This is a genomic window from Aquamicrobium zhengzhouense (assembly GCF_016124105.1).
Taxonomy (GTDB): Bacteria; Pseudomonadota; Alphaproteobacteria; order Rhizobiales; family Rhizobiaceae; genus Aerobium; species Aerobium zhengzhouense.
The window spans coordinates 57,672-112,634 of sequence record NZ_JADGMQ010000002.1; the positions used below are offsets into that span (position 1 = coordinate 57,672).

General features: G+C 58.7%; 61 protein-coding genes (2 of these 61 running past the window's edge). 14 read left to right on the forward strand and 47 right to left on the reverse strand.

The features are described 5' to 3' along the window. The 3 genes from hemH to IOD40_RS03400 form a co-directional block, all read left to right on the forward strand. Positions 1–747, forward strand: the 3' portion of a protein-coding gene (gene hemH / locus IOD40_RS03390) for a ferrochelatase (RefSeq protein WP_198474361.1). The gene continues 318 nt to the left of window position 1, outside the view; the window shows 747 of its 1,065 coding nt (coding positions 319–1,065); its start codon lies beyond the left edge, outside the window; it ends in the stop codon at positions 745–747. A 105-nt stretch (positions 748–852) separates the two neighbouring features. Then, positions 853–1,818 (forward strand): SPFH domain-containing protein, encoded by a 966-nt coding sequence (locus tag IOD40_RS03395; RefSeq protein WP_198474363.1) that lies wholly within the window; start codon positions 853–855, stop codon positions 1,816–1,818. A 24-nt stretch (positions 1,819–1,842) separates the two neighbouring features. Further along, positions 1,843–2,304 carry an NfeD family protein gene (locus tag IOD40_RS03400; RefSeq protein WP_198474365.1) on the forward strand — a complete coding sequence of 154 codons (462 nt, stop codon included), beginning with the start codon at positions 1,843–1,845 and terminating at the stop codon, positions 2,302–2,304. Here IOD40_RS03400 and IOD40_RS03405 read toward each other — a convergent pair. Continuing rightward, positions 2,301–3,299 carry a KpsF/GutQ family sugar-phosphate isomerase gene (locus tag IOD40_RS03405; RefSeq protein ID WP_198474367.1) on the reverse strand — a complete coding sequence of 333 codons (999 nt, stop codon included), beginning with the start codon at positions 3,297–3,299 and terminating at the stop codon, positions 2,301–2,303. The two genes, IOD40_RS03400 and IOD40_RS03405, sit on opposite strands and share 4 nt — an antisense overlap. Positions 3,300–3,438: 139 nt before the next feature. Between IOD40_RS03405 and IOD40_RS03410 the strand changes: the two genes are divergently transcribed. Continuing rightward, on the forward strand, positions 3,439–4,947 hold the full coding sequence (locus IOD40_RS03410) for an outer membrane beta-barrel protein (protein ID WP_233713829.1): 1,509 nt from the start codon (positions 3,439–3,441) through the stop codon (positions 4,945–4,947). Positions 4,948–4,949: 2 nt separating this feature from the next. Here IOD40_RS03410 and IOD40_RS03415 read toward each other — a convergent pair whose 3' ends face one another. From IOD40_RS03415 to IOD40_RS03425, 3 genes are all read right to left on the reverse strand, one after another. Further along, on the reverse strand, positions 4,950–5,999 hold the full coding sequence (locus IOD40_RS03415; RefSeq protein ID WP_198474369.1) for a nickel/cobalt transporter: 1,050 nt from the start codon (positions 5,997–5,999) through the stop codon (positions 4,950–4,952). Between the two features lie 14 nt (positions 6,000–6,013). Beyond that, positions 6,014–6,661: a DUF1007 family protein gene (locus IOD40_RS03420; RefSeq protein ID WP_198474371.1), complete on the reverse strand. Its 648-nt coding sequence runs from the start codon at positions 6,659–6,661 to the stop codon at positions 6,014–6,016. A gap of 75 nt (positions 6,662–6,736) precedes the next feature. After that, positions 6,737–7,633 (reverse strand): LysR family transcriptional regulator, encoded by an 897-nt coding sequence (locus tag IOD40_RS03425; RefSeq protein ID WP_198474373.1) that lies wholly within the window; start codon positions 7,631–7,633, stop codon positions 6,737–6,739. A gap of 670 nt (positions 7,634–8,303) precedes the next feature. On the opposite strand from IOD40_RS03425, the gene odc2 reads away from it, so the two are divergent. Then, complete coding sequence (gene odc2, locus IOD40_RS03430; RefSeq protein ID WP_198474375.1) at positions 8,304–9,437, forward strand: ornithine/lysine decarboxylase; 1,134 nt, start codon at positions 8,304–8,306, stop codon at positions 9,435–9,437. Between the two features lie 89 nt (positions 9,438–9,526). Next, on the forward strand, positions 9,527–10,093 hold the full coding sequence (locus tag IOD40_RS03435) for a GNAT family N-acetyltransferase (protein WP_198474377.1): 567 nt from the start codon (positions 9,527–9,529) through the stop codon (positions 10,091–10,093). Between the two features lie 15 nt (positions 10,094–10,108). On the opposite strand, the gene IOD40_RS03440 is transcribed toward IOD40_RS03435, so the two are convergent. The 38 genes from IOD40_RS03440 to IOD40_RS03625 form a co-directional block, all read right to left on the reverse strand. Beyond that, complete coding sequence (locus IOD40_RS03440; protein ID WP_198474379.1) at positions 10,109–10,432, reverse strand: hypothetical protein; 324 nt, start codon at positions 10,430–10,432, stop codon at positions 10,109–10,111. Between the two features lie 114 nt (positions 10,433–10,546). Further along, entirely contained in the window at positions 10,547–10,828 is a 282-nt protein-coding gene (locus IOD40_RS03445; RefSeq protein WP_198474381.1) for an SCP2 sterol-binding domain-containing protein, read from the reverse strand. Between the two features lie 72 nt (positions 10,829–10,900). Then, on the reverse strand, positions 10,901–11,416 hold the full coding sequence (locus IOD40_RS03450; RefSeq protein WP_198474383.1) for a MarR family winged helix-turn-helix transcriptional regulator: 516 nt from the start codon (positions 11,414–11,416) through the stop codon (positions 10,901–10,903). A 127-nt stretch (positions 11,417–11,543) separates the two neighbouring features. Further along, positions 11,544–12,023 carry a hypothetical protein gene (locus tag IOD40_RS03455; RefSeq protein ID WP_233713830.1) on the reverse strand — a complete coding sequence of 160 codons (480 nt, stop codon included), beginning with the start codon at positions 12,021–12,023 and terminating at the stop codon, positions 11,544–11,546. A gap of 27 nt (positions 12,024–12,050) precedes the next feature. Further along, positions 12,051–12,446 (reverse strand): hypothetical protein, encoded by a 396-nt coding sequence (locus tag IOD40_RS03460; RefSeq protein WP_233713831.1) that lies wholly within the window; start codon positions 12,444–12,446, stop codon positions 12,051–12,053. A gap of 36 nt (positions 12,447–12,482) precedes the next feature. After that, positions 12,483–13,016, reverse strand: coding sequence for a rod-binding protein (locus IOD40_RS03465; RefSeq protein WP_198474386.1), 534 nt, complete (start codon positions 13,014–13,016; stop codon positions 12,483–12,485). Between the two features lie 60 nt (positions 13,017–13,076). Further along, entirely contained in the window at positions 13,077–13,463 is a 387-nt protein-coding gene (locus IOD40_RS03470) for a hypothetical protein (RefSeq protein ID WP_198474388.1), read from the reverse strand. Positions 13,464–13,467: 4 nt separating this feature from the next. Beyond that, the gene (gene fliR, locus IOD40_RS03475; RefSeq protein WP_198474390.1) at positions 13,468–14,229 is read right to left on the reverse strand and encodes a flagellar biosynthetic protein FliR; all 762 of its coding nucleotides are present in this window, start codon (positions 14,227–14,229) and stop codon (positions 13,468–13,470) included. Between the two features lie 9 nt (positions 14,230–14,238). Beyond that, positions 14,239–16,326: a flagellar biosynthesis protein FlhA gene (flhA, locus tag IOD40_RS03480; protein ID WP_198474392.1), complete on the reverse strand. Its 2,088-nt coding sequence runs from the start codon at positions 16,324–16,326 to the stop codon at positions 14,239–14,241. 135 nt (positions 16,327–16,461) lie between these two features. Then, the gene (fliQ, locus tag IOD40_RS03485; RefSeq protein ID WP_198474394.1) at positions 16,462–16,728 is read right to left on the reverse strand and encodes a flagellar biosynthesis protein FliQ; all 267 of its coding nucleotides are present in this window, start codon (positions 16,726–16,728) and stop codon (positions 16,462–16,464) included. After that, on the reverse strand, positions 16,725–17,186 hold the full coding sequence (gene flgD / locus IOD40_RS03490) for a flagellar hook assembly protein FlgD (protein ID WP_198474396.1): 462 nt from the start codon (positions 17,184–17,186) through the stop codon (positions 16,725–16,727). The genes fliQ and flgD overlap by 4 nt, the downstream gene beginning before the upstream one ends. A 4-nt stretch (positions 17,187–17,190) precedes the next feature. Beyond that, entirely contained in the window at positions 17,191–17,622 is a 432-nt protein-coding gene (gene flbT / locus IOD40_RS03495) for a flagellar biosynthesis repressor FlbT (protein ID WP_198474398.1), read from the reverse strand. After that, a complete protein-coding gene (gene flaF, locus IOD40_RS03500; RefSeq protein WP_198474400.1) occupies positions 17,619–17,966 on the reverse strand; it encodes a flagellar biosynthesis regulator FlaF in 348 nt (115 codons plus the stop codon). Before flaF ends, flbT begins: the two co-directional genes overlap by 4 nt. 36 nt (positions 17,967–18,002) lie before the next feature. Next, positions 18,003–19,019, reverse strand: a complete 1,017-nt coding sequence (locus tag IOD40_RS03505) for a flagellar hook-associated family protein (RefSeq protein WP_198474402.1) — start codon at positions 19,017–19,019, stop codon at positions 18,003–18,005. 4 nt (positions 19,020–19,023) lie between these two features. After that, positions 19,024–20,442 (reverse strand): flagellar hook-associated protein FlgK, encoded by a 1,419-nt coding sequence (gene flgK, locus IOD40_RS03510; RefSeq protein WP_198474404.1) that lies wholly within the window; start codon positions 20,440–20,442, stop codon positions 19,024–19,026. Positions 20,443–20,473: 31 nt separating this feature from the next. Further along, positions 20,474–21,799: a flagellar hook protein FlgE gene (locus tag IOD40_RS03515; RefSeq protein WP_198474406.1), complete on the reverse strand. Its 1,326-nt coding sequence runs from the start codon at positions 21,797–21,799 to the stop codon at positions 20,474–20,476. Between the two features lie 97 nt (positions 21,800–21,896). After that, complete coding sequence (locus IOD40_RS03520) at positions 21,897–22,565, reverse strand: response regulator transcription factor (RefSeq protein ID WP_198474408.1); 669 nt, start codon at positions 22,563–22,565, stop codon at positions 21,897–21,899. Between the two features lie 258 nt (positions 22,566–22,823). After that, positions 22,824–24,167 (reverse strand): flagellar hook-length control protein FliK, encoded by a 1,344-nt coding sequence (locus tag IOD40_RS03525; RefSeq protein ID WP_198474410.1) that lies wholly within the window; start codon positions 24,165–24,167, stop codon positions 22,824–22,826. After that, positions 24,164–25,258: a chemotaxis protein MotC gene (locus IOD40_RS03530; protein WP_198474412.1), complete on the reverse strand. Its 1,095-nt coding sequence runs from the start codon at positions 25,256–25,258 to the stop codon at positions 24,164–24,166. The genes IOD40_RS03525 and IOD40_RS03530 overlap by 4 nt, the downstream gene beginning before the upstream one ends. 80 nt (positions 25,259–25,338) lie before the next feature. After that, on the reverse strand, positions 25,339–26,616 hold the full coding sequence (locus IOD40_RS03535; protein ID WP_198474414.1) for a MotB family protein: 1,278 nt from the start codon (positions 26,614–26,616) through the stop codon (positions 25,339–25,341). After that, on the reverse strand, positions 26,613–27,293 hold the full coding sequence (locus IOD40_RS03540) for a hypothetical protein (protein ID WP_198474416.1): 681 nt from the start codon (positions 27,291–27,293) through the stop codon (positions 26,613–26,615). The genes IOD40_RS03535 and IOD40_RS03540 overlap by 4 nt, the downstream gene beginning before the upstream one ends. Beyond that, entirely contained in the window at positions 27,293–28,951 is a 1,659-nt protein-coding gene (gene fliF, locus IOD40_RS03545; protein WP_198474418.1) for a flagellar basal-body MS-ring/collar protein FliF, read from the reverse strand. The genes IOD40_RS03540 and fliF overlap by 1 nt, the downstream gene beginning before the upstream one ends. A gap of 111 nt (positions 28,952–29,062) precedes the next feature. Further along, on the reverse strand, positions 29,063–30,337 hold the full coding sequence (locus tag IOD40_RS20270) for a flagellin N-terminal helical domain-containing protein (protein WP_198474420.1): 1,275 nt from the start codon (positions 30,335–30,337) through the stop codon (positions 29,063–29,065). Positions 30,338–30,559: 222 nt separating this feature from the next. Next, on the reverse strand, positions 30,560–31,825 hold the full coding sequence (locus IOD40_RS20275; protein WP_198474422.1) for a flagellin N-terminal helical domain-containing protein: 1,266 nt from the start codon (positions 31,823–31,825) through the stop codon (positions 30,560–30,562). A 177-nt stretch (positions 31,826–32,002) separates the two neighbouring features. After that, the gene (fliP, locus tag IOD40_RS03560; RefSeq protein WP_198474424.1) at positions 32,003–32,743 is read right to left on the reverse strand and encodes a flagellar type III secretion system pore protein FliP; all 741 of its coding nucleotides are present in this window, start codon (positions 32,741–32,743) and stop codon (positions 32,003–32,005) included. Further along, positions 32,740–33,228, reverse strand: a complete 489-nt coding sequence (locus IOD40_RS03565; RefSeq protein ID WP_198474426.1) for a flagellar basal body-associated FliL family protein — start codon at positions 33,226–33,228, stop codon at positions 32,740–32,742. Before IOD40_RS03565 ends, fliP begins: the two co-directional genes overlap by 4 nt. 11 nt (positions 33,229–33,239) lie before the next feature. After that, positions 33,240–33,962, reverse strand: coding sequence for a flagellar basal body L-ring protein FlgH (gene flgH, locus IOD40_RS03570; protein WP_198474428.1), 723 nt, complete (start codon positions 33,960–33,962; stop codon positions 33,240–33,242). Next, positions 33,959–34,471, reverse strand: coding sequence for a MotE family protein (locus tag IOD40_RS03575; protein WP_198475297.1), 513 nt, complete (start codon positions 34,469–34,471; stop codon positions 33,959–33,961). Before IOD40_RS03575 ends, flgH begins: the two co-directional genes overlap by 4 nt. Positions 34,472–34,513: 42 nt before the next feature. Further along, on the reverse strand, positions 34,514–35,722 hold the full coding sequence (locus IOD40_RS03580) for a flagellar basal body P-ring protein FlgI (RefSeq protein ID WP_198474430.1): 1,209 nt from the start codon (positions 35,720–35,722) through the stop codon (positions 34,514–34,516). Next, positions 35,719–36,192: a flagellar basal body P-ring formation chaperone FlgA gene (gene flgA / locus IOD40_RS03585; protein ID WP_233713833.1), complete on the reverse strand. Its 474-nt coding sequence runs from the start codon at positions 36,190–36,192 to the stop codon at positions 35,719–35,721. The genes IOD40_RS03580 and flgA overlap by 4 nt, the downstream gene beginning before the upstream one ends. Before the next feature lie 5 nt (positions 36,193–36,197). Next, positions 36,198–37,004 (reverse strand): flagellar basal-body rod protein FlgG, encoded by an 807-nt coding sequence (gene flgG, locus IOD40_RS03590; RefSeq protein WP_198474432.1) that lies wholly within the window; start codon positions 37,002–37,004, stop codon positions 36,198–36,200. An 11-nt stretch (positions 37,005–37,015) separates the two neighbouring features. Beyond that, complete coding sequence (locus IOD40_RS03595) at positions 37,016–37,339, reverse strand: flagellar hook-basal body complex protein FliE (protein WP_198474434.1); 324 nt, start codon at positions 37,337–37,339, stop codon at positions 37,016–37,018. Then, entirely contained in the window at positions 37,339–37,755 is a 417-nt protein-coding gene (gene flgC / locus IOD40_RS03600; RefSeq protein ID WP_198474436.1) for a flagellar basal body rod protein FlgC, read from the reverse strand. Before flgC ends, IOD40_RS03595 begins: the two co-directional genes overlap by 1 nt. Positions 37,756–37,760: 5 nt before the next feature. Then, positions 37,761–38,141: a flagellar basal body rod protein FlgB gene (flgB, locus tag IOD40_RS03605; protein ID WP_198474438.1), complete on the reverse strand. Its 381-nt coding sequence runs from the start codon at positions 38,139–38,141 to the stop codon at positions 37,761–37,763. Positions 38,142–38,213: 72 nt separating this feature from the next. Further along, complete coding sequence (locus IOD40_RS03610; RefSeq protein WP_198474440.1) at positions 38,214–38,789, reverse strand: hypothetical protein; 576 nt, start codon at positions 38,787–38,789, stop codon at positions 38,214–38,216. Then, positions 38,773–40,164, reverse strand: coding sequence for a flagellar protein export ATPase FliI (gene fliI, locus IOD40_RS03615; protein WP_198474442.1), 1,392 nt, complete (start codon positions 40,162–40,164; stop codon positions 38,773–38,775). Before fliI ends, IOD40_RS03610 begins: the two co-directional genes overlap by 17 nt. 5 nt (positions 40,165–40,169) lie before the next feature. Further along, the gene (flgF, locus tag IOD40_RS03620; RefSeq protein ID WP_198474444.1) at positions 40,170–40,892 is read right to left on the reverse strand and encodes a flagellar basal-body rod protein FlgF; all 723 of its coding nucleotides are present in this window, start codon (positions 40,890–40,892) and stop codon (positions 40,170–40,172) included. A gap of 9 nt (positions 40,893–40,901) precedes the next feature. After that, positions 40,902–42,023, reverse strand: a complete 1,122-nt coding sequence (locus IOD40_RS03625) for a DUF1217 domain-containing protein (protein WP_198474446.1) — start codon at positions 42,021–42,023, stop codon at positions 40,902–40,904. 154 nt (positions 42,024–42,177) lie between these two features. On the opposite strand from IOD40_RS03625, the gene motA reads away from it, so the two are divergent. The 6 genes from motA (at position 42,178) to IOD40_RS03655 (ending at position 47,199) form a co-directional block, all read left to right on the forward strand. After that, on the forward strand, positions 42,178–43,050 hold the full coding sequence (gene motA, locus IOD40_RS03630; RefSeq protein ID WP_198474448.1) for a flagellar motor stator protein MotA: 873 nt from the start codon (positions 42,178–42,180) through the stop codon (positions 43,048–43,050). A 23-nt stretch (positions 43,051–43,073) separates the two neighbouring features. Further along, on the forward strand, positions 43,074–44,018 hold the full coding sequence (locus IOD40_RS03635) for a FliM/FliN family flagellar motor switch protein (protein ID WP_198475301.1): 945 nt from the start codon (positions 43,074–43,076) through the stop codon (positions 44,016–44,018). Positions 44,019–44,053: 35 nt separating this feature from the next. After that, on the forward strand, positions 44,054–44,506 hold the full coding sequence (gene fliN, locus IOD40_RS03640) for a flagellar motor switch protein FliN (RefSeq protein WP_198474450.1): 453 nt from the start codon (positions 44,054–44,056) through the stop codon (positions 44,504–44,506). A 43-nt stretch (positions 44,507–44,549) separates the two neighbouring features. Then, positions 44,550–45,560: a FliG C-terminal domain-containing protein gene (locus tag IOD40_RS03645; RefSeq protein ID WP_198474453.1), complete on the forward strand. Its 1,011-nt coding sequence runs from the start codon at positions 44,550–44,552 to the stop codon at positions 45,558–45,560. Positions 45,561–45,673: 113 nt separating this feature from the next. Beyond that, on the forward strand, positions 45,674–46,762 hold the full coding sequence (flhB, locus tag IOD40_RS03650; protein WP_198474455.1) for a flagellar biosynthesis protein FlhB: 1,089 nt from the start codon (positions 45,674–45,676) through the stop codon (positions 46,760–46,762). Further along, positions 46,759–47,199: a hypothetical protein gene (locus IOD40_RS03655; RefSeq protein WP_198474457.1), complete on the forward strand. Its 441-nt coding sequence runs from the start codon at positions 46,759–46,761 to the stop codon at positions 47,197–47,199. Before flhB ends, IOD40_RS03655 begins: the two co-directional genes overlap by 4 nt. A 28-nt stretch (positions 47,200–47,227) precedes the next feature. On the opposite strand, the gene IOD40_RS03660 is transcribed toward IOD40_RS03655, so the two are convergent. Both IOD40_RS03660 and IOD40_RS03665 read right to left on the reverse strand, forming a co-directional pair. Continuing rightward, positions 47,228–47,965, reverse strand: a complete 738-nt coding sequence (locus tag IOD40_RS03660; RefSeq protein WP_198474459.1) for a helix-turn-helix transcriptional regulator — start codon at positions 47,963–47,965, stop codon at positions 47,228–47,230. Positions 47,966–47,995: 30 nt separating this feature from the next. Continuing rightward, positions 47,996–48,694: a helix-turn-helix transcriptional regulator gene (locus IOD40_RS03665; RefSeq protein ID WP_198474460.1), complete on the reverse strand. Its 699-nt coding sequence runs from the start codon at positions 48,692–48,694 to the stop codon at positions 47,996–47,998. Positions 48,695–49,235: 541 nt separating this feature from the next. Here IOD40_RS03665 and IOD40_RS03670 point away from each other — a divergent pair. Together IOD40_RS03670 and IOD40_RS03675 are read left to right on the forward strand one after the other, a co-directional pair. Next, positions 49,236–50,231, forward strand: a complete 996-nt coding sequence (locus tag IOD40_RS03670) for a UDP-glucuronic acid decarboxylase family protein (RefSeq protein ID WP_198474461.1) — start codon at positions 49,236–49,238, stop codon at positions 50,229–50,231. A 9-nt stretch (positions 50,232–50,240) separates the two neighbouring features. Beyond that, a complete protein-coding gene (locus IOD40_RS03675; protein ID WP_198474462.1) occupies positions 50,241–51,317 on the forward strand; it encodes an NAD-dependent epimerase/dehydratase family protein in 1,077 nt (358 codons plus the stop codon). 86 nt (positions 51,318–51,403) lie between these two features. Here IOD40_RS03675 and IOD40_RS03680 read toward each other — a convergent pair whose 3' ends face one another. The 3 genes in view from IOD40_RS03680 to IOD40_RS03690 are tightly spaced (each overlapping or abutting the next) and all read right to left on the reverse strand, a layout consistent with a single transcriptional unit that may run on beyond the window. Beyond that, the gene (locus IOD40_RS03680; RefSeq protein WP_198474464.1) at positions 51,404–52,759 is read right to left on the reverse strand and encodes an O-antigen ligase family protein; all 1,356 of its coding nucleotides are present in this window, start codon (positions 52,757–52,759) and stop codon (positions 51,404–51,406) included. Further along, positions 52,756–53,724, reverse strand: coding sequence for a glycosyltransferase family 2 protein (locus tag IOD40_RS03685; protein WP_198474466.1), 969 nt, complete (start codon positions 53,722–53,724; stop codon positions 52,756–52,758). Before IOD40_RS03685 ends, IOD40_RS03680 begins: the two co-directional genes overlap by 4 nt. Next, positions 53,721–54,963: the 3' portion of a polysaccharide biosynthesis protein gene (locus IOD40_RS03690; RefSeq protein WP_198474468.1), read on the reverse strand. The gene runs 35 nt beyond the window's last position; the window shows 1,243 of its 1,278 coding nt (coding positions 36–1,278); its start codon lies off the right edge, out of view — the gene reads right to left on this strand; the stop codon is at positions 53,721–53,723. Before IOD40_RS03690 ends, IOD40_RS03685 begins: the two co-directional genes overlap by 4 nt.

Sequence of the window (54,963 nt, forward strand, 5' to 3'; positions counted from 1 at the left end):
CGCGGACAGGCGGAGAAGCTGGCGGCGACGTTCGCGAGTGATGATCGGATCGTTGTCGAGTGGGGCATGCGTTATGGCACCCCGTCCATTCGTGGCGCGGTGGACAGCCTGATCAAGCAGGGATGCGACCGCATTCTCATGTTCCCGCTATATCCGCAGTTTTCCGCAACGACGACCGCAACGGCAAACGATCAACTCTATCGCGCGCTTATGAAAATCCGGCATATGCCAACCGCGCGCTCGGTGCCGGCTTACTATGATGAGCCCGTCTATATCGACGCCTTGGCCCGCTCGGTTGAAAAGCACTTGGCGACGTTGGACTTCGAGCCTGAAGTCATCCTTGCTTCCTATCACGGCATCCCAAAGAGCTATTTCGAGAAGGGCGACCCGTATCATTGCCATTGCCTCAAGACGACGCGGTTGCTGCGTGAACGGCTCGGCTTGAGCGAAAAGCAGATGATCACCACCTTCCAGTCGCTGTTTGGCAAGGCTGAGTGGATCAAGCCCTACACCGACAAGACCGTCGAGCAGCTGGCTGCCGATGGTGTGAAGCGGATTGCGATCATCAATCCCGGTTTCTCGGCGGACTGCATCGAGACGTTGGAAGAGATCGATGGCGAAGTTCGCGAGATTTTCATGAACGCTGGCGGCGAGAAATTCACGCACATCCCATGCCTGAATGACAGCCCGGAGGGCATGGAAGTTCTCGAAAACCTTGTGCGCCGCGAGTTGCAGGGCTGGATCTGACCCCTCCCGCGATTGTGTCGCGGGGGAAACCACCTTACATCTGATTGCGAAGTTTAAGCGGCTGCCGGAACTGTTTCCGGCAGTTCCCGCAATTGGAGGTAATGGATGCCGTTCTCGGGCTTTGACGTTCTCATACCGGTGCTGGTCGTTCTCGTCCTGCTCCTGGTATTCGCTGGCATCAAGACAGTCCCGCAAGGCTACAACTATACGGTGGAGCGGTTCGGGCGATACACCCGCACCCTTTCGCCGGGCCTCAACATCATCGTACCATTCATCGACCGCCTTGGGGCCCGGATGAACATGATGGAACAGGTGCTCGACGTTCCGACGCAGGAAGTCATCACCAAGGACAATGCGACTGTGTCGGTTGACGGTGTCGCGTTCTACCAGGTGCTGAATGCGGCACAGGCGGCGTATCAGGTCGCTGGCCTTGAGAACGCGATCCTCAATCTGACCATGACGAATATCCGCTCCGTCATGGGCTCGATGGATCTCGACGAACTGCTTTCCAATCGAGATGCCATCAACGACCGTCTGCTGCACATTGTCGATGACGCAGCCAACATTTGGGGCATCAAGGTCACGCGCGTCGAGATCAAGGACATCAACCCGCCGAAGAACCTCGTTGATTCGATGGCGCGCCAGATGATGGCCGAGCGTGACAGACGTGCCGAAATTCTCGTCGCAGAAGGCCGCAAGCAGGCGCAGATTCTCGAAGCCGAAGGCCGACGTGAGGCCGCGTTCCGCGATGCAGAGGCACGCGAACGCGCCGCTGAGGCCGAGGCTCGCGCGACCCAGATGGTCTCCGACGCGATTGCGAAGGGGGATCTCCAGGCGCTCAACTACTTCGTCGCCCAAAAATACACGGAGGCGATGGCGCAGATAGGCTCAGCACCAAACAGCAAGGTCGTGCTGATGCCGATGGAAGCGTCCGCGCTTATCGGCTCGCTGGGCGGGATCGGCCAGATCGCAAGGGAAGTGTTCGGTTCTGATGCCCCGAGCTCGACGCGTACATCATCGTCGCGGCCTGCGGCACAGCCGCCATTCGTCAATCGCGACCCGACATCATAGCCTAGGTGGCCAGCGGAGGCGCAGATGATCACGCAATGGTTCAGCGACCTCGGCCCATGGGGATGGGTGATTGTCGGCGCCGCACTTCTCGCACTCGAAGTGTTGGCACCGGGCGTTTATCTGTTGTGGTTTGGTGTTGCAGCTGTCCTGACGGGGCTATTATCGTTCCAGCTTTGGGACTACCCGATCTGGGGCTGGCAGGCGCAGACCGTCGCGTTCCTGATCTTGTCCCTTGCTTCAGTGCTGATTGGCCGCCGCATCTTCCCCACAACTGGTACGGACGATACGGATCAGCCGCTCCTAAATCAGCGTGATCGCCAGCTGGTCGGCCGACTTGCGACACTTGCAGAGCCGATCGTAAACGGACATGGCCGGGCACGGATAGGCGACACGCTGTGGCGTGTGACCGGGGAAGACATGCCAAGCGGAACCCGCGTCCGGGTCGCCTCGGCTGAGAACGGTGAACTGGGTGTGGAGGCCGCTTAAGCGGCCCCTATCCTCAGGAGATCGTGCAGGTGAACCAGGCCGACTGGTTTGTCGTCTTCTACCACGAACACCGAGGTAATGGACGATGCGTTCACCAGCTGCAGGGCCTTTCCTGCCAGCGTATCCGGCGTCACCCGTTTCGGGCTGCTCGTCATGATGGTGTCGACGGTTTGCGTCAGCAGGTCCGGCCCCAGGTGACGGCGAAGATCGCCATCCGTGATGATGCCGATCAGGCGCTGATCGTCGGCGACCACACCGACGCAGCCGAACCCTTTGTTTGAAATTTCTGCAACTGCTTCCGTCATCATCGTGCCGGTCTTCACGAGTGGCAGCTTGTCTGCGACGTGCATGATCTCGACAACCTTGACGAGACTCGCGCCGAGCTTGCCGCCCGGGTGGAACGTCCGGAACTGATCAGGCGTAAAACCACGTGCCTCGAGCAACGCAACCGCCAGCGCATCACCCAAAACCAGCTGCATTACCGTCGAGGTGGTCGGCGCAAGGCCGTGCGGGCAGGCTTCTGCCGTCTTCGGCAACGCCAGCAGCACCGTCGATTCACGTCCGAGCGTCGAATCCACGCCTGAGGTGATCGCGATCAGCGGAATGTTGAACCTGCGCGCATAGGCGACGATGCCTTTGAGTTCGGCCGTTTCCCCGGACCAGGATATGGCAAGGATCGCGTCATCAAGGCTGATCATCCCAAGATCGCCGTGGTTGGCTTCGGCAGGGTGTACGAAAAACGCGGGCGTTCCGGTCGATGCCATGGTCGCCGCGATCTTCGATCCGATGTGGCCACTCTTGCCAACACCAGTGACGATCAGCCGTCCTGTGATCTTGGTGATTATCTCGACAGCGTCCGCGAAAGGTGCAGCCAGGCCGTTGCCCAATGCTTCTGCAAGCGCTGTCAGTCCGGCACGTTCGGTATTGATGGTCCGAATGGCGGAAGCTGCTGCAGCCTGCCGATCAATCGGGGCGGTGAGGGGTTTTCTCTGCATGGAGTGCGCTTATCGATTCTGCCGTGTGTTGTCCAACACAAGTGTCGGCCGGGATATCCTCAATCAATTCTCCATTAACCATCGATGTTTACGATCCGGTAAAGCTTTGGCGCGTTTTGCGCGAGACGACCGGACGAAGATGGCATCAATTCCTCAAGGCACAAAGGGTTTGCGCACGGCTGCGTTGACGGCTGCCGTCGGGGTCGTGCTGAGTGCGATGGCGGCGAGCGCGCAGGAGGGGCTTGAGCTTCGTGGGGCCGTTTCCGAGCGGGATATCAACGATGATCTGCTTGGTGCTCCCACCAATTCGCCGGTCATTGATGATGCGGAGCCGACCCCGCCGAGAAATTCACGTCCTCCAGCCGCCGCCCGATCGGTGCCTGTGGCACAGGACGAATTAGTCGGCTCGCGCGAGGGGCCAGCGATCCTGGATGAACCGGAGCGAAGCGGGCGCATGGGGCCTGATGCGATTCGTACCGGCGGGATCGAGACAAGGGGAGCGCGCCTCGACGGCGACGGCTTTGCCCCGATTGGCATCCGCGCCGGATCATTCATCCTGCGACCGCGTCTTGAACAAGGTATCGGGCACACGACCAACGCGAACTCTTCGACCAACGGACGAAGCTCCACCTTCTCCGAGACGGCGTTGCGCCTCAGCGCGATTACCGACTGGTCGCGCCATAGTCTGTCGATCGACGCCAATGTTGACTGGCGTAAATCCTTATCAGGTGAAGAGCTCGACGAGCTTGAAGGCGGAATCAGAGGCGAACTGCGCCTGGACATTGGAGAAGGTCTCGATGGAACAGTGGGTGCAGGCTACCGGGTTCGGGAAGAATCCGCCTCCTCGCCATCAGCGATCTCAGGGGTTGAAGACCGGCCCCTGCGCCACACCCTTTCCGGAACGGCTGGCATCTCGCGCGACGTCGCGCGGTTCCGTTTTGGCCTGACCGGCGATGTTCACCGCGATACCTACGGAGATGCGAAGCTCCTCGATGGCACAGTGGTGTCGCAGAGCGAGCGCGATTCAACGCTTGCGACGGCAAGGCTGAGGCTTGGATACGAGATATCTCCTGCCATACGACCGTTCGTGGAAGCGGAGGCCGGACGTCGCTTTTATGATGAGCGCAGCGACAGTGCCGGCTATGAGCGATCGGCGGACCGATACGCGCTGCGGTCCGGCGTTGAACTGGATCTGCGTGAAAACCTCAACGGAGAGATTTCGGTTGGATGGCTGACTGAGCGACCCGATGACGAGCGTCTCGCTGCCATATCGGGTTTTGTGACAGCAGGGCAGCTTTCGTGGTCTCCGATAAGGGGGACCATTGTCGACTTTAATGCCGCGACGGAGGTTGAAGGCACCACGTCTGCGGGAGAGACAGGCTCCCTGCTTTACTCGGCGAGCCTGGCGATGACGCGCGAGTTGCGCGCGAATCTGTCAGGGCGTGCGGCAGTCGGCCTTGAGTATCGCGACTACGCGGCCTCCGATGCGCATGACCGCGTCATCTGGGGCGAGGCCAGCCTGACTTGGTGGATGAACCGCTATGCGGGGATCACAGGCCGGGCACGCCATGAAATCCAGAAGAGCAATCTTCCCGGCCGCGACTATGACGAGACGAGTGTCTACCTCGGCATGACCTTTCAGCGCTAAGCCTACACTGACAGGCTCGCGGAAAGCAGCATGACACCAAGCAGGAATACGAAGGCAGCGCCCGCGATTTCGATTGCTGCATGAACGCGGTTGCCAGTTCTTCCGTCACCCGCAATCGCGACGGCCCAGTTCTTTGCGGTCACGGCCATCGTCGCGAGCGCCGAAACAGTGATCGCGGTGCCGAGACCCATGGCCAGAACGGAGAGGACGCCGGACGCATAAAGGCCGTTCAGGAATGCGAAGGACAGGACGATCAACGCGCCTGTGCATGGGCGAAGGCCGACCGCCACGATGGCGGTCCATGCGGACTTCCAGTCAAACTGATCGCCGCCAAGAAGCTTCGGGTCCGGAGCATGTGAATGGCCGCACGATGAACAAACATCAGCGCCGTGATGATGATGGTGGTGATGGTCGTGCTCGTGGTGGTGGTGATCGCATCCGTGCTGGTGCTCGTGGTGGCTGGCTGAAGACAGGCTGTGCGCTGGCTTGCCAACGAACAGCCCACGCAGGCGCGGCCAGGCCTTTGTCCAGAGGAGCCAGGCACCAAAGGCGGTGACCAAGGCATAGGATGCGATTTCAAGAAAACGGGTCGCGTCTGTCATCGAGACAGAGGTGCCGCGCAGGATAAGGAACACCGCTGCCATGACGACAATCGCAGTCAGCGATTGCAGCAGAGCCGAAAGGAAGGACAGCATGATGCCGCGGCGGAGCGCGACTTCATTCGCCAGCATATAGGACGAGATAACTGCCTTGCCGTGGCCAGGGCCCGCCGCATGGAAAACCCCATAGACGAAGGAAAGTCCGACGAGAAGCCAGGCACCGCCGCCCCCGTCGCGCATAGAACGCAGGGCTCCGGTCAGCGAGCGATAAAAGTTCTGCTGGTGGAGATTGATCCAGTTAAGCAAGCCAGAAAACATGCCGGTGGAAGGCAGTGTAGCTTCATTCGTGCCGATGCCAAGCGAGCTTTGCGCGTAGGCGGCTGACACGATGATGGTGGTGGCCGATGCAGCGGAGAAAAGGAGAAAGATGGCGCGAAGCGCGGGCTTCTTCATGGTAGAGTCACCCCTTAAGAGCAGGTCAGTTCAAGCCGTGTCGCAAACAGCTTGGAGTAATCGTTTGTCGTCGGATCTTCGAAAAACGCTTCCGTGAGCTTGTCCTGGTTCATCGCAATCGCTTCATCCGGGTCAGGCCGGACCACTGTCCGGGCGCAACTGGCTGGAAGAGGCGAGACCGACATGTAATTGTCTTCGGTGAATTCTATCGCGGTATAGAATGTCGGATCATAGACGCCGAAGGCGATGCTTCCTTTCAAGGGGAGCGGGGCTTGCGGCTTGGATTCGAAGAAGATGATCAGCTGGTTGTCCTCGTAATTGGCGAGGATCGCCTCCGGAGGCGCCATCGTGACAGCTCTTCCGTCCACATCGACAAACTGGAAATAGTCGAATTCCGCCAGAGACTCGTGAATGACGCCTCCCACCTGATCGAGTTCTTCCTGGCTCAGAGCAAGGTCGCTGTTCATGTCGAATTCCAGCAGCACCGTTGAGGAGAATAGATCATCAAAGCGCCAGACATGTCGGAGAGCTTCGACATGTCCGTCGGCAGAGACCATCACCTCGAGGTTGGCTTCAGCGAACACATGTGGATGAGACAGGGAGGGGGATGTCGCTGCCAAGAACATGGCACCGGCGGCCGATATCAAAGACCGTTTCGTCATCAGACCGTTCACGCCCCGTATGAATCGTTGACGAGCATCCCCATAAAACAGGCGGAAATGGGACTGCCTCGTGAATCAGCTCACGTGCTGCTTAAACCACTGGGCCAGGTAGTCGACAAAGACCCGTATCTTTGCTGGCAGGTATCGCCGGTGCGGGTAGACGGCGAAGATGCCACCGCCGCGCGGTGTCCAGTCGTCGAGCAAGGTTTCAAGCTCCCCGCTCGCGAGCGCGGGAGCTGCGATGAAATCGGGAAGTGGCGCGAAGCCGAGGCCTGAGATCGCCGCCGCGCGGGTTGTCAACGGGCTGTTGACCTCGATCGGGCCCGACACGGGAACGGAAAACATTTCTCCGCTGGCGCGCATAAAGGGCCAGTTGGACAGCCAGCGACCATTGGTATCTACCAAGCATGGAAGCTTGGAAAGATCCTGCGGCTTCTCCGGCCTGCCGACGCGCTCGATGAGGTCCGGCGAACCACAGATCTTCAAGGAGAACGGCGCCAGCCTGCGTGCGATCATGGAGGAATCCTCCAGGCGCGTAATGCGGATTGCTACGTCAAATCCCTCTTCCACGAGATCCACGAAACGATCATCCAGGTGGATGTCGAGGACGATGTCCGGATGCTCCTTGGCAAAATCAATCAGAGATTGGCCGATAGGCGCGTCAGAAAAAGTCCTGGGTGCGGTGAGTTTGATGCGGCCGCGTACGTCCCCGGCGGAATCGCGAACGCTCTCCGAGAGGTTGTCGATTTCCTGAATGATTTCGGTTGCGCGCTTGAAATAGGTGTGGCCCGCTTCGGTCAGGGAAAACTGACGCGTCGTGCGATTGAGCAGGAGGGCGCCAAGTTCGTCTTCCAATTCGCGGACATATTTCGATAGCAGCGCCTTCGACCGGCCGATCTTGCGCGCAGCCGCGGAGAAACCCTCAGCTTCCACCACATCGAGGAAGGCGCGCATGCGCGTAAGCGTATCCATGTATTCCCGCGTCACCGTTTTGAGAGCCCGGCGCGAGCTTTGTTCATTTGCTGTACCAGATCAAGGCCCGCGCGCAGGAATTTCAAGCGCTAGCAAGGATTGGGAGCAAGAGGGGGGTGATGCGCGAAACGCTGCTGCGCCAAGCGGGAAGGCACAGGACGCGCGTCGACTGTTGCAAGATAGACTCGCTCAATTTGAACTTCTGGATGAGTGTAAAAAAGCCGTTGCACCCGCCGGGCCTTTTCCCTATATGCGCGCTTGCCCAAAGTCGCACGTGCCTGTGGGTGTCCGCCGTAACCTCGTTTGGTGAGGGAAATCGGTAAGGTACCTGGAGCTAACCCCTCCAGTCGGTCAGACGGCCAACCGCTGATCGAGGACACCTTGAAGCAACGACGGTGCGGGCCTTTCTGGTGTTCTGCCGGTCGTCCAAAGACCGGGGTTACTGAAGAGGCACACCTTCATTGCCGGCAGTGCGGAGGGGTTCTCCAAGCCAAGGCAGGATAAATCGAACTTTCGCCGCAAGGCGCAGGTTCACCGCCGCGCGTGTTGCGTCTCGGGTTCGGTGTCCTCCACCGGCCGGGCCCTGACTCATCCACGCGTCCCTTGTCTTATGCGGGATGATGGCCGGGGGCCGAACATTCCTGCTGTTTGCTTGTTGCGGAGAACCACGATGGCAACCCAGCGTATCCTCGATTTTCTCGCCACCCGTCGTCCAGCCGGACCATGCCTGGTTGTCGATCTCGATGTCATCGAGGACAACTACAAGGCGTTCGAGCGCGCGCTGCCGACGTCAAAGATCTATTACGCAGTGAAGGCCAATCCGGCACCGGAAATCCTGCGCCTGCTGGCCGGGCTCGGCTCGTCCTTTGACACGGCATCCGTGGCCGAAATCGAGATGGCTCTCGACGCCGGCGCGTCTGCGGATCGCATCAGCTATGGCAACACAATCAAGAAGGAGCGCGACGTTGCGCGCGCCTACGAGCTTGGCATTCGCCTGTTCGCTGTCGACTCAGTCGAAGAAGTCGAGAAGATCGCTCGTTCGGCTCCGGGAAGCCGTGTTTTTTGCCGCGTGCTTGCGGATGGCGAGGGCGCGGAGTGGCCCCTGTCGCGCAAGTTCGGCTGCGAGCCAAAGATGGCGGTCGATGTTCTGCGTCACGCACATGAACTTGGGCTCGAAGCTCATGGCGTATCATTCCATGTCGGATCGCAGCAGTGCGACCTCGACGCGTGGGACCGCGCACTGGCTGACGCGAAGGGCGTATTTCAGGCGTTGGAAAAAGAGGGCATCAAGCTCAAGCTGGTCAATATGGGCGGCGGCTTCCCGACGCGTTACCTGAAGGACGTTCCGAGCGCAAAAGCATATGGCGAAGCCATCTTTGCATCGCTGTCGCGCCATTTCGGCAATCGCCTTCCGGAAACCATCATTGAGCCGGGCCGTGGCATGGTTGGAAATGCGGGTGTGATCAAGTCTGAAGTGGTTCTGATCTCGAAGAAGGCCGACAATGACAATGTGCGCTGGGTTTACCTCGACATTGGCAAGTTCGGTGGTCTGGCTGAGACCATGGACGAAGCGATCCGCTATCCGATCTCGACGCCTCATGACGGGAGCGAGACATCGCCGTGCATTCTCGCTGGGCCAACATGCGACTCCGCTGATGTCTTGTATGAGAAGACCCCGTACGCGCTGCCTTTGTCGCTGACCATTGGCGATGAGGTTCTTATCGCGGGGACCGGCGCATACACGACGACTTATTCGGCGGTTGCGTTCAACGGTTTCGAGCCGCTGCGGGCCTACGTCATCTAGGTCCGACGTACTCCAGAGCATTGCCAGGCGGGGGCACCGCCTGGCCAGTTCATCCTCGTTTCAGCTTCGTTTCCTGAAGGAATACGGACATGCCCGAGCATGCGGCCGCCAGGTCCCTTGTGTCGTTCAACATCACGCCTGAGATGCCGGAAGACCGTGCCGCGCGTGAAGCGTTGCTTGATCGGGCGATGGGGCCTGGGCGCAAGCGCAAATCCTCCGAAAAATTGCGGCGTGGCCGTCTGCCGTCGGGAGGCCTGGCGTTCATTGCCCGCGATAACAACGGCTCAGTCCTCGGAACGGTACGTCTGTGGGACGTTATGGCAGGTGACAAAGGTCCTGCGGCCTTGCTGCTCGGCCCGCTTGCTGTCGATCCGGCCTTGAAGTCGAGCGGAATCGGGTCCGCGTTGATGCAGCATGCCATCTCGGAAGCCGCACGTCTTCGGCACAAAGCGATCTTGCTGGTCGGCGATGCGAGTTACTATGGCCGCTTCGGCTTTTCTGCAGCCCGTACTTCTGCGTTGTCTATGCCGGGACCTTATGAGCGCGAGCGTTTTCTCGCGCTCGAATTGGCAGAGGGCGTCTTGTCAGGCGCCAGCGGTACGTTGGTAGCAACCGGCAGAAAAGCAAAGCCCGCGCAAGTGGCGCGGGCTGCATAGGCGGTACGTCTGTAATCAGTCAGTGACGGTGTAGGAGCCGGTATCGCAAAGATCCGTGGTGTCCTCGAGTTCGTCACCATCATCAAAGACGATCTTCAGGTCGTATTCGCAGGCGCGGCGGCCATCGGCGATCGTCACATTTACCGACTCTCCCGAGCCGAGCACGTCCATGCCGAGGATGTCCTCTTCCCAGCTACGCACGTTGGAAGGCGAGGCATAGAGCTCGGTGATCACGAAGCTGCTCTTGTTGATCAGCTTGAATTCAAGGCTGCCTGCCATTGCGGAGGTCGAAACGACCGACACTGCTGCCGCAATCGCCAATTGACGCAGAAACTTCATAAAATGCTCCCCAGTAAAAGTTACGCGGCGTCATCTACTCGGTTTAGGGGGAGTACGGAAGTGGCCAGCTGAGACATAATTTGACGCCAGCTGACTTTTCCCGCAAAATAAAACTCAGATGATTTGGCTGAGCTGCATCGCAATCGACATATCGCCGGCGACTTTGATCTTGCCCGACATGAAGGCCATCGTCGGGTTCAGCTCACCGGCGATCAGATCTTCGAAGTCGCCTTTGGAAATGGTGATCGTGCAATCAGCATCTGCGTCCTGCGTCGAGACGGTCTGACCGTCAACCACGATGACGCCGTCGCTTCCCAGATCGAACTTGACCGACTTGTCGAAGCCGGATTCGGCTACGCCTTCACGGATTTTTCCGACGATTGCGTCAAGGCTCATTCTGATCTCCGATCCGGCCGGCGGGCCAACACTTCCACGATGAGAGCAGATAACAGCAGGTTGACGTTTACGTCAATGTGAAGATTCTGTGTCGCTTGGCTGAAGCAATCGGTTCAAAAGCTCGATGAACGTATCGCGAGCTTCGGTACCGCCTAGACGAGCGACGAACCGCTGTTCGTGGCTTTTCCAGACTGCCAGCATATCGTGAACGAATTGATGTCCTTCAGCGGTCAGGTGCAGAGAGTGGGAACGTTTGTCGCGTTCCGACTTTCGCCGTTCAGCCAGCCCACGCGATTCCAGTCCGTCCATCAAAGCGACGAAATTTGCGCGCTTGATTCCGAGGCGCTCAGCGATCTCGGTCTGTTTCAGGCCGGGAAAACGGGAGATGAGAACAAGGACAGAGAACTCAGCCGGCCTCAGCCGCAATTCTGAAAAGCTCTCGATGAAATCCTGGAATACAAGCAACTGCGCCAGTCGCAGTTTGTACCCGATGATTTCCTCCATCTCAGGAACTGCAAGCTTGGCTGCCTCGGCCCCAGTCTCCTCCCGAACCGTTCTTGACTTTCTGTTGCCCGCTGCGCTCGTCATTGCTCGGAACCTCCACCTTCCGATTGCGGATCAAGGCCGAAGCTATCCGAATCGCGGCCTGCACTCGCGTGTAAACGGCTAACATACGATGTCAGCAATCTACAGCAACTCGCTTAGTACAGGGGAGTTACTGTGATTCCTCGGTTGATGCGGGACGCGTTTGACTGGTTCCGACCTGGCCCTTCGGCAAATAATCGATCTGCTCGACGAGCACTTCGCGAATGAGATCTTCGCCAATCCGCTCGTTGAGACCTGAGCGCAATGTCTCGCGGAAGTTCTCTACGTCGAAATTCTTGCGGGTGGTAAAGTCGATTTCGGGGTGGCCGTAGAGGTGGGTATAGACGAGGTCGGTCAAAAGAGCTTCGGCAGGAAGCTTGAGTTGTGCCAGCCTTCTCCCCTCTGCCGTGTAGACAAGACGGGCAAGAAAATAGCCGTGGACCTTGCCATCATTGAAGACAGGCACGGAGATGATGCCGGTCCTTACGTAGTCCAGCCCGGCAAAAGGTGTTGGCTCAGCGTCCTGCTCCGCGTCCGATTGCATGGACGACTGAAACGCATAGATCAGGGCGCCCGTCGTCGCCAGGCTGATCCAAATCGCTGTAGCCATCAGTTTGATCATCTGGCTCGGGCCACCTTATCCGAACTGGCGTGCCGAATAGGTACCATCGGCCTCCGCGTATTGAATTGCATCCTGCATCAATTGCGCGACCTCGTTCACCGCATTGAGGTGAGCAAGAATAGCCCGTTCGTTTGTTGCCAGCTTCTCGCGCAGCCTTGCGATGTCATCACGATGCTGCTCCTGAAGCTGTGCCGCGCCCAATGCTGAGACCGCCTTGTTCAGCTCGTACAGATACCGGCTCTTTCGTGCGTTCGAGCTTTTGATGTCGAAGCGAATGTCGGTGCGGATGGAAGCGGTCTCGGTATCGACTGTTTCCTCGATGCGGCTCAGGATCGCTGACAGGTTCATGAGCGCGGTCCCTGCGTCCGTACCTTGAGCTGTTGACCGCGTGAAATCCAATGCTTCCTGCATGAAGGTTTTCTCATCTGTCTCTTATTCTTCGAGGCATTAAATACGGTTGGATATGTCTGTCGTCCGGTTGCCCTCGGCTTCCGGCGTGAGCGTCAACTCAATTTCCTTGATAAATGCAGCTGTCATAGCGGCCTGGGCGTCTCTGGCAGGATCCGGCACAGGACCGCTGAGCGCTTCTGGGGCATCTGCATCAGCATTGTAGTGATTGCGCAATATTCGGTCGGCGATTCCGATACCGCCGCGCTGGGCCAGTGAATTGGCGAGGTGCTCGGCGAGCATGGATTGCCACATCTCGCCAGCCATTCCCTCTCCGTATACGGATTCAGTCTCTTTCGGCAGCATCGATTGGAGAAAGGTCTGCAAGACCATCGCCTCGAATTTGACGAAGGCTTCCTGTTGCGGGCTTGCTGGCGTTGGAGGAGTTGAACGCGCTTGCTCTGCAACCGTGAACTCCGCCGAAGCTTTTCGTGCTGCGTTCAGGGCCAACTTGTCGCGTGCGGCGTTGACGCCTGCAGGGTCTGCAGCGCGGGTAACGTCAATGACAAGGTCGCACTGAATGGGTGTCGCCAAGAATCGAGTCCTTCACGTAATTTGCTGGCTTCACTATCTGCGGACAAGCTTGTGGCAGGCTTACTTTGAGGCAGTGAACTTGCGCTCGAGAATTTCCAGCTGAGCCTTTTCTTCCTCGGCGCGCTCTTCGAGCTGGGCAGCTTCGCGCCAGGCCTGTTCGACGAACTTGGTACGGGCAGTTGCCTTCGCAACAAGATGAGCTTCTTGTTGAGCCTTGAGGACTTCCTGCTCCTCGCGATCTACAGCTGCGCCGATGCGACGGTTATAAATGTCAGGAAAGAGGCCGGGGAGGGGGGAAGCGCGGTTCAGCGCTTCAAGCAGCTCGGTCGCATCCTGCCGCGCCCGAGCGGCTTCGGTGAGATGTTGGGCATGGCGGGTTTCATGCAGGCCCTTGATCTGCTTTTGCAAACGAATGAGCCTTTTGAGGCGATCTGCGCGAGATTCCACGAGCCTAACCTCCGAGCGTCGTTGGCAAGAAGCCGTCGGCGAACAGGGACAGCATGATGCTGATCCCGAAATACATCATGATCAGCCCACCCGCAGCCAAGAATGGCAAGGACACGAAGTAGACCGGAATGTGAGGTGCGAGCTTGTTGATCAGGCCGATCGCGAAGTTGGCCAGAATGGCGTAGGCGATGAACGGGCTGGCCAAGCGCAGTGTAAGATAGAAGGACGCCGAAACGGTATCGGCAAGGTCGATCAATGCGCTTTGCGGATCGAACATGCGTCCTACCGGTGCCACATCATATGATATGATCAACGCCTTGATGACTTCATGATGAAAGTCGAAGGCGAATAGGACGAGCAGGGCGCTGAGGGTGATGATCGCGGTCAGCGGTGACTGTGGTTCGGTTTCTTCGACCGTTGATCCGGGGATGCCGCCAAGTCCGGCACTGGTTGTAATGACCGCGCCAGCAAACTGAAGTGCAAGCACGAACACACGAGTCACAAGGCCAATCGTAGCTCCGATCAGAAGTTCGGAAGCGACCAGCAGGATCATCGATGCCGGGTCATCGCGGATATGGGGGATGATGCCATCCCACAGGTGAGCGAGCATCGCCCATGTAATAGCGATCGCTGCGAAAAGGCGGACATGCGCCGCGACACGCGCACTGGAGAGGCCGGGCATCAGCATGAAGCACGCGCCGATCCTGCAAAAAGCAAGGAAGGCGGCAAACGCAATCGTGTCGAGCGGCAGCAGGCTTGCCAGCATCAACCAGCCTTATGAAATAGAGCCGAGCACGCGAACCTCGACGCCGCGCGCGATTTCGACATGCGACAGCACCGGCAGCGTTGCAAACAGACGCTCGACGATCATCCGGACATAGGGCCGCGCATCGGGTGCGGTGACGAGGACAAATCGCTCGCCTGCGTCGAGGTGCTGGCGCACGGCCTTGGTCATCTCGTTTCCGAACTCTTCAAGCAGTCGCGGATCGATGTCGAATTCGCGGATCTCGCCCTTCTGATCGCGCTTGAGGGCCTGATGGAACGCCAGATCCCAGCGGTTGCCAAGGCGCAGGACCTTGAGCACGCCACTTTCGGTCAGGTCACCGCAAATCTGTTGCGCCATCCTGATGCGGACGTGCTCAACGATTTGTTCAGTGCGCCGCACATGCGGGGCGATTTCAGCGATGGCTTCGATGATGAGATGCAGGTTGCGGATCGAGATGCGCTCAGCCAGGAGGAGCTTCAGGACAGCCTGCAGTCCGGGATAGGAAATGTGCGAGGTGCAGACCTCATCGATCAGCTTGCGATATTCCTGGTCCTGCCGCTCGATCAGCGCCTTCATGTCCTTGTAGGAAAGAAGTTGCGGCAGGTTGTTTCGGATCACCTCGGAGAGGTGGGTCAGCAGAACTGACAGATTGTCTGCGAAGGTAAAGCGCTCACGCTTGAGATCTTCTGCGAACGCCTCGGACACCGAATAGGCGCGCATGCCAAAGGCGGGCTCGCGTACTTCTTCGCCGGGGATCTGAGGAATGGTGCCGTTACCCAGCAGAACCATGACTTCGCCGACGCGCATCTGGTATTCCGCGACAACAGTGCCATGAATCTTGATTTGATAGGTCTTGGGCGGGATCGAAAAATCGTCCGTCAGCTTCACTTCTGGAACGACGAAGCCGTACTGTGTCGCGAACTTCTTGCGCATCTTGCCCATCCGGAACGCAAGCTCCTGGTGAGATGTGAGCAGACGCGTGGAAAGCTGCTTTCCGATCAGGAGCTCAATCTCGGGCGTCTTCAGCGATGCCTTGATGGACTGCTTTTCTTCTTCGACCTTCGCCTCAGCCACCTGGCGCTCGGCAGCAGCCGCTGCGTCAGCCAGCTTCTTGCGCTGACGAGGGATAAAGTAGGCGACCGAGCCCATAGCGAAGGCGAGAATGAAGAACGGTATGGTCGGGAGGCCGGGCATAATGCCAATGCCACCGATCAGCACCGCTGCGACGGAGAGCGCACGTGGATAGGCGCCGAGCTGACCGAAAACGGCTTCGTCAGTGGCACCGCGCGTGCCACCCTTCGACACCACCAGGCCGGCAGACAATGATACGATCAGCGCGGGAATCTGCGTTGCCAGGCCGTCACCTACGGACAGCTTGACGAAGACGTCAGCGGATTCCGACATCGACATGCCGTGGCGTGTGTAGCCAATGGCGATGCCGCCGATGATGTTGATCGCCGTGATGAGGAGACCGGCAATCGCATCGCCACGGACAAATTTGGACGCACCGTCCATCGCGCCGAAGAAAGAGGACTCTTCCTCGAGCTCGCGGCGGCGCTTTTGCGCTTCCTTGTCGTCGATGACGCCAGCAGAAAGGTCGGCGTCGATAGACATCTGCTTGCCGGGAATGGCGTCAAGGGTGAACCTTGCGCCCACCTCGGCGATACGGGTCGCGCCCTTGGTGATGACGATGAAATTGACGACGATCAGGATCAAAAAGACGATCAGGCCGATGACGAAGTCGCCAGCCATAACGAGATTGGAGAAGCCGCCAATGACGTAACCTGCGGCGTTCACGCCATCATTGCCGTGGGAAAGGATAGCCCGCGTCGTCGCAATGGAGAGCGACAGCCGGAGCATTGTCACGATCAGCAGCACTGTCGGGAAAGACGTGAAGTCGAGCGGCTTCTGCATCCACAAAGCCACCATCAGGATCAACACCGATACCGCAAGCGACAGGGCCAGCCCGAAGTCGATCAAGAACGGCGGGATTGGCAGAAAGAGGATCGACAGGATGGTGATGACGCCGAGCGCAAGCGCAATGTCGCGTCCGTGGTTGCCAGCCTGTGGCACTGGTGCCGAGTCGATAACCGCCATCTATTCCGCCGTCGTCTCACATTTGTTCGCAAGCAAAAGTGCGCGCGAGTGTGGGCACACTAGGCGATCAAGCTTGCGCGAGGATGAGATGCGGAAACAATAACGGCGTTCGCCCGGTCAATCGTTTAGAACGAACTAGAAGCCGGTCTCGATCCGCTGGAACATGACAGTTGTAAAGGAAGCGATCTGCGCGCCCATGAAGGGAGCGGAGAATGCGACCGCCAGCAGGATCGCGACGATCTTTGGAACGAAGGTGAGGGTAATTTCCTGAACTTGTGTCAGGGCCTGAACAAAGGCAATGCCGACGCCCACGAACATGGCCACGGCGACCGCAGGGCTGGAAGCGGTCAGGACCGTCCAGATAGCGAACTGCGTAATGTCGAGGGCGTCGGCTTCGTTCATGCTTCTGACTGGTCAGGATCTGGCTCTGGAGCAGGCTCCGGTGCGTTTGATGCGTCACGGACCGTGAAGCCCGATCCCATAGGCAGCTTGGAGCCGTCATTGAGGACCAGAACGGTGCCATCAGAAAAGACCTCGATCTCCTTGACGATACCGCTGCTGCGACCATCCATCGTTTCGACGTGCCGGCCGATAAGATTGGACGCTTGAGCGAGGGTATTTCCAAGCAACATCGACTGAAGCTTGTTGTTGATCTGCAGCGACTGCTCGACCTGGGAGAATGTCGCGAGCTGGGCGACATAATCTGTCGACTCCATCGGACTGGTCGGATCCTGATTTTTCATCTGGGCGACCAGCAGGCGCAGGAAGGACTGATAGTCCACCGTCTGCGCACTCATGGAGGATGCCGCGTTTGCCGCCGCGGGAGCGGCGGTAGGCGTGCCGACTGCAGAAACCGTCATTTCCTTACTCCGCCGCTGTCAGAATGGTGGGGTGCTTGGTACCGTCGCGGTCCATGATTTCGGCCTCAAGGACGTAAAGGCCGCGTATAGCCTTCAGGGCTTCGTAAACGTGGCTTTCATTGACCAGACGGTCGATGTGCTTCAGCGATGCCAGGATGTGTTCGTCTGTGAAGCATGCGAGCAGAAGAGGCATCGAGCGGCGCAACATCTCGCGCGCTTCCGAAGCGCCTTCAGGATTCATCAAGATCATCTGCACGATGAAGTACAGCTGACGCAGCGGGGTCGTTGCCTGATCCGGCTGAAGAACGTGTCCTTCCAACAGGAAGTGCACGTCGTTGAGGAACTCCAGCGACACCTTGCGATCGGTCTTGATGACCGCGCCATTGATGTAGATCTTCTCGTTCGCCTTCAGGGTGATCTTCAGAGTATTTTTCATTGGATGCCGTCGCGGATGATCTGGGAGACCTCGATCAAACCCTCGAAATTGCTTGATCGGCCTTGGCGGATCTCTTCCGCTTCGCGCAGCAGCCACAGGCCGATGGAAATGAGGTTCGCGCGCAGCTCCTGTGGCAGGCCGTTCTCCTCGCTGCCAAGGTCCTCGATGAAGGTGGTCCAGACGCGGTTCAGGAAATGAATTGCCTGCACGGCTTCAATCGAGAGCGGGCCCTTCTCCTTTGCCGCGATCAGCATGTCGATGGAGCGGGTAAGGATCTGGCGTTCGCGATCCTTGGCGTCCGCCACGGAATCCGACTGAATCTCGGCGTAAGCAAATTGGTACATGCGGTATCCGTGTTCTTAGCAGTGAAATGGCTAAAATTACGACAGGTACTTCAGCAGGCTCATCTGCTGCATACGCGCTGTCAGCGAATAGGAAATCTCGATCTGGGTCATCAGGCCGGTCACTCGTGACGAAGCTTCGTAAGGATCAATGCCTTCGAGATCATGAATGCTCTTCTCGAAGAGATCGATCTGCATCGACATCCGCTCGTTAGCCCGCTCGATCCTTTGCTGCGTGACGCCAACATATCCCTGTTGCCGCGAAAAATCGGTGACGGCGATGCCTACCGACGACAGGGCCTGTTCCAGTAGAATCTCGCGCGCTTCGCCATCGATCGGCTTTTGGGTGAGCATTGCGACCGTAGCGGCCGCTTTAGCGAGCTCCTTGATTCCCTTTATATTTCCCGAAACCGAAGTCTTCGCATTTTCGGTCAAAGTGATGCGGGAAGTGATCTCGTTATCGGTCGCTTTCGACCAATTTACCCAATCTGCACCATTGAAGTGGGAGTCGATTGTATTCAGGAAGTCGGTTACATCGGACGCAGTGGCGGGGTTCGGAAGCGCCCCGAGGGCGGTTTCAAATTCTAACCTGTTCAGCGAATTCGGATCCAGGAAATCGTTGAACGGTTTCACATCCGTGTTGATGCCCGCGAACAGATATTCACCGTTGAGGTTCGTGTTCAGGATGGCTGTCATCGTCGACAGCACAGCCTTGGCCTGATCTTCGATGATCCGGTTGTCGCCTACATTCGCGCTTGCCGTGGTCAACGCTGACAGGAAACCATCTGCCAGAGACGTCATGTCCCGCAGCGCAACCTGGGTTGAGTCGAGCCGAGACGCTGCAAGCTGGTTGGTATCCATAAGGCCATTCAGGCGGCTTACCTCGCGATGAAGGGAGGCTGATACCCCAGCGCGCGCACCGAGTGCGAGGCCTACATCAGCAACGCGCAGCGTCTGGACTTCCTTCTGAGACTTGGTGAGCTCAGAGCTCATTCGCTGGGTTTGATACTGAAGCGCCTTTGAAATGGCTTGCGAGGAGACAAAAGAAACCTTCATGGCGTCATCTCACCACATTCATGAGGGTTTTGAGCATTTCATCGATCATCTGCAGGAGCTTTGCGGATGCCGCGTAGGACTGCTCAAGTTCGAGCATTAAAGCCATCTCTTCATCGACGTTGACATGGGTCACGTTTGAGAGTGCTTCTGCGGTTCGCACGAGCAGTGCGGATTTCGTCTCGGCGCCGTAATCGGCGTTCTTGCGTGCATCCTCCAGATAGCTGATGGCGCCTGTCGAATAGGTCATCAGGCTCATTTTGTAGGAGGTGGTGCCGTCAGCGCCTACGAACGTCTCATGCGCATCCATCGCGGTGGTGAAACCGTTCAGAAGGTCCGTGAAGTTGGCGTGCCGCTCTGAGGGAAGGCCGGGATTTACATCGTAGACAATGCCGTCTCGCAACGTGGTAGGCGTGGCTGCGGGATTAATCGCGATTATACTGCCTAAATCAATCGACGCGTCTACCGCGATGAAGAGACCTGAGGAGAAGGAACTATCATTGTCAGGATCTTTTTCAGAAAATGCCTTGATCAAACCACGGGCGATTTCATCGAGCTGTGTCTGCAATCCATCAGCATAATCATCGCGCAGTTGAACGAGGGCTGCCAATGTGCCGCCGCCGCTTGTATTTGCACCCAGCGCCTTAGACAGCGGAACACCGTCAATCAGGATCGGCTTGCCTTCCAGATCGGCTGAGAAGACAGGAGAAGCCTCGAACTTTATGGGGCGCGGCGTCGATTCAAACAGTGTCATTCCATCCGCCGTCACGATCATGAGATCGTTGTTGGCGCGGGAGATCGTCGAAATCGGAACCAGTTCTGCGATGCGATTGAGCAACTCGTCCCGCTGGTCGTAGGAATCAAGTGCTTCACGCCCCGAGGTTGAGGCGAGCTTTATCTCGTCATTGACCTTCTGGAATTGCGCAAGAAGGGTATTCAGTTCGGCGACACCAGTCGCGATCTGGCTATCCATCTCGGCGCGGAACTTCTGGATCTCGCTGGTGCCCTCATTAAGGGAGCGCACCATGTTCCTTGCCGCCTCAATGGCGTTTTCGCCAAGCGTGCGGTTGGACGGCGTCGAGGAGTAGAGCTGGATCGCTTCCTGCAATTTGCCGAGCATCATCGCAGGCGAGGAGGCGTTATCAACGCCGTTAACCGAAAGCGTCAGTCGCTCTAGGCCGTCAACGATTGTGCTCTGTGCGGTCCACCCGGAGAGTGCTGTCAAATTGCGGCTGAAGAGCGCTTCGTCAGTTGCGCGACGAATTTCTGCCACCCGATTACCCGGGGCGAGGCTGGACAGGACAGCCGTGCGCCTCGAATAATTTTCGTTGTAGGCGTTCGAGATGTTCCTCGAGACAACCCCGGTCTGGCGCTGGGTATTAAGAAGCGAGTTCTGCGCGATACTCAGTGCAGTTGAAAGTGACATTTTCCCCGTTTCCCTTAACCCAGCAGATCACCTACCGCTTGAGGTTGACAAGCACGTCCATGAGATCACCGCCGGTCTGGAAGACCTTCGAGTTGGCCGTGTAATTGCGCTGAGACTCGATCATGTTGGTCAGTTCCTCAGCGATATCGACGTTTGACGCTTCGAGCGCTCCGGATTGGATCGCGCCGAGCGAGATTTCATTCGGCTTGCCGAAGTTTACTTGGCCGGACTGCAGCCCTTCCTGGAATACGTTGCCAGGCAACACCGTCAGCTGATCCGGGCTCTGCACGTAGGCGAGGTCCAGACGATAAAGCTTCTCCATCGCGCCGTTGGCGTACTGGATGGAGAGGATGCCTTCCTGATCAATGACAACACGATCGATCGCGGACGGACGCGAGCCATTCATCTCAGCTGCGAGCGGCGTGTAGGCAGTAGCCAGCTGCCGCATATCGCTGAGGTCAACCCGGACTTTCTGGCCGTTGAGGTCTGCGCCTGGCGTTGGTCCGAGATCGATTTCAAGTTCTGTCTGTGGGCCAGGGATCAAGTTGCCAGTCGTGGGCTCAAACGTCAAAGACTGGGTCGCTAGGGCAGCCTTCTGGTATGGGAATGCAGTGCCCCCGGAGGCATCTGGTTGGTAATAGATTGAAATTTCCCACTCGTTCGCGGCCTTTTTTGTGAAGTAGACGTCGAGTCTGATGGGTTCACCTGCATTGCCAATAGCGGTCAATCCGGATTTGAAGATTGAGCCGGCCGCGATGCCTTCACGAATGCTGGTGTCGGTAGCAGGGTTCTCTGACGGAAGCTGCGACAGATCGGGAGGAGTTAAGGCCAACGGCCCGTACACTGGAGCGTCAAACGGAAGGTTCGATGCGAGTTTACCAACCGTAGAAGCGACACGCTCCAAGCCTGTCGTCGGGATTGTCACACGCTCAAAATCTCCGAACGTGGTCGTCGTGCCCGGCTCGCCGAGAGTATAGCTGCGGCCCATCAGGTAGAAGCCGGCTGCGTTGAGCAGGTTGCCGTTGCCATCGGGAATGAACGAGCCGGCCCGCGTCAGTGCGGGTTTACCCGCAGCGTCCTGAACCACGAAAAAGCCATTGCCGTCGATTGCGAGGTCAGTCACCGAGGTGGTGTACTGCAAATTGCCCGCATTCATGTTGTAGCGGACCTGGGTGGAGACGCCGCCCGACACATAGTTGGTGCCAGTGTTCGGTACCACCAGGGAGGAGAACTCCACGCTAGCTTTCTTGTATCCGTTGGTGCCGGAGTTGGCGATGTTGTCGGCAACCGTTGCAAGACGCGTGGACTGGGCGTTCATACCGGATACGCCGGTGCGCATCATGCCGTACAAGCTCATGGGTTCTTCTCCTGAAGATTCTGACAGCTTGAGTTGAGAATAGCTGTCCTGTCTTGCGTGAAGCTGGCCAGGGGAGGCGTATCCTGGCCCCTACTCATCAAGCGACGAGCCGGTAACCGAGGAACCGCTTCGAATCGATCGGGTCGTAACCGAGCCGCTCGCGCAGCTTCTTGCGCAACTTGCTGATGTGGCTTTCGACCACATTTTCTTCGACGTCTTCGTCGAAGATGCCGTAGATCGCACCGAAAACCTGGCTCTTCGTCACGCGACGGCCTGCATTGCTCGCCAGGTACTCGAGGATACGACGCTCTCTGCGTGGCAGCGGTAGCGGATCGCCGTCAATCTCAGGATCGCGACCGTCCATGAAGATGCGCAGCGGGCCAAATTCTGAGTACGGCTTTTCATCTTGAAAGCGGCGGCTGATTGCCGTGATGCGCGCCAGGATTTCGCGGATGTGAACCGGCTTTCTCACGACGTCGTCTACACCCGACTCGAAAAGCTTCAGCGTTTGTTCCAATGACTGCTGCTCGAGTAGAGCGATGACCGGCGCAGTCGAACGCTCACGGATGTTGCGCGGCGATACGATCTCACTGGAGGCTTCGCCGATAAGGAAGGCGCGCACCGCCTTGAGGTCATCTTCAGCGACGCTGGAGACCCATTCCTCAAATTCGCTCGGGCCGAAGCCGGCGCTCGCCACACCTTCACGATCAAAAAGAGATTGATAACCGTCTTTTACGAGCTCGCGCTCGTCGACAATTACTATCATCGGCCCGCCTCCGAATCAGTCTGTTAAAATTGTTCACAAAGGGTTACCCGCACCGATGAATCCCGAACAATGGTCAATTCTTGTAGGGTTGATTTTGGGAGTCACTTTATGTGAGTCTGGACACATCGTGCGCAACCACGGGGTGTAGACGGGGGTGTGGGTTGATGGTCCTGGATATCAAGCGTCAGGCCGCGCTAGCGGGGCGAACCCGGCAACGGACCGCGCCCGGCTTTCATGCGACACCGCGAAGATGATTCGTCAGATATAGAGGTCCGAGGATTGGACGGTTGGTGTCGTGTCGCCCGGAGCTGCGCTCTCTCGCTCTTCGCCGGAACCTTGCTGACGCTGGTTTCCGGAGCGTTCTCCCCGCTGCGCGGCCTCATCGAACGTCTCTGCGCTCCGGCTGCCGGTTCCGGATTGTTCGTTCTGGGAGCTGTTCGATGCGGTGCTGCTTTGCTGGATCGTGACCTTGTCGACATCAAAACCAACTGCACGCAGCGCCTTTACGATGGCGTCATGCTCGCTGGTGAGTCTCTGACGTGCGTCGCTTGTCTCGACCTGCAATTCAACCGTGAGTTGTGATCCGTTTGAGGTCAGGCGCGCCGTGACGGTACCAAGTTCGATCGGGGTCAGCTGGATTTTTAGGGTGCTAAGGCCGCCAGAGTTTGCTGCTGTCCGAACAGTCGAGGCGAGCGCGGGATCAGTTTGTGCCGAACGCCACGTTGGCTCAGCCTCAATATCGGCGACGAGAGCCGCGGAAGTCATGCTCAGCATGGACACGGGCGAAGGTGCGGGCGCGGTGTTGAAGCCCACCACATCGACGCGGCCTGCGAACTGGCTGGTTGGTCCCTGGAGATTGGCAGTACCTTTTTCCGGACCGGTCTGGGGGGTATCAGAAGCAAGCGCACGAGGCGGAAGGTTCGGTTCCGCAGTGCCTCCAGAGCGCTGCGCCTCCGAGGCGACCACGTCCAATTTTGTCTGTCCTCTGCCGATCTCAATTGGCTGCGGCGATCCTGTATGGCTGCTGGTCCGACTGACTTCCTTGGGAGCGACTTGCTCCAGAGCCGGCTTCGAATTCTCACGCCTGAGGGATGTTGGAGCCATCGCCAGAGCGCTTGCTGCCACCGATTGCGGCTGCGGCTCGATAGCGGTTTCGGCCGCTGGGATGACATTCGCAAGCGCGTTGCGAAGAGTGCGGGTTGGATCAACGACTGCGGGCGCTTCGTTCTGACCCTCGCTGCTGGTCGCCCCCGAAATCTGGAGGCGCTCTGCCGTATCTCTGCTATCCGCCCTGTGAGCTTTTTTCAGCGGATGCTCCGCCTCCTTTGGCAGCAGGATGGCAAGGGCAGCTTCGAGACTGGTCGTGTCATCCTCACCTGCCGCGTCGTTTAAGGAAGCGGCATCGTCACCTCCTGTCGATGCCAGTTCCTCCGGTTCGATTTGCACTGGCTTGTCGTCGGCTGTACGTGCCGACCGCTCATCTGCGCGCGCGGTAACAAGCTCGTCGAAACCACCGCTATCCGCTGGGTCTTGTTTTCCGCGCGAGCTTCCTTGTCCGGCAGGCGCAGATGGCAGGATCGGCATGGCTATGTTCATTGTCATCGTCCGGACTCCTCAAGGAGCTTGTCGATTTCCCCAAGACGCGCGCGTGTAGACTCTATCAGGCCGCGGTCAATTGCGGCTTCATCAGCATCGGTAGCTGGGCGTGCAGTTGCGGGCAGCGATTGCGGAGAAACTGGCGCCACCACCTCATGGGCAACCGTCTTCGCAGCTTCGAGCAATGCGCGATCCTTGACGCTCAGGCCGGCGTTGTTGAGACCTTCAAGGCGGTCGAGCGTTTCGGTCACGGTAGTGGAGGTCACTGAGGAAAGGGTGGAGTAGAGCTCAGCACGCGCATCGCGCATGCCGTCTCGACCCACGGGGTACTTTTTCACGCGATCCGTCGCGAAGGCCAGCAGCTCTGCGTCGCCGTCGATGGCAGCCTGTCGCGAGAGGCGCAGATATATGGTGCGCGCCTGTTCGCCGGTCATCCAGTCTACAGTCTGTTCGAAGCGCGTGAGGTTGAGCGTTTCTCTGAGATTAATCGTACCTTCGACAAATGCTTCTGCAAATTGCGCTGCATATGGCGAACGCAAGAACCGGCGGGCGTATTGTTCTGACGCCGCGATAAAACGCTCGCCATCGCCCTTGGCAACCGCCAACGCCACGGTTCTGCGCAAGGCAGCTTCCTCAACCAGGGTCCCGGGGCCGAGAAGTCGCGCCCGGTCCAGATGGGATAGCGCCTCATCATAGCGATCACCCGCCAGCACCGATCCCATGATCAGGGACAGGAATGCAGCTACGTCGTTGGCGTATCTCGTCGGGTCGATCGATGCGAGTGCCGTGCGCGCCTGCACGGCATCTCCGAGCAGATATGCCAAAACAGCATCGCCCGCCGTGCGGTCCATGTCGGGCAGTTCAAGGCGGCCAAGGCGTGAGGCGACCGTTGAGGGATTTCCTCCGCTCATCGCGTAAACCAGCAACGCACGAATATTCCGTTCGTCGGAAAAGTCTTCCTGGGACGATGATCGGAAGCGTGTGTCGATCATCTCCAGCAGTTTATTCTGCATTGGCAGTGAAGCGTGATCGCCGCCCGCTATCCGGTCCTGGACCAATTGGAGCGAACGCACCATCTGATACGGCTGCAAATCCATGTTCCGAGCGTCCGCTGCAGCACCGCCCGCAACGCACGAGGACAATGCGAATGCTTGGAGGAGACGGCAAGAGCGCCTGATCATCCATCTGTCTCCAGCAGAATTTCGATACGTCGATTGCTGTCCGAGTAGGGGTTGTCGGGGTCCTTCAACTGGCGATCAGCATATCCTGTGACCCCCTGCACCCGTGCCTCATCGAGGCCGCCCCGCAGGAGCATATAATAGGCAGCGTGAGCGCGCGCTGTGGACAGGCGCCAATTATCATAGGTGCGGCTGCGGAATGGACGAGCATCAGTATGACCGTTGATCTTTATCTTGCCGCTGTGCTCGTTGAGGGTGCGAGCAATGCGTTCCATTGCCCGCACGAGTTCGCCCTTCGGTACTGCGGAACCGATCTCAAACATTCCAAAATTCAGCTCGTCGGTAACCGAAATCACGATGCCCTGATCGCTGGCTACAACCGACAAGGCGTTGTTCAACTGGGAATCCGCACCGAAGGCCTCTCGCAGATCGTGGCTGATTGCTTCTGCCCGCTCGGCGAGTTCCGGTGCGACGGCAGGCGCGGCCTCGGCCACTTCCGGTGCGACGGCAGGCGCGGCCTCGGCCACTTCCGGTAGTGCTGCAGCGTCAACCGATTCTGGAACCTCTACGGCGGCGATCTCGGCTTCGTTTACGAGCAATGCTTCTGTTGGATCGGCAGCCTCGAGTTCTTGAGCGGGTTCGCTAGCGTCATCCGCTTCGCTGAACATTTCCAGATCAGAATCTTCCTGAAATTCGCCTATTTCCTGCGACCAGAAGTCGGGCGCAAATGGATCTCGGTAGGATTCGCCGCCATGTGCTCCTGTGGCAGGACCGCCCGTCTGCGCACCGCCTTCGCCCTTGGCGGAAATGTTCTGAAGGGTGGCGGTCTGCTTGGCGATTTCTGCCAGGACTGCATAGGGATCGGAGAACAGGTGTTCGTCTGACGTCTGCCGCGTTTCCGACATGTCGGAGGAATTGGCGTGGTTCGCAGGGCCCGAGCGCTGGTCAAACGTGTTGATTGGTTCCGTCGCCGCCTTTTCAGCATCCGTGCTGACCTCGTCGCGCGCCGGGTTGCTTTCGTCCGGTTCGCCCAACCCCTTGCTGCTCGGCGCAGTGTTGGTCATCGCCATCGGGTTGAAATAGCTTGCGATGGAAGCCTTGGAAGCCTCGTCCGTGGCGTTGATGAGCCACATGACGAGGAAGAGGCACATCATTGCCGTCATGAAGTCGGCAAATGCGATCTTCCAAACGCCGCCGTGATGCACGTCTTCGTCATCGTGACTGCCACGGCGAACGATGACGATCTCGCGATGCTGGCCGCTATCTACACTGCTCATTCGAGCGCCTCCGCGAGCGCTGCCGACCATTCGGCGAGCCTCGTCTCGACCATGCTGTCGTCAATCGTAACCGACAGATCCAGGCCGGGACCCTCGGTGAAATCGATCTGAGCGTCGTAGTCGGGCAACTTGTCCTTGAGCGCCTGGAAGAGCGGACGATTACCTGAAACCTTAATGCGCACTCCTTCTTCGTCGTGCAGCGCTTCGGTGATCAACGCTGCGAGGCGCTGCAGCGAGCGGTCACGCACATCGTCCGTTAACACAGTCCCCAGAATTCGCGCGCAGACCGCAGAGGTGAGTGCGATCACCCGCTCCTCCATATCTGCTATCGCGGTATGGACGAGAACGGCGGTCTCGTCGGCGTGCCGCCGCTCCAGCACTTCCAGCTCTTCCGCGTGCCGGTCCCGCTCCAGCTGGAGAGCATCCTGGTGCTCTTTTCCCAGCCTCTCTGAGAGTTCAGCTTCCGCCTTTGCTACCGCTTCGGCGACCAGTGCGTCCACATCGACCTCAGGTGTCTGAGGCATGTCCATTGCAGTCGGCAAATCGGGCAGTTCAGCGCCTGTGAACGGGAACCCTGCCGGCTCCGGTAAGGATGTTGGCATGGAGAAGCTTTCGGGCGCCGCATGTTGCGGCGCTCCGAAATCTTTCAAGGCTGCGGCAAGCGCGGGAGCACCCATCAGGCCGCGAGCTCCTGGCTAGCCCATTTGCGCAGGATCAGCGCGGACCGTTCTTCGTTGAGATCAACCATCTGTGCCAGACGATCCTGCGGAGCCGGCTTCAGCTTGAAGCGGATGTCGTCAGCCATGTTGTCCGGGAACGGGCTGCCGCCATAGCCAAGGCCCATGCCATCAACATCGCCGAGCGGATCAGGCAGCTGCAGATTGTCCAGCGGGTTCGGCAGCGACAGTTGCAGTTCGTCGAAGCTCATCGCATCGGAATCTTCCTTTTTGATAACGGCAGCGATCAGTGGGCGCAGGCCGAACCAGGAGAGGAGGAAGACGACAATCACGAATGCCAGTGCGTTGACCATCGTGCCAAGGTGACGGCCGAGGGTCTCTGCCATGCCTGGAGCGGATGCTTCGACGCCGGCGAGACCTTCAAGGAACTCGACCGCGGACACATTGATGACGTCGCCACGCGTTGTATCGAAGCCCGTAGCCGAGGCAACCAGGCGCTCGATTTCGGCGATGCGCTCGGCGATCCGCTCAGGTGTCGCGTCCGCACCGAGAATGGCGGCCAGGCGCTCCTGATTGACGACCACCGCGATTGACAGGCGCTCGACGGAATAGCCGTTGCTGACGGTTGCGACGCGCTTGGAGTTCAGTTCGTAGTTGGTGGTCTCCTCGCGGCGCTCGCGCTGTTCGGACGAGGCCGGACCTTCGGTGGCGGCAAGATCCTCTTCCGGCAGGTTCTGCTGCACGGTGGTCGGGGGGGCTGCCTGACGCTGGTTCGACTGGTCGTTGGCGCGGACAATCTGCACAGACCGCTCGACGCGCGATTCAGGATCGAAGATGGTCTCTTCAATCTGGCGCATATCCGTGTTCACGTCGGCCTTGACGCTGGCTCGGAAGTTTTCCGGGCCAAGGTAGGGCGCGAGCGCGCGGCGGATGTTTTCTTCGATCTGCGTCTCGACAGTGCGCTCGACAGTCAGCGAGCGGGCAACGCTGTTGTTGTTCGGATCATCACCAGCCGCGAGCAATTCGCCCGTGGCGTCAAGAACGGTGACCTTGTCAGCCTGAAGCCGCGGAACCGCTGCGGCAACCATGTGACGAATGGCGAGTGCTGCCTTCATGCCGTCTGCGCGATCAGCGCGGATGACGACGGAGGCGGTCGGGGCCTGCTCTTCTCGGCGGAACGAGGCGCGCTCGGGCATGACGATGTGCACGCGGGCCGACTTGATGCCGGCAATCGACTGGATGGTGCGGGCGATCTCGCCCTCCAGCGCGCGGACGCGGGTCACTTCCTGCATGAAGGAGGTGAGGCCGAATGAGCCGACATTGTCGAAAAGCTCATAACCGGCATTGGAACTGGTCGGCAGGCCACGCTCGGCCAGCAACATGCGGGCCTGGCCGGTCTTGCCAGCGGAAACCATCACGGATGTGCCGTCGCTCGAGACGTCATATCGAATGCCCGCTTCACCGAGCACCATGCCGATCTGGCCGACATCGTTACGGTCGAGACCGACATAAAGGGTCTCGTAGGTGGGGCGATTGAGGTAAAGGGCCGCCGTGAGGACGACGGCAACAATGATCGCGGCTGCCCCGCCCATCATGGCGAGACGCTTGGGTCCAAGACCGCGAAGATTGTCTAGAATTGACTTGATCTGTTCAGGCAAAGCTTCATGCTCCGGAAACACCGAAGCCGACCTTAGGCAATGAAGCTTGTGCGAAAATGATTTCAGGCCGCCCTGAGGACGGCCTGAAATTCGTGGTGAGCGAGAACCAAATCAGCCCTTGAAGAGGGCCAGAATGTTCTGGGCGTTCGAGTTGGCGATCGAGAGTGCCTGGATGCCAAGCTGCTGCTGAACCTGCAGAGCCTGCAGTCGCGTCGACTCCTGCTCCATATCAGCATCGACAAGCTGGCCGATACCACGATCCACCGCGTCCATAATCTTCGACACGAAGTCCTGCTGCGACGCGATCCGGGTCTTGATGGCACCGAGGTCGGACGCGGCGGTGGTTACTGCGCTGAATACGCGCTCAACATTGTTCAGAAGACCACGGATTTCTTCCCCGTTGGCCTTTGAAATGTCTATGCTCAGAATATCCAGCTTTTCAACATCTGCACGCAGCCCTGCGATTGAGATTGCACGCCCAGCCTCGCCCGGTCCAGTAGGGACTGGACCTTCCAGGGTCAGAGCGTTGCCGTTAACGCTAACGGTAAAACCGGAGGTAAACGTGTTAGCGTCATTGATTGCGGCCTCGAGTGCACTTTTCATGAAGCCTGGAGTCGAGAGATCTAATCCGCCAGCGGTGCCCTTAATTTCAATCAGATGGGTGGCCCCATCATAGGACATCTCGAAGGACAGGGTGCTTCCTTCTTTTAGAGTGAGGCCCGTCCAAGTGCCGAGCTCTGTAAAGGCGGCCGCCGGTGTTGGGTCATCCTCACTTGATCCTGATTCGCCGACTTCAAGACCCCCGAGTGAAAAGTTTGCATCAGCGAATGCTACACCGCCGAGGATTCCGCCTGTGCTTGCCGTGTCGGAATTAAAAAGCGCTGTTCGGCTCGTGTCGACGTCAATCGTCCCGAGAGAAATCTCTCCGTTCGAGCCACGTATGAAAGAGGCAACAACTTTCTCGACACTGCCTTTGGAGACATCGAGCCAGTTGCCACCCGAGAAGGTTGCCGACTTCGCATATGTCCTCAGATCGTTCTGAAGCTGCTCGATTTCGGACTGGATTTTATCCTTGTCGACGTCCGGCTGGGAGGCGGCGACGAGTTTGGACTTGATCTTGTCGATGGTCTCCTTGACGGCGTCCATGGCGGTGTAGGCGATATCGACCTGTGCGGCGCCGAGTCCCAGCGCGTCGTTGACGGTGGACATCGCGTTGTTGTCGGACCGCATGGTGGTCGCAATTGACCAATATGCAGCGTTGTGTGCTGCCTCCGAGACCCGATACCCGGTCGAAATACGACCCTGCGTAATTTCAAGGTTCTTGTTGGTTGCCTTCAGGGTCTGGAGCGCGGTCATTGCTCCCGGATTGGTCATGATACTCGACATGGTCGCGACTACCTCTTTGGAGGGTACAAGAGTACAAGCCGGGCTGGTCCGGTATGACGGAATGGCTTCATGCCGCGAACCGGGGCGATTCTCCGTCAGCGTTCGTCGAGTAATGATCCATTAGGGTTAATGCAGCGTAAACGTTTAGGTCTGCCTGGTGGAACATAAGAAAAGGGCCGCCTTTCGGCAGCCCTTTCCAGTTCAGATGCCTGAGCGGTTCGATTAACGGAACAGCGACAGGATGTTCTGGGTGTTGGAGTTGGCGATCGACAGAGCCTGAATGCCCAGCTGCTGCTGGACCTGAAGGGCCTGCAAACGGCTCGACTCCTGCTCCATGTCAGCGTCAACCAGCTGGCCAACACCGCGATCAACCGCGTCCATGATCTTGCCCACGAAATCCGACTGCGAAGCAATGCGCGTCTTGATAGCGCCTAGGTCGGATGCTGCAGTCGTGACCTTCGACAGCATCGTGTCAATGCCCTGCATGTATTCCTTGAGCTGGGCATCGCTTGCGGAGCTAATGTTTACGTCGATTGCATTGAAAAAATTGCCATTGTCGGAACTTTTGGTCCCTGAGATTGCAATTTTCGCTTCCGTACCAGTGGCAACCGTAGAGATATGCCCTGTTGTGCCGTCGACGGTGACATCGCCGGTGGCTCCTACGTCAACACCAGCGTTGGTAAGCGCCGTGGATAGGACTTTCGCCCAAGCTGCCGCATTTGCAATCGCGCCATCGGAGCTGCCTAGCGCGGAACTTACTACGCGGTGGTCGATCCGTACGCTGGTCGCCGCGCCGTCATTGATGGCGATGTTGAACGTAATTGCATCGTCCTCATCGAGCGTCAGGGCAGCGTAGGTGAGGGCGGTGGTGGCTGCGGTGCCAGCGCCCCCCGTCCGAGAATCGTCGTCGATACCACCTGTTGCAGCCAGCGCCTTACCTGCCTGCAGTAGGCCGGGCTCACCGGTTTTGCTGTTGAACAGCGCGGTCTTTGCAGTATCGACATCAATGGTCGCCAGAGAAATCGATCCATCTTCACTGCGGATGAACGACGCAACAACCTGCTGAGTTTCTGCACCATCAACGTCCAGCCAGTTGCCGCCCGAGAAGTTTGCCGACTTCGCGTAGGTCTGGAGATCGTTCTGGAGCTGAGCGATCTCTTCCTGGATCTTGGCCTTGTCGATGTCCGGCTGCTGGGCGGCGACCAGCTTGCTCTTCATCGTGTCCAAGGTGTCCTTCACCGCGTCCATTGCGGTGTAGGCGATGTCAACCTGAGCTGCGCCGAGGCCGAGCGCGTCCTTGACGGTCGACATGGCGTTGTTGTCGGAACGCATGGTGGTCGCGATCGACCAGTAGGCAGCGTTGTGGGCTGCTTCGTTGACGCGAGCGCCGGTGGAGATGCGGCCCTGGGTGGTTTCAAGGTTCTTGTTGGTAGCCTTGAGGGTCTGCAGCGCGGTCATCGCGCCGGCATTGGTGTTGATGCTCGACATGGGAAATATGCCCCTAAAATACTAAACACTGGGACATACCGGGCCTATCCGGTCTGACGGGGCGGCATCATGCCTCTGAGCCGCACAATTGGAGCCCAACCCGTCACGCAAGACGAGTCATAACGCTCCAATTCCTACCAAAGGTATAATGCGCCGAAAGACCGGCCTTGGGCCTTCCTACACGAAGGACCTCACCAGGCTTCCCACCAGGAGGTTCCAGCCGTCGATCAGCACGAAGAACAGGATCTTGAAGGGGAGGGAGACGACGAGGGGGGACAGCATCATCATGCCCATCGACATGGTGATCGTCGCGACGATCAGGTCGATGACGAGGAAGGGCAGGACGATCAGGAAGCCGATCTCGAAGCCGCGGCGGATTTCGGAGATCATGAAGGCCGGGATCAGGACGCGCAAATCAGCGTTCTCGACGGAAATGTCGGTTTGTCCGCGCTCGCGGGCAAGATCTGCGAAAAGGTCGAAATCCTTGTCGCGGACATTGGCGACCATGAAGTCGCGGAACGGGTCGGAGATACGCTCCAACGCCTCGGCCTCGCCGATCTCGTTGGCAACGAGTGGCTGAACGCCTTCGTTCCAGGCGCGGTCGAAGGTCGGGGCCATGACGTAGAACGTCATGAACAGCGACAGGCTGATCAGAATGAGGTTGGCAGGCGTCGAAGCCAGACCCATGCCCGAGCGCAGGATCGAGAAGACGATGATGAAGCGGGTGAAACTCGTCACCATGATCAGGATGCCCGGCGCCAGCGACAGGATCGTCAGCAGGCCGAACATCTGGATGATGGTCCCGATCGTCTGGCCCTCAAGCTGCTCGGTGATGCCACCGAGGTTCAGCTGCTGGGCTGCCGCAGGCGTTGCCGCTGCGATCAGGAGCGCGAGTGTCGTAAGGGCGTGACGGATCATTCGAAAAGCAGTGTCCGGACGAGAAGCTGCTTGACCCTGCCGCCGCTGCGGATGGAAGCACGCTCTTCGAGATCAAATTTCAGGTGCTGGAAGCCGCTGGCGCCTTCCACTTGATAAACCTTGACGGTGCGCAAATAGGCGAGGATGTCCTGCTGCACGATCTGCGCGATCCGGATGTCGGGCTTTCCTTCGAAAACTAGCGACATTTCCATGCGCACCCAGGTGCCGGATGGGCCGGACAGGTTGGTCATGATCGGCTCGAGCTGGACCACGCCAAGGCTGTCGTTAGCTTCGGCGAGGTTGATCTCCTCAGCCGCCGTGACCGGCTCGATCGCGGTGGAAGGACGCGGAGCTTCACCCGAGAGGTAAAGACCCGACCCCCAACCGATGCCACCGGCAACGATCGTCAGGCCCGCCAGCAAGGCAAGCTGAAGAAGGAGCGATGGCTCCTTCTTTTCGGGTTGGGTGTCGTCAAAAATTGCCATGTCCCGTTCCGTTAGAAAGGCAGAACGTTGTCCAGCAATTGCTGGCCGTAGGGCGGTTGCTGCACCTCGGAAATGCGGCCACGGCCACCATATGAGATCCGGGCTTCCGCGATGCGTTCGTAAGAGACCGTGTTGGCCGCTCCGATATCCGAGGGGCGGACGATGCCGCTGATGGTCAGGACACGCATTTCGGCGTTGACCAGAACTTCCTGCGAGCCGTTGATCACAAGGTTGCCGTTCGGAAGCACGTAGGTGACGACGGCCGCGATCTGCAGCCGCATCTCTTCCGAGCGGTTGGTCGTACCGCTGCCCTTGGTGGCGGTGTCAGACTCAACGTTGAACTCAGCCGAACCAGGCGCACTGGTCCATGGCCAGCTTGAGACGCTGGCGCCCAGGCCAAGGCCACGGGTCGCGGTACGCTCTCGCTGGTTCTCGTTGCGGAACCGTGCGCGGTCGTTGATGCGGATTTCGACCGTCAGGATGTCACCTGCGCGCAGTGCGCGTGCGTCGGTAAAGAACTTCGACTGCCGATCATCCCACAACGAGTAGCGCCGCGTATGGGCCTTAGCGGGCTCAGGGTAGGTATAGACAGATTTGGGATCGCCGACGCCATACCCGACCGGAGACAGCTGCGGGATGCGGTTGATTTCTTCGGGTGGTGTCATGCATCCGGCGAGGGCAAGGAGAGCGGACAACGCCATGAGCGGGACGACGGGGCGTGTTCTTGTTGTCATGACGGGTCCTGCCTGCGGGTTGCGCTGGCCATGATGGATGTGAGGGAAGCGGCGGCCTTGGTGTCCATCTCGTTGAGGATGACTCCCGCCTTGCGCGTCTCCAGCTTCATGAGGATCGCCGCGGCGAGTTCCATGTGAACCTGTGCAAGGCGCTCCGCCGCTGCATCAGGGCGCATGCGCGAGTAGATTTCCACGAGATTGTTCTCGGCCTTCTCAAGGAAGTCGTTGCGGCGCTGAAGCCATTCCTCGTACTCGGCGCGCCGCTCTTCAAGCAGGGCGATGCGCGCATCAACTTCCTTTTGCAGTGTTTCCAGCTCGGCGCGCTGAAGTGCGTAGCGGCGGTCGCGTGCAGCATCGGCAATGTTCGAGCAGAACCGTCGCACGTCATCGTCCATTTCGGTGATGACAGGGTTTCCGACCAACGGATCAGCCGTCTCCGCGCTGGCGGGGAGGCTTGCAAAGGACGCCGCGGACAGAATTGCGGTAGCCAGCAGGGAGTGCCTGATCATCTGGAAGCTCGCGGCGAGGGGAACGAGTTTCAATGGCATCTCCTACTGCACGACCAGTTCGGCCTGGAGCGCGCCTGCAGTCTTGATGCCCTGCAAGATGGCGATGATGCTGTCAGGCTTGACGCCAAGACGATTAAGTCCAGACACGAGAGTATCGAGGTCAGGGCCGTCAAGCGTCGCGACACGAGCGTCGGGCTGGTTGATGTCGATTTCCGTGAATGGCTCGACTGCGGTCTCGCCCTTTGAGAACGGATCGGGCTGAACGACGCGCGGCATTTCGCTGATGCGGACGGTCATGGTGCCGTGGCTGATGGCCACCCGCGAAATCCGGACCTGCGAGCCGATCACTATCGTGCCTGTGCGCTCGTCGACGACCACGCGTGCCGGTGCATCCGCCTCGACGACGATGTTCTCGAGCTCGGCGTAAAACCGGGCGGCAGAGATGCCGCTTGGTCGCTGGATTGTAACGGTGCGTGCATCCTGCTCCTGGGCGACGCGGCGACCGAAGCGGTTCATTGCGTAGTTGTTGATCGCGTCGGTGACACGAACTGCGGTCGAGAAATCGGGATTGCGGAGCTGTAGGGTGAGGGCAGTATCGCTATTGAAGGACGCCGGCACTTCACGCTCAACGATAGCACCGTTGGGCACGCGGCCGCCGGTCGGTACGCCCTGCGTTACCGACTCTGCCTCACCTTGTGCCGTGAAGCCGGAGACGATCACAGATCCCTGAGCAACCGCGTAGATCTCACCATCGGGTGCACGCAGGGGAGTCATGATGAGCGTACCGCCCTGGAGCGATGTTGCGTCACCCATTGAGGAGACCGTCACGTCGATGCGGGTGCCGGGCAGTACGAAGGGCGGCAGGTTTGCAGTTACGATGACCGCAGCGACGTTCCGCGCGCGAGATTGGCCACCTTCGGTCGATATGCCGAGGTTTTCCAGCATGGCGCGCATCGACTGCTCGGTGAAGGGCGAGTTCCGCAGGCCATCGCCCGTGCCCTGCAAGCCAATGACCAGGCCGTAGCCGACGAGTTGGTTGTCACGCGAGCTTTGTAGCGTCGCGATGTCCTTGACCCGCGATCTGACGAAATTCTGGCCTGAAAGACTGTCGAAGCTGCGCACCCCGCCATAGGCCGCGCCACCGAACAGCTCTCCAGGAGGCGTCTGTCCGCCTGGCATCTGCTCATCTGCGCTGACCGGCGCGGCAATTGCGAGGGCAAGGGCTACTATTGCAGCAAATGCGCGCCTCATGATGCGGTAACCTTTACGGATCCATCAGCCAGGACAATGCCGGTGAAGACGACGCCAGTGTCGATGTTGCGCACACGGATCAGATCGCCGACGGAGCCATTTTCAAGCGGAACGCCGGAGACGGTGATTTCCAGCGATCCATGTTGGAACAGGGCTTGGACAGTTGAGCCGCGTTCAACCAGCCATGCGTCTCTGACAGAGCCGACGGGGATGAGACGGCCGGGAAGAAGCGTGCGGCGCGCAACTTTCCCGCCAAGGTCGTCGTAGCGATAGATGATGGCAGATGGATCCCTGAGCTTGCGACGCAAGGGGACCGAATCGATGGCTTCCGGTGTGATGACGTCGCCGGGATAGATGATCCTTGTGGGCACCACGACCATCTGCTGCTGCGCATGCGCAGCAGAACTTGCGGCTGCGACGAACAGCAGTGCGATGGCAACAAGTTGCTTCCACCTGGGGGGGCGCATCATGAAACCTATCGAATTCCCTGCGTGATAACGGACGCCATCTCGTCGGCTGCCTTGATGACCTTCGAATTCATTTCATATGCGCGCTGCGCCGTGATCATTTCGGTGATTTCCTTCACCGGATCGACATTCGACGCTTCCAGATAGCCATGTTCGATGGAGCCGAATCCGATCTCACCGGCAAAGCCCAAAGTGGCGTCGCCTGAAGCGGCGGTTGCACGGAAGAGATTGTCGCCGAGGGGATCGAGGCCGGCTTCGTTCACGAAGGTCGCAAGCGCAAGCTGCCCGACAAGTTCGTCGACCAGATTGCCTTCACCGTTGACGGTGGACTGGTAGACTTGGCCGGACTTGTTGACTGAGACCGTGATCGCGTCTTCGTCGATGACAATTTCGCCGCCGTCACTGATGACCGTGTTGCCGCTCGCGGTAACGAGAACGCCTTCATCGTTGGTGTTGAAGGCACCAGAACGGGTGTAAAGCTCTTCGCCGTCTGCACCCTGGATACGGAACCAGCCATTGCCGGCGAGCGCGACGTCGTAGCGGTTGCCGGTCTGGTTCAACGTGCCTTGAGTGTGGACGGCGCGAATGGCCGAGAGCTTCACGCCGAGGCCCACATGTGCCCCTTCTGGAACCATGTTCTGGTTGGCGCGGCTGGGCACGCCCTGCGAGCGCTCAACCTGATAGAGGAGGTCGGTAAACTCGGCGCGGGTGCGCTTGTAACCAGTCGTATTGATGTTCGCGATGTTATTCGCAATCACATCAAGATTTGTCTGTTGTGCATTCATGCCGGTGGCGGCGATTGCGAGTGCTTTCATGATCAGCTTCCTCAGATCGCCATACGGCTGATTTCGAGATAGGAACTGACGATCTTGTCGCGGATGGCGATTGCAGCCTGGAGCGTCTGCTCGGCATTCATCACGGCATCAACAACCTCACGCGTGTTCACGTCCCCCTGGAGCGCTTTAAGCGAAAGCGTCTCCGCCCCGCGCAGCGTGGAGACTGCATTATCGGTCGCAGCTGCAAGCGCTGATGCAAAGCTTACTTCAGGAGTGACATCTGGTGCCTTGGAAGCAGGACCTGTGATGTTCGCCATGCCATCGAGGGCAGATGCGGGACCGGTCTTGCCGACCGAGGTGAGCGCCGGGATCATTACTGGTTCCTCATCAGGTCGATGGTCATGGAGATCAACTCACGCGCCTGCTTGATCGACTGCAGGTTCGCCTCGTAGCTCCGGTTCGCTTCGCGCATATCCGCCATCTCGATGAGGATATTGACGTTTGGCATCTTCACGTAGCCAAACTCGTCTGCAGCCTCATGGCCAAGCATGTATTCGATGCGATAGGCGGACGGATCATTCGAGATCGATGACACTTCAACAGTTCGGGCGCCGGTGAGGCGATCGAGCTCGGCGTTGAAGGTGATGGTCTTGCGCTGGTAGGGATCGGCGCCTGGAAAGTCGCCGGTGGACTGGGCGTTCGCCATGTTCTCCGACACAACCCGGAGGCGTTCGGATTGGGCGCTAAGCCCTGACGCAGCGACTTTAAGGGAAGATACGAGCGGATCCATTCTGATCAACCTCTCGTGGTCATGAGCAGCATGCGGTGGAAGGCCTTCACGATGGCTGTGTTCAGCTCCATGTCGCGGCGAACTTCACCAGATTTCATCAACTCGGTTTCAAGCGTAACGGTATTGCCGGACGGCATGATCGGAACGCTGTCGTTGGCCTGGCTTACGGAGAAACCCGCGCCCGAGTTCGTTGCTGGCAGATGATTCACGTGCGTTGCGCGCATCGCCACGGTCTTCTGGTCCAGCACGGCCTCGAAAGGCTGTACGTCAACAGCGGCATAGCCAGGCGTATTCGCGTTGGCGATATTGCTTGAGACGGCGGTCTGGCGCACGGCAAGCCAGCTTGCCTTCTGAGACGCCAGTTCGAACAGATTAACGGGCTGCATCGCTACTCCTTCGATGAGTAGCGTCACATTAGACAGGCATTCTTGCGCGGACCTTGCGCAGAAGCCAGCTTGCTAGCGGGTGAGGTCGAGTACGCTTTCTTCCGAGTTCACGAGCACCCATTGTCCGGATCGCTTCTCAATAGAAACCACGCGGCTCGCATCGGGAAGCTGGGAGCCCGGCTGGACAACCCAAAGACCGTCCTCATCCTTGATCAGCGCCCGACCGTTTGCAACATGTACCAGGTCGTACCGGATCTTCTCAGCCGGATAAGGTTGGTCTTCCACCGGAACGGCGACAGCCTTTTGGGCCTCTGCTCTGACGGTTGCTGTCGGAAAGAAGTCGAGATCCATCTGGGGTAGCTCTTCCGAGGTGAAGGGCTTGCCGATGGGCGTGAAAGCGATGCCAGGCGACGTGTAGCTCGGACCGCTTCCCTTGTGCGAGAAGGCAAACTCGCGCACACCAAACTTTTCCTGATTGAAAAAGATGTACCACGGGAAGGTTGCGCAGGTGAGGCCAAGACCGATGCCAAACGCGCCGATCATGATATCGACACGGTCATATTTCGGCTTGGACAACGAAATCTCGCTCGTTGCGTCGGCGTTCTTTCGAGCGCCTCGCGAGAATTTCAGTTTACTCAACAGGCTCATCAGCAACTCTTTCCCTGCTTCTCAGGTGGCGTGCGAGATCTGCAAACGGATCGGCGGAAGAGCCGTCCTGTGGTGATTGGGTCAGCGCCTCATAGATGAGCGGAACCTGCTTGACTGCGAGGTCAAGATCCGGATCCGCACCGGGCTGGTAGGCACCCAGCAGCCGGATGTCGCGCGTATCTTCAAATCGGGCAATCAGGCTGCGCAGCTTTGATACAAGCACGCGCTGCTCTTTCGTCCAAGCCTTTGGCGCCAGCCGCGAGATTGACGCCAGCGGATCGACTGCTGGAAAGCGGCCTTGTTCGCCGATCTTGCGGCTCAGGACGATGTGGCCGTCGAGAATTCCGCGAATGGAGTCAGCGACCGGATCGTTATGGTCATCGCCATCGACCAATACCGACAAGATTGCGGTGATCGAGCCATTGCCATCGGTTCCAGGACCTGCACGCTCCAGAAGCTTTGGAAGATCAGTGAAGACAGAGGCAGGATAGCCTCGTGCGACTGGAGGCTCGCCGATGCCGATCGCCGCTTCACGAAGGGCGTGAGCAAAGCGCGTGATCGAATCCAATACCAGGAGGACGCGGTCACCCTGGTCGCGGAAATGTTCGGCGACCCGCATCGCCATTTCCGGCGCGCGCTTGCGCATCATCGCGCTCTCATCGCTCGTTGCGACGACGGCTACGGTCTTTTTCAGGCTCTCCGGACCGATCGTGTCTTCGAGGAATTCGCGCACCTCGCGGCCGCGCTCTCCCACGAGTGCAACGACGACCGTGTCGAAGGCGTCTGCGCTGGCGAGCATTGCGAGGAGCGTTGATTTGCCGACGCCCGAACCAGCAAAGATGCCAAGGCGCTGGCCAAAGCAGATGGGCGTGAAAATGTCGATGACACGAACGCCGGTGCTGAAACCGGTCTCAACACGCTGACGTGCAAGCGCGGGGGGAGGGGTGGAGGGCCGCTCTTCCTTGCCGGCTATCAGCGCACCCTTTCCATCGACCGGCTTGCCGAGCGCATTGATTACCCGTCCGCGCCAGCTGGCGTGCGGGGCAGCCGCCCGCGTCGTCTTGATGAAAACGGCATCGCCGATACCGGCGTCCGGGTTGGTTTCGTACGGCGCGACGAGGACGTCGTCGGGAGAGATCCGGACGATTTCGCCCGAGCGAGGGCCGGAATTTGATCGGTGATCAACCACATCGCCCAAGCGAGCGGCGCCTGAGATGCCGCGAACGCGATAGTGGCTCGGTGAGATTTCGTCGATGCGGCCGCCAGTGCGCAGGAGCATCCGGTCGTTGCTGAACCGTGACATGGCGCGCTCCAGCGCGTGCAACGGGGTGTTGCCGTTGTCTTCTGCCTCAGGCGAAGGTGCGTCCGCGTCCATTCATACTACCTTGGGCCGAGCGTGGAAATCGCCTGGTCGAGCGCGGATTCGCTATCGCGCAGGAGGGCTGACACCTGCTCGAAGGCGCGCTGCACCTGGATGAGGCGCGTGATCTCCATGACCGGATTTACGTTGGAATCCTCAACGAAGCCCTGGGCGACCCCAACGTCGATCCGATCAACGATCGGCACAGGCGGGCCCCATGGAACGACACCGGAATTGCCGAAACGGGTGAAATCCAGGCCCGGCTCGAACTCGAACAATCCGATGGCAGCAACCAGTTCACCGTTCTGATGCAGTGTACCGTCTGCGGAGGCATCGGGTGCACCGGCGAGCGGGTTGAGCAGGATCGGAGCACCACCCGGATCCAGGACGGGGTAGCCTTCCAGCGTCACCAGTTCTCCGGTGGGCAACATCGTGAAGCGGCCGTCGCGGGTCATGATAGGCCCTTCGGGCGACTGAAACGCGAACCAGGCATCTCCTTGGACAGCGAAATCGAAGGGGTTGCCCGTCTGCCGCATTCCGCCAGTTTGCGTGGACAAATAGGTTTCACCAGAGGAGACGAAGGCGACCGACTTGTCGCCGAGCCCACTCAACACATCCTCGAATTTCACGCCCGTCGCGCGGTAGCCGACCGTGCTCACATTGGCGACGTTGTCCGCGATCGTGTTCAGCCGCTTTTCAAGTGCGACCTGCGAGGACAGGGCAACGTAAAGTCCGTTCTCCAAGGCGAAGTCCTATCGTTTGAGCGACGCAATTGCGAACAAGGTGTTGGCGGATATGCCGAATTGCGCGGGTGGGGAGAAGAGGTTCAATGCAAGTGACTGAGGCGTCACTGACGGGTTCGCAATCTCCCACATGGAAGTAAAACGCGTCAGGAATTTCTCGAGCTTTTCAGGGTCCTGGAAATCCTTGATGTCGAGTTTCTTCTCCAGCATCTTGACCTGCTGGTCGACATCAGCCTGTGCGATGGCAGCGGGTAGTCCAAGGGCGGTGCGAACAACTTCGGCGAGCGCTGGATCGCCAAGGATCGAGTAGAATGACTTAATCTCCGACACCTTTCGGGAGAAATAAAGCGCCAGACGGACGCCTTCATTCTCCATACCGGCGTTTTCCTCAAGGGTCTGGCGGGCGTATTTGGAAACTGTCAGATCCTGCGCAGCGACGAAGGTGGTCGTGCTTTCGCCGTGGCTGCTGAAATCAAAGGCAGCCGCTAGCTTTTTGACGTTCTCATCCTTGTGCTTGTTCGCGGGGCTGTCCGGGTCGCTCACTCCGCCGGACAAGATGGAATGCAACTGCTCGCGGCTCAGACCGGCATCTTCAAGCCGGTATGCGCGCAGAGTGTAGTTCAGCAGGCGGGCATCGGACAGAAGGTCATCGATCGCTTTGACGTTGCCGATGTTCTCCCTGAAATAAGCGGTTTCCTGCTTCGCGGTCTCGGTCTCGGGAAACGTGCCGTTGCCGGTCGCACGTGCGACATAGTTGGAAATCGTGGCATCGCGCGCAGCGTTGTAGGTGGTGGCCTCTTCGCCGTGTGCTTCGAAATTGAACGCTTTGACGAACTCGGCATAACGCTTGTCGGTCAGCTTGTTGGCGAAGCTGCCCGGGTCGGAAACGCCTTCATTCAAGGCTTTCTTCATGAACGCCTTGGCGTAGGCCATGTCCTGAAGGTTGAAGGCCTTCATCGCGTAGTTGAAGAGACGCGTATTGTCGACGAACTCGTCCACCGACTTCACATTTCCGATGTTCGCCAGAAAGTATTCGGAGTCGCGCTTGACGATAGGCTGCTTCTCGATACGCTGAATCGACTTGTCGATGTCGCGGGTAATTAGCTTGTAACTCGTAAATGTGCTGACCACGCGCGCCCCCAGCATATGAATGGACCCAGCAAGCCTAGCCCCAAATGCTTGCGCGAAGCTGAACGTAATCGGGCGTATTTAGGAGTGCCTTTCAAGCCTCGCGCAAGCCATAGCCGCTACTGAACATGGCTATGGAGCAGCAGAGGGTGCGACTGTGGGCATACTGATTGGTTTTGTAGTCATTTTCGGCTGCGTCCTTGGTGGCTACATGGCGATGGGCGGCCATCTCGCCGTCTTGTTTCAGCCTTGGGAGCTTGTGATCATCGGCGGTGCCGGACTGGGCGCCTTTCTGATCGCCAATCCCATGGCCATCGTTAAGGACACCGGTCGGGCGATGATGGAAGCATTCCGTCAGGACGTTCCTACCCAGCAGCACTATCTGGAGACGCTTGGCGTTCTGCATAGCCTGATGCGCGAGCTGCGCACGAAGTCTCGTAACGAGGTCGAAGCCCACATCGACAACGCCGAAGAATCCTCGATCTTTCAGGCATATCCCCTGGTTCTCGCCAATAAGGACCTCACCAACTTCATCTGTGACTATTGCCGGATCATCATCATTGGCAACGCCAGGCCCTTCGAAATCGAGGCGCTGATGGATGAAGAGATACACACCATCAAGCATGACAAGCTGAAATCCTACAACGCTCTGGTTGTTCTCGCCGATGCGTTTCCTGCCTTGGGAATCTGTGCGGCAGTGCTTGGGGTCATCAAGGCGATGGGGGCCATCGATCAGTCGCCAGAAATTCTGGGTGGTCTCGTTGGCGCGGCGTTGGTGGGCACGTTTCTTGGTATTTTTCTCAACTATGCTGTCGTCGGCCCGATTGCGCAGAAGGTGAAGCTTGTCCGCGACAAGAAGAACCGGCTCTACATCATCGTGAAGCAGACGTTGTTGGCATACATGAATGGCTCGCTACCACAGGTTGCTCTTGAATTTGGTCGGAAGACGATCTCCGCCTATGATAGGCCGTCGATCGATGCGGTGGAGCAAAGCACGCTTCTGGCGCTTGATCAGCGAACCGCAGCGTGATGACCGGCGGAGCGCATGAAGTCATGATCACCGGCAACGAAACAGCCGCACCTCGCAGCCCGATTGTCGAGCGCCTTATCGGCGCGATGGGCGAGCCCGATCATCTGATAAAGTCGGCGCGTTCGCTTGGCCTTCGGGCCTTGCCGGCTATTCGCGAGAGCCTCAACGAGCAGGTGTCCTATCCCATCGAGATCGAGATGGAGGAAGTGTCGTTGGCCCGTATGGCTGACGCGCGAAGGGCTGGTGTCGACAATGATGCGCTCGTGGTTGCGTCGTCCGCGACGTCACCTGACGCGCTGATGCTTATTGCGGATTCGGACGCGATCGCGTTGCTGGTCAGCGCATTGTTCGGGGGCAATCCGGAATTGCCGGTTTCGCCGATCGAGCGTCCGCTGACGACGATCGAACTCGACCTGGCTTCCGTCGTTTTCGAGGCGGCTGCCAAGGCTCTGAACGGGTCGGGCGTCCGGGCGCTCTCGATCAAGTTTCCGATGCAGTCGGCGATCTCAGGCAAGGATCTGCGCAAGCTGGTAATTCGTGATGGACCGGCAGTGCGCATCTCCTTCACCCTGATGGCTCCATCCGGCGAGGGACGTTTCACCGTGATGATGCCGCAGCGCGTTCTGCTTCTTCACCGAGGCGATGCTTCCGCCGCGGTGGCCGAGCAAGAGCAGCCCGGCGAAGTCTGGCGCGAGCGTTTCGGTGAAGAAGTGATGCGTTCCTCGGTCAAGCTGGTGGCCACGGTGCCGCTGGCACGGATGACCCTCGGCGACATTTCACGCATGTTTGTCGGGCAGGTGATCGAGATGTCAGAAAATGCACCGACCAGTACCAAGCTTTCGGCGCGCCGAAAGCCGCTGTTCACCTGTGAATTTGGCCGGTTAGGGCAGAACTACACCGTACAGATCACTGAGCCCTATGATGCGGGCAAGGAATTTATGGCCGGGCTGGTACCAGCCAAGCAGTAAAATGGCCGACGGCATCCAGCCGGTAGGAGAAGAACATGAGCACAACGAATCCGGACTTTGCGAATCTGGGTGATCTGGGAAGTTCAGACGCTTTCGATTTCAGCGCGCTTGGCGGTGACGCCTCGACCGATCCGCAGGAACTCGAGCTCAACAAGGCTATAGAAGAGCTCCGTGGAGTTCTTCACGACGAAGAACCTGTGGACAGTCCAAAGCCGGCGACAGAGCCGCAGCCTGCAAATGCTAGCATCATCATGGATATTCCGGTGGACGTTCAGATCGTCCTTGGAAGTACGGAGATGGCAGTTTCGGAGCTTATGGCTCTGCAGAAGGGCTCTACAGTCGCGTTGAACCGGCGCGTCGGCGAGGCTGTGGATGTTGTTGTCAACGGGCGTCGTATCGCCTGTGGCGAGATCACGGTGCTTGAGCACGATCCTTCTCGCTTTGGTATCAAGCTGACGCAGATCATTGAGACTGCCAAGCCAGGATAAGCGGTATATTCTCTAAAGTGACGAATCGGGGAATGGGTTGGGAATGAGCCTTGAGGGCAAGCTGACAAAGGCTCAGAAAGCTGCCGCTGTGCTGGTTGCCATGGGCAAGCCATCAGCTGGCAGGCTTTTGCGCTTTTTCAAGCACGAAGAGCTGAAGGCTTTGATCGAAGCGGCGCGCCAATTGCGGACGATTCCGCAAAGTGAGCTTGAGAACATCGTCGCGGAGTTTGAGGAAGAGTTCACTGAAGGTGCGGGTCTTCTCGATTCCGCTGATCAGATGGACACTATCATCAACGAGTCGCTTTCCGCTGAAGAGATCAGTGCGCTGATGGGGTGGGGCAAGCCATCTCTGATGAGCCAGGAAGCACTGCCGATCTGGCCCGAGCTTGCCGAGCTTTCCGCAGAGCGTCTGCATGCCCTGATCAAGGAGGAGCATCCGCAGACCATTGCGATGGTGTTTGCCAATCTCGACTCGGAACCTGCCGCGAACGCGCTGCTTATTTTCGACAAGAGAGAGCGTGCGGAGATTCTCAAGCGCATGCTTGCGATGACGACCGTTCAGCCTGCAGCGAAGCAGTTGGTGGAGAACCAGCTTCGCATTCGTCTCACCGCTGATGGACGCAGCAAGGATGCCTCAACCGGGCAGGCCAAGGTTGCGAGCCTTCTCAACGAGCTCGACAAGAGTGTCCTGGACGAAATCGTATCCGACCTTGAGGCGACGGGCATCGAGGGGGTCGATGAGGTCAAGGCGCGGCTCTTTACCTTTGACGATATCGTCCTCCTCGACATCAAATCCCGGATTACACTTTTCGACGGGATTTCAGCGGAAGCGGTTACGCTGGCACTTCGTGACGCGCCGGCCGAACTTGTCGAAGCCGTCCTTTCCTCTCTCGGGGCGCGGGCGCGCCGTATGATTGAGGCCGAACTGTCGGTGCCGTCAGATGCTGCGACACCTGCGGAAGTCGCCGCTGCCCGCAAGCGTATTTCTGGCATGGCGATCAGCCTCGCTGCGAATGGCGTCATCGATCTGCCTGCGATGCAGAACGCTGCCTAGCGACACACTTCCCGGTTCTGATGCCGGGAGTTGCGATTCAGCGCGCCAATGTGTGGTGGCGTCGGACGTGCAGCACAATCAATGCCTTCATTTCCGTCTGACGAGGCTGCGTCGTGACCGACGAACCGGATAAAGACAGCAAAACAGAAGAGGCCACGGAAAAGAAAATCCGTGATGCTGTCGAGAAAGGTCAGCTTCCCTTTGCCAGGGAGGTGCCGGTCGTTGCCTCCTTCCTTGCAATCCTGGTTTTTACAATCTTTCTGGCTCAGCCCGGAGCGGTGAAACTCAGCACGTTCCTGTCGATGTTCATCGAAAGGCCCGAGGCGTGGTCGCTCGCGACGGAGCATGACGCGATCCTTCTTTACCGCCATATCTTCCTGGAGATCGCCAAACTTCTGGCCGGTCTGATGGCGCTTTTGATCCTGTTCGGCCTCTCTGCATCGATTTTCCAGAACATGCCGAGAATGGTGCTGGATCGTGTGCAGCCCAAATTCTCGCGCGTTTCTCTCAAAGGCGGGTGGAGCAGGCTCTACGGTGCGAAAGGTCTTGCTGAATTTGCGAAGTCGCTTGGAAAGCTGACGCTGGCAGGCACTGTTCTGGCGCTGGGGCTGGGGGAGGCGCAGACTCGACTGCTCTCAGGCATGATTACTCAGCCCGAGGCATTCGGTGCGGTCATTCGCGAAATGGCAATCGAAATCCTCGTGTCGATCACCGCCATCATGGTCGTGATCGCGCTGATCGACGTGGTTTGGACCCGATTTCACTGGCGTCGCGACCTGCGGATGACCAAGCAGGAAGTGAAGGATGAGATGAAGCAGTCGGAGGGCGACCCGATCATGCGGTCGCGGCTGCGCTCGCTTCAGCGTGATCGTGCTCGTCAGCGAATGATGGCCGAGGTGCCCAAGGCGACGCTGGTCATTGCCAATCCGACCCACTATGCGATCGCGCTGCGTTACGTGCGCGATGAAACGGCTGCACCTGTTGTCGTCGCCAAGGGGCAGGATTTGATTGCGCTCAAAATACGTGAAATCGCCGAAGCGCACGAAATTCCGGTTTTTGAGGACGTTTCGCTCGCCCGCTCCATGTACGATCAAGTTTCAGTGAGTAGTGTGATCCCGCCTCAGTTTTATCAGGCGGTGGCCGAACTTGTGCGGCTGCTTTACGCAAACAAGGACTCCAGGACTGGTCAGGTGGCGCAATGAACCGTCAGCTTCATTCTTCAGCCCGCGAGATAATCGTCGCCGACGCCATTGCGGATGTCGTCAGCGAGCTGCGCATGGTCGATGTGGGAGACTATATCGCTTACATCCGGCTCGAGCGCTTCGCCAGCGTGGCCGATCTGGTTGATGCTGCAGCCGAGCTTTATTTTCAGCCTGGAACGCTTAAGCTGGGACATGGTGGTGATGCCATTGTCACTTGGGAAAACGCGCCTCGGATCATCCTCGATCTCGAATTGCGACCGCAGGGTGTAACGATCTATTTCGCGCTCACCTTGACCGATGAGCTCGCGTCCATCGAAGTCCACTACGTCTGGTTTGACAATCCTTCGGACGATCCGGAGGAGAATAACCAGTTCCTGAAAGATGCGCTTGAAGGTGCGCGGATGCGCAAGAGCGTGCCGCTACCGGCCTTCGACTAGTCGAGTTGCGTTGCGGCTGGCGAGCGCGTTAGGCAATCATCCCGCAACGCAGCGCCTTGGCGACCGCGTGGATCCTGTTCACCGCGTTTAGCTTCTGCGTCGAATTGGTCAGGTACTGATTGGCGGTGTGAACGGACAAGCCCAGTGCGGTTGCGATCTCATCGCTGGTGAGGCCATTTGCCGTCAGTCGCAGGCATTCAAGCTCCCGCTTCGACATTGGACGTTGGGTGTTGCCGTCCTGTTTCCGCAGCTGAGCCACCTGTGCGAAGATTTCGAAGCACGCAGCATGCGCCTCGCACAGCGTGTCCTCGTCAATCGACATGTCGTTGCCGGCAAAGACGATTGCGCCATTGCGTCGGCCGTCACTGGACACCGGGAAGATGATGATGGAGCTGCCGGTTACCGGAGGCACAGCTTCGATGCTCCAGACTCTCGCGCTGGCGTCCAGGAAGCTGGCCGCGCCTTTTGCGCGCCACCACATCGGGCATGTTGTGGTGCTCACCTGCCGCCCGAAGTTCGCAGTATCAGGGCCAGTCAGCGCACGGGTCAGCGAGGATATGCCAGGGAATGTTTCGTCAAACAGAGGCACCAGCCGGCGCGCATCGCCCTGAGCGGCGGCAAACAGGAGGGTGAAGCCTTCGGCGCCGAGTTTCTCCGCAAGGTCGTGGCACAAATCTACTGCCTCGACGAGCGAGCCGATCTCATCGCGGTCGTGCGACAGTTCTGGCGTCTGGTCCGTGAATTTCGCGCTGACCATCTGGTTCATTCCCCCTGCCTGGCCCCAAGGACCAAAAATTCAGATGATTCCGCTTCGGATTGCCGTAGCTATCGCCATTGCGCGGTTGCTCGCTCCAAACTTTTGAATCGCGTGAGCGATGTAGCTGTTAACGGTGTTGGAGGAGACTCCCAGGATTAGTGCTACCTCATCTGTGGTCTTGCCTTCCGACACCCACATCAGGCATTCGCGTTCGCGTTCTGACAATGGATCCGCAGAAGCTCGGCCACCGGTTGCAGCGAAGAACTGAACCAGGGCGTAGCAGCACTTCATGTGAATGCGCGAAAGAGCGTCGCCGTCGATCTCGCCAGATGTTTCGCTAGAGAACAGGGCGTAGACGGTGGTTCCATCTGCCACCAGCCGGCGGCAGTGGGTTTCAATGTGTCCATGGTCGCGCAGGGCGCGGCGGTCTTCAGTCGTCAAGAAGCTCGCGCCTGCTGCGAGGAGGGCGCGGCTGCGCATACCCGCTCCCGCAGCGATCCCGCTTTCCAATATTCGTGCAATTCCCTCGCTTCCGAGGTCCTCAAGCGCGTCGAAGATCCAGTTGGAGGTGATGATGCTCACGGATTTCGGCCCGCGCTCAACCGATGGCTGAACCAGCATGTAGCGTTGCGCACCGATCTCGCTGCAGATGCGGCGCATGAAGCGCGCGAGTCCGGTTCGCGATGTCACCGGTGCTGTCGCAGTGCGTGACTCAACAAGCGTGGCTGCATAAGTCATCTGATCGGTTCCATGGCATTCTGCCGACCGGGTTGACCTTGCCCCTCCAGGTTGGAGGAGGCGGTGAGACGCAAACGAATCCAGCTGCAGCCACGCGCGAGCGCGGGCTGTCATGCAGACGCGGATACGGGACAAAACGAACGATTGGCGACAGGAGAAACTGCCTGCAGACATCGGCAACGGAAGCCGAAATCAGGCGAGAACGTTACGCTGAATCAATAGAGACGCGAAGGTTCCATTAGAAACCTTCAGCTACGAATCACCCCAAACGCTCAAGCCCGCCTATAGTTAATTTTGTATTTATCTATTTGATTCGCGTCAAGATTCTTGAAGGGCGCGTCGCCCGAAAAGATGACGTTTCTCAACGGCACAGCACGCTGACAGGCTAGTCGAACCGCCATTGTGCCAAAGCGGTGCACTTTTGGTGCGGCGGGCATCTGAGATGGAGCACCTGATACCCGCATCGCCGGATTCCGGGTTGGCACGCTTCATGCTTCGAGAGGTGAGGGGAACAGGAACTCATCTAGTCACTGGAGCAGTTATGTCCGGATTCAATACCAAGACGCCAAGGCGCATCCTCGTTACCGGCGCCGCCGGGTTCCTTGGCTCACATTTGTGCGATCGCCTGCTTGCGTCGGACCCTGACGTGGAGATCGTTGCGGTTGATAGCCTTTTCTCCGGTTCACGGTCGAACATCGAGCATTTGCGGAGCCATCCGCGGTTCGAGTTTCTGCGCCACGACGTAACGGTCCCGCTCTTTTGCGAGATCGATGAGATCTACAATCTGGCCTGCCCTGCGAGCCCGGTGCATTACCAGTTTGACCCAATCCATACCGTAAAGACGTCGGTCAACGGTGCACTCAACATGCTGGGCCTTGCCAAGCGCACACGTGCGAAGATCCTGCAAACCTCGACGAGCGAGGTTTATGGCGATCCGACGATCTCCCCGCAGCACGAGGGGTATCTTGGCAACGTCAACACAATGGGACCTCGTGCCTGTTACGACGAAGGCAAGCGTGTCGCCGAGACATTGTTCTATTGCTACCGCAACCTTCACGGCGTCGATGCGCGGGTGGTGCGGATCTTCAATACCTACGGGCCGCGCATGCTCCCGGAAGACGGGCGAGTGGTCTCCAACTTCATCATGCAAGCGCTGACGGGGCAGCCGATCACGGTTTATGGCGATGGATCGCACACGCGCAGCTTCTGCTACGTGGATGATCTGCTTGAAGCGATGACGCGGGTGATGGACGCGCCGGAAAGCGACGGCTCTGCGGTTAATATCGGCAATCCGCAGGAAATCACCATCAACCAGCTCGCGTCACTTGTTATCGAGCTGACCGGTTCACGCTCAAGCATCGTGCATAAGCCGCTGCCTCAGGATGACCCGATGCAACGTCGCCCGGACATCTCGAAAGCACAGGCGCTTCTCGACTGGAAGCCCGCGGTCGACCTGCGCGACGGGCTGATGAAAACGATCGAGCATTTTGAGGGCATTCTGATGCGGTCGGCGCAGCGCAGGGTTGCTGCAGAATAGGTAAAGTCGATGAATAAGGTAGTCCTGATCACCGGTTCGGCCGGGTTGATAGGCTCGGAGGCCGCGCGTTTCTTCTCTGCGCGCGGCTTTCGTGTTGTCGGCATAGACAATGACATGCGCGCGCAGCTTTTTGGCGCTGACGCATCGACGGCCTGGAACCGCGAGAGGCTGATCCAGGATCTGCCGAACTACGTGCATGCCAGCATCGACATCCGAGACAGTGCAGCGCTTGAAGAGGTTTTTCGTACCTACGAGAGTGTGATTTCACTCATAGTCCATACGGCGGCCCAGCCGTCTCACGATTGGGCAGCGCGCGATCCGCATGCGGACTTCACGATTAATGCGAACGGAACGCTGAACCTTCTTGAGCTGACGCGCAGATACTGTCCCCACGCTCCGTTCATTTTCACGTCCACCAACAAGGTGTATGGCGACACGCCCAACAGGCTACCGCTTGAAGAACTGGACCAGCGCTGGGAAGTCGCATCCGACCACCCGTATTTCCAGCAGGGGATTGATGAAACGATGTCCATCGATGGCTCGATGCACTCGCTTTTTGGGGCATCCAAGGTCGCAGCCGATGTCCTGGTGCAGGAGTATGGCCGATATTTTGGGCTCAAGACCGCCTGTTTCCGTGGTGGTTGCCTGACCGGCCCTTCACACAGCGGTACGCAGTTGCACGGTTTCCTAGCTTATCTGATGAAGTGTGCCGCGACCGGGAAGCCCTACACCGTGTTTGGTTATGAAGGGAAACAGGTCCGGGACAACATCCACAGCGCCGACCTTATCGACGCGTTCTGGGCGTTCTACGAGGAGCCACGCTCCGGCGAAGTCTACAACATCGGTGGTGGCCGCGATTGCAACTGCTCGATGCTGGAGGCGATCGAGATCTGCGAACAGATCACGGGCCAAAACCTCAACTGGACCTACAGCGAACAAAACCGCGCTGGCGATCACATCTGGTGGGTTTCGGACACCCGCCGCTTCCGTGCGCATTTCCCGCAATGGACGATCCGTCATGACGTCGCATCGATCCTGGAGGAGATTTACGCTGCGAATTATCGGCGATGGCTCGAGGTAGGCTGAGGCAGCGATCTAGCAGTTAAAGCCGGGGGGCGGGAGAGGGCGTGGCGGTTACCGTCGCGCCCTTTCTTTTGCGTGTGCGGCAGAATTTACCGTGCGGCGGATGAACTGCGGATAGCTACAGCGAAGAAAAGCACCATCAACATCCAGAGCGGGTTCGACGAGATGAATATGTCGGACTCCAGATTGTTGTGCATCAGGATGAAAGCGAAGATCGTCAGGGTGAGCCATCCCAGCCGCCCATCCACCTGGGCCAGACGCCCGGCAGCAGACAAGGCAGCAATCAGAAACGCGGTTTTCAGGGCAAAGCCCAGCAGGCCGAGATGGAGAAGCATATCGATGTAGCCATTGTGGCCGGTCGGCGAGACGCGGGCGAAGCCGAGCGTTTCGCGATACGGTATGCCGTCATAGCCGGTGCCCCAGATGGCTTCATAACCGTGCCCGAGCCAAGGCTGCCTGTCGATCAGCCTGGTCGCAAATTCCCAGAGGTCCGTGCGTCCGGTCAGGGTTGCATCTCCAAGCAGAGACGCGTTGAGCGACTTGAAGGTCCACGCGCCACTGCCGGCGCCGATGAAAAAGATCAGCGTAGCCAGACCAACGCCGACGGCTACCAGTAGAGCGGGCGACAGCCTCATGCGCCTGGCAGCATAAAGTAATACAAGTCCAATGGTGGGGGCCAGGATCGCAAGGCCGAGTGACGTCTTGGATTGGGACAAGACGAGGAAAAGTGGCGCAGCCGCGATCATCATCACGGCGATGCAGCGCTGTAACAGTCCACCGAAGGTCACATGATAGAGACCAACGAACAGGAGGACGCCCGACACCCAACCAAACACATTCTTTTGTGGGAAAATCCCGGTGTGGCCGATCGGCCCTGCGGGCTGTGTCAGAACCGAGATGAGGTTCAGGACCGTCACCGCGATCATCACGACCAGAAGCGCTCGCATCATCACGTGAAAGGAGTGAGCTGAATAGACAGCAAGGATCAGCGTCGTCGTGATGATGCAGAGCAGTACTCCTCGCATGAGGGTCAGCTTGGGAAAGAGGCTCCACGCCGCGGAAGCTACTGCCAGAACAAGGATGACAGCGGCGGCCGCCATCCCCAGATTGTCGATTGGTAGGCGCCGGTATGATCCAGTCGACAGGCTGCAGACCAAAGCCAGCATGAAGAGCAGTGGATAGGCGATCATCTTCAGCGGCGAGCGCTCCCCCGCATCTGCCGGAAGGGGCGCCATCCAACCCATCTGCAGCTCAAGCGGAGAATACTCTCCGCCACCAAAGGCAAGCGGCCAGACGATAAGGACGTAACCCAGCATCATCGCGGGGATCAGCGACCCCAACTGTCCGCCAAGACGGGCCAGCGAATCTTGAAGTGCGACCGATACCTGCCGCACAGCCGCGTGTCGTTCGAGGCGCGCAAGAAGGGTTGGGGAGCGCGTGTTCATCGCTCGATGCCCTCTTCCAGCGGCTCTAAAAGGTCCAGCCACTCGGGAGCGCGCGGTTTAGACTTGGCTGCACGCAGTGTGCTCAGAACTTTGTTGGCAAGCGGCAACCCAACGATTGAGCGGAAGGCGTAAAAGGTGGAGCGGCCAAGAGGCATTCCCGCCTGCATTCCTCGAAATAGAGCGAAAGGTACCAAGACCGGATGGGTGAACGCACTCAGTTCTGAGGCGATGGCCGCGTTGATCAGCGCTTGGCCCCGCGATGTTAAATGCTGCCGGGCGTAGCGCTGAAACGCTAGGAAGTCTTGCCGCGAACGATAGCGTCTGGATGCGCGCGAACTCCGGCTGTCATCGACGTAGACGGCCAGGAGATCGTCCAGAACCGCAATGTGTTGGGCCGCGCGGAGGCAGTCGTACACAAAGGCCTGATCCTCCAGCATGCGGATCTCGGGCCGAAACCGGACGTTCTGGAGGATGAGGCGGCTGACGCACAAGACGTTGATGTTGTAGTAGTCGCCGCCACGGAAGGTGAATTCCTCCAATGGGGTTTGTCCATCCCACCGGCGCGCCGGAAGCTCGGACCATGAAATGCGCCCATCACTCTTTCCATGAAGGCGGAATTGCCGATGGAGCAGGACGCCCGGTTGCTCTCGCTGGATCGTGCGTGCCAGAACTTCCAGCTTGTGAGGAAGATAGATGTCGTCGGCATCGAGAAACACGATGTAATCGCCGCGCGCCGTGTCGAGGCCGCGATTGCGGGAGGTCGATGCTCCCAGATTGGTCGGGTTGGTCAGGCACGTGATCCGCCTGTCTTCCAGATCTGCGCATACGATTGCTGCCGGCTCATTCGACGCGTCATCGATGACGATGATTTCGAAATCGCCATTGGTTTGATTGAGGCAGGAGCGTAACGCGATCCGCAACGTGTCATTGCTGTTGTGCGTTGGGATGATGATCGAGAACATCATGATCGGGATCTTCCGACCTGCATGTCGGAGCCGCGCAGTCCAACGATCAGAAACGAGATCAGAACGCCAATCTGTACCGTCGCCATCACCACGAGCGCGGCTGAGATGTCGAAGCCGAAAGCCAGCACCGCCAGGAGAAACGCGGTCGATGCCGCAGCCGCCATGCCGATCATCGCAACTGTCCTGAAGCGGTGATGAGCGTTCAAGAAGACCACCAGGGACCAGTTGCTCAATATGAGGAGGCTCACGGCTCCCCACCCGGCAACGAGCAATCCGATGTGCGGGAACTGCGAGTAAAACCGGTTCTCGATCAGCGGCCAGAATAGGCAGACCGCGCCGGCCCAGATCGACGTTGCGGCCACCATCAGGCCGATGCCCGCGCCCGTAAGCCACTTCGCCTCTTCAACTTCTCCGGCTTGGACAAGTCCTGCAATGCGAGGTTGTGCGATACGCTGCCACGCAGAACCCAGAAGTTGGAGCGGAGCCCAGAGAATGCGACCTGCCTCGACGAGGCCAAGCTGATCGACGCTTCGGAACAGCGGGATGGTCAGCACGTGCAATCGGGTCTGCGCCTCGTTCGTTGCGGAGTTGATTACCGACCAGCCGGCTCCCGGAAAGGCAGAATGATAGAGCCCGAGAATATTCCCTCTTGGGGCTGGCTCTGCCGACTGACCGCGGAACATCCAGAGAGCGATTGAGGTGGAAAGAGCAGAAGCTAAAAGCGCAGCCGTTTCAGTTCGACTGATATAGAAAAGGACCGAGTAAGAGATCAGCAGCAGAACGAAACTTGCTGCTCCGAGCCTGGCTGCAGATACGACGTCAGCCTCAAGATAGAACAAATTACGCCGTGTCTCGCGCGCGAGCCATGCAGCGGAAAATGCCGCGCCCGCTGCCGCAGTCACCACATCACCCGACGCCCAAAACCCGACTGCGGCGATGATGAGCGCGCTTGCGAGCCTGAAACGTAGATCAACCGCGTGTAGGATGGCGATTTTCTCGAGGCGCTGGGCATCAGCCGTTTGTCGGACATGCACCAGAAGCGGAATTCCTATCGCGCCATAGTGGAGGCTCGCGGCGATGAGTGTGCAGCCGGAAATGAGTGCGAACCGCCCAAAGGTCGCGGGGTCTGTTCCCACGATCAACACGGCGGAGAGGATCAGGGACGCAAGGCTGTGCAGCCCCTGGTCGAGGAATGACAGCGCGACCGCACCCACGCCGAACGGACCGTCCGGCGTGGCC

Excerpts from the sequence above, each read along its gene's own strand:
- IOD40_RS03445 (WP_198474381.1), bottom strand. The coding sequence starts at position 10,828 with ATGAGCCTTGACGCAATCGTCGGAAAAATCCGTGAAGGCGTAGCCGAA.
- fliP (WP_198474424.1), bottom strand. The coding sequence starts at position 32,743 with ATGATCCGTCACGCCCTTACGACACTCGCGCTCCTGATCGCAGCGGCA.
- IOD40_RS03410 (WP_233713829.1), top strand. The coding sequence starts at position 3,439 with ATGGCATCAATTCCTCAAGGCACAAAGGGTTTGCGCACGGCTGCGTTG.
- flgC (WP_198474436.1), bottom strand. The coding sequence starts at position 37,755 with ATGGATCCGCTCGTATCTTCCCTTAAAGTCGCTGCGTCAGGGCTTAGC.
- IOD40_RS20270 (WP_198474420.1), bottom strand. The coding sequence starts at position 30,337 with ATGTCGAGTATCATGACCAATCCGGGAGCAATGACCGCGCTCCAGACC.
- flgA (WP_233713833.1), bottom strand. The coding sequence starts at position 36,192 with ATGATGCGCCCCCCCAGGTGGAAGCAACTTGTTGCCATCGCACTGCTG.
- IOD40_RS03420 (WP_198474371.1), bottom strand. The coding sequence starts at position 6,661 with ATGACGAAACGGTCTTTGATATCGGCCGCCGGTGCCATGTTCTTGGCA.
- flgB (WP_198474438.1), bottom strand. The coding sequence starts at position 38,141 with ATGCAGCCCGTTAATCTGTTCGAACTGGCGTCTCAGAAGGCAAGCTGG.
- flgH (WP_198474428.1), bottom strand. The coding sequence starts at position 33,962 with ATGACAACAAGAACACGCCCCGTCGTCCCGCTCATGGCGTTGTCCGCT.
- IOD40_RS03525 (WP_198474410.1), bottom strand. The coding sequence starts at position 24,167 with ATGACAATGAACATAGCCATGCCGATCCTGCCATCTGCGCCTGCCGGA.
- IOD40_RS03435 (WP_198474377.1), top strand. The coding sequence starts at position 9,527 with ATGCCCGAGCATGCGGCCGCCAGGTCCCTTGTGTCGTTCAACATCACG.
- flgK (WP_198474404.1), bottom strand. The coding sequence starts at position 20,442 with ATGTCACTTTCAACTGCACTGAGTATCGCGCAGAACTCGCTTCTTAAT.
- IOD40_RS03415 (WP_198474369.1), bottom strand. The coding sequence starts at position 5,999 with ATGAAGAAGCCCGCGCTTCGCGCCATCTTTCTCCTTTTCTCCGCTGCA.
- odc2 (WP_198474375.1), top strand. The coding sequence starts at position 8,304 with ATGGCAACCCAGCGTATCCTCGATTTTCTCGCCACCCGTCGTCCAGCC.
- IOD40_RS03515 (WP_198474406.1), bottom strand. The coding sequence starts at position 21,799 with ATGAGCTTGTACGGCATGATGCGCACCGGCGTATCCGGTATGAACGCC.
- flgD (WP_198474396.1), bottom strand. The coding sequence starts at position 17,186 with ATGACGGTTTCTGCAGTCGGCACGCCTACCGCCGCTCCCGCGGCGGCA.
- IOD40_RS03575 (WP_198475297.1), bottom strand. The coding sequence starts at position 34,471 with ATGATCAGGCACTCCCTGCTGGCTACCGCAATTCTGTCCGCGGCGTCC.
- IOD40_RS03635 (WP_198475301.1), top strand. The coding sequence starts at position 43,074 with ATGATCACCGGCAACGAAACAGCCGCACCTCGCAGCCCGATTGTCGAG.
- IOD40_RS03645 (WP_198474453.1), top strand. The coding sequence starts at position 44,550 with ATGAGCCTTGAGGGCAAGCTGACAAAGGCTCAGAAAGCTGCCGCTGTG.
- IOD40_RS03660 (WP_198474459.1), bottom strand. The coding sequence starts at position 47,965 with ATGAACCAGATGGTCAGCGCGAAATTCACGGACCAGACGCCAGAACTG.
- IOD40_RS03675 (WP_198474462.1), top strand. The coding sequence starts at position 50,241 with ATGAATAAGGTAGTCCTGATCACCGGTTCGGCCGGGTTGATAGGCTCG.
- flgG (WP_198474432.1), bottom strand. The coding sequence starts at position 37,004 with ATGAAAGCACTCGCAATCGCCGCCACCGGCATGAATGCACAACAGACA.
- IOD40_RS03450 (WP_198474383.1), bottom strand. The coding sequence starts at position 11,416 with ATGACGAGCGCAGCGGGCAACAGAAAGTCAAGAACGGTTCGGGAGGAG.
- IOD40_RS03540 (WP_198474416.1), bottom strand. The coding sequence starts at position 27,293 with ATGGGTGCTCCCGCGCTTGCCGCAGCCTTGAAAGATTTCGGAGCGCCG.
- IOD40_RS03610 (WP_198474440.1), bottom strand. The coding sequence starts at position 38,789 with ATGAGCCTGTTGAGTAAACTGAAATTCTCGCGAGGCGCTCGAAAGAAC.
- IOD40_RS03395 (WP_198474363.1), top strand. The coding sequence starts at position 853 with ATGCCGTTCTCGGGCTTTGACGTTCTCATACCGGTGCTGGTCGTTCTC.
- flaF (WP_198474400.1), bottom strand. The coding sequence starts at position 17,966 with ATGTACCAATTTGCTTACGCCGAGATTCAGTCGGATTCCGTGGCGGAC.
- IOD40_RS03440 (WP_198474379.1), bottom strand. The coding sequence starts at position 10,432 with ATGAAGTTTCTGCGTCAATTGGCGATTGCGGCAGCAGTGTCGGTCGTT.
- fliN (WP_198474450.1), top strand. The coding sequence starts at position 44,054 with ATGAGCACAACGAATCCGGACTTTGCGAATCTGGGTGATCTGGGAAGT.
- IOD40_RS03580 (WP_198474430.1), bottom strand. The coding sequence starts at position 35,722 with ATGAGGCGCGCATTTGCTGCAATAGTAGCCCTTGCCCTCGCAATTGCC.
- IOD40_RS03595 (WP_198474434.1), bottom strand. The coding sequence starts at position 37,339 with ATGATCCCGGCGCTCACCTCGGTCGGCAAGACCGGTCCCGCATCTGCC.
- flhA (WP_198474392.1), bottom strand. The coding sequence starts at position 16,326 with ATGGCGGTTATCGACTCGGCACCAGTGCCACAGGCTGGCAACCACGGA.
- IOD40_RS03655 (WP_198474457.1), top strand. The coding sequence starts at position 46,759 with ATGAACCGTCAGCTTCATTCTTCAGCCCGCGAGATAATCGTCGCCGAC.
- fliQ (WP_198474394.1), bottom strand. The coding sequence starts at position 16,728 with ATGAACGAAGCCGACGCCCTCGACATTACGCAGTTCGCTATCTGGACG.
- IOD40_RS03670 (WP_198474461.1), top strand. The coding sequence starts at position 49,236 with ATGTCCGGATTCAATACCAAGACGCCAAGGCGCATCCTCGTTACCGGC.
- IOD40_RS03685 (WP_198474466.1), bottom strand. The coding sequence starts at position 53,724 with ATGATGTTCTCGATCATCATCCCAACGCACAACAGCAATGACACGTTG.
- IOD40_RS03460 (WP_233713831.1), bottom strand. The coding sequence starts at position 12,446 with ATGCAGGAAGCATTGGATTTCACGCGGTCAACAGCTCAAGGTACGGAC.
- fliI (WP_198474442.1), bottom strand. The coding sequence starts at position 40,164 with ATGGACGCGGACGCACCTTCGCCTGAGGCAGAAGACAACGGCAACACC.
- IOD40_RS20275 (WP_198474422.1), bottom strand. The coding sequence starts at position 31,825 with ATGTCGAGCATCAACACCAATGCCGGCGCGATGACCGCGCTGCAGACC.
- IOD40_RS03455 (WP_233713830.1), bottom strand. The coding sequence starts at position 12,023 with ATGGCTACAGCGATTTGGATCAGCCTGGCGACGACGGGCGCCCTGATC.
- IOD40_RS03505 (WP_198474402.1), bottom strand. The coding sequence starts at position 19,019 with ATGAAGGTTTCTTTTGTCTCCTCGCAAGCCATTTCAAAGGCGCTTCAG.
- IOD40_RS03520 (WP_198474408.1), bottom strand. The coding sequence starts at position 22,565 with ATGATAGTAATTGTCGACGAGCGCGAGCTCGTAAAAGACGGTTATCAA.
- IOD40_RS03405 (WP_198474367.1), bottom strand. The coding sequence starts at position 3,299 with ATGCAGAGAAAACCCCTCACCGCCCCGATTGATCGGCAGGCTGCAGCA.
- IOD40_RS03565 (WP_198474426.1), bottom strand. The coding sequence starts at position 33,228 with ATGGCAATTTTTGACGACACCCAACCCGAAAAGAAGGAGCCATCGCTC.
- IOD40_RS03680 (WP_198474464.1), bottom strand. The coding sequence starts at position 52,759 with ATGAACACGCGCTCCCCAACCCTTCTTGCGCGCCTCGAACGACACGCG.
- flbT (WP_198474398.1), bottom strand. The coding sequence starts at position 17,622 with ATGAAAAATACTCTGAAGATCACCCTGAAGGCGAACGAGAAGATCTAC.
- IOD40_RS03535 (WP_198474414.1), bottom strand. The coding sequence starts at position 26,616 with ATGAGCAGTGTAGATAGCGGCCAGCATCGCGAGATCGTCATCGTTCGC.
- IOD40_RS03425 (WP_198474373.1), bottom strand. The coding sequence starts at position 7,633 with ATGGATACGCTTACGCGCATGCGCGCCTTCCTCGATGTGGTGGAAGCT.
- fliR (WP_198474390.1), bottom strand. The coding sequence starts at position 14,229 with ATGCTGGCAAGCCTGCTGCCGCTCGACACGATTGCGTTTGCCGCCTTC.
- IOD40_RS03400 (WP_198474365.1), top strand. The coding sequence starts at position 1,843 with ATGATCACGCAATGGTTCAGCGACCTCGGCCCATGGGGATGGGTGATT.
- IOD40_RS03665 (WP_198474460.1), bottom strand. The coding sequence starts at position 48,694 with ATGACTTATGCAGCCACGCTTGTTGAGTCACGCACTGCGACAGCACCG.
- IOD40_RS03530 (WP_198474412.1), bottom strand. The coding sequence starts at position 25,258 with ATGGATTTGCAGCCGTATCAGATGGTGCGTTCGCTCCAATTGGTCCAG.